A 57,671-nucleotide genomic window follows, 5' to 3' on the forward strand; every position below is an offset into this window, starting at 1 on the left:
TGCGCGACCAGCGCCTTCTTCTCCGGGTCGCAGGATTTTCCCGATTCGGTCGGGCGCGTGGAATGGGCAGTCGCCTGGCCGCTCTGGTCGGATGGCAGCTATAGCTGGTATTGCAACACCATCCCGACGCCCGACGGCGGCACCCATGAAACCGGGTTGCGCGCCGCGCTGGTGAAGGGCATCCGCGCCTTTGGCGAACTGGTGGGACAGAAGAAGGCGAAGGACATCACCGCCGACGACATCGTGACCTCATCGGAGGTGATGCTGTCGGTCTTCATCCGCGATCCCCAGTTCCAGAGCCAGACCAAGGACCGGCTCACCAGTCCGGAGGCTGCGCGGCTGGTCGAGAACGCCGTGCGCGATCATTTCGACCATTATCTGTCCGACCATATGGAGCGCGGCAAGGCGCTGCTCGCCTATGTGCTCGACCGCATGGACGAGCGGCTGAAGCGCAAGCAGGAGAAAGAGGTCAAGCGCAAGACCGCGACCAATTCGCGCAAGCTGCGGTTGCCGGGCAAGCTGACCGATTGTTCCAATGACGATCCCGAAGGCGCGGAAATCTTCCTGGTCGAGGGTGACTCGGCGGGCGGTTCGGCCAAGCAGGCGCGTGATCGCAAGACGCAGGCCATCCTGCCCTTGCGCGGCAAGATCCTCAACGTAGCATCAGCCAACACCGCCAAGATCCTCGCCAATCAGGAGATTGCCGACATGATCCTGGCGCTGGGCTGCGGCACGCGCAAGGACTGCAACCCCGATCATCTGCGTTACGAACGCATCGTCATCATGACCGACGCGGACGTCGATGGCGCGCATATCGCGACGCTGCTGATGACCTTCTTCTTCCAGGAGATGCCGGAACTGGTGCGTCGCGGGCACCTCTATCTGGCGCAGCCGCCGCTCTATCGCCTCGTTGCCGGGGGCAAGAGCCTCTACGCCAAGGACGATGCGCATCGCGAAGAGATTCTGCGCAAGGAATTCAAGGGCAAGAAGGTCGAGGTCAGCCGCTTCAAGGGGCTGGGCGAGATGAATCCGGGCCAGCTCCGCGAGACGACCATGGACCCCAAGACACGCAGTCTGATCCGCGTCACCCTGCCCGACGATATCGAGGACCGGCAACAGGTGCGCGAACTGGTCGAGCGGCTGATGGGCACCAACCCGGCGCATCGCTTTGCCTTCATTCAGGAAAATGCCGCGACCGTGGATGAAGAGGCGATCGACGCCTGATCGAAAGGCTCGCCTGAACAGGGGCGGCAAAAAGGGGCGGCAATTTTTTGCCTAGCGCCGCGTTAACCAGCGTGGCGCACCGGATGTTCAATTTTTGGCGCGATACGGGCAAGCATGTCAGGCTTCGCCCCGCCCCTTCATTCCCCGGCCCTGTGCCGTGTCGCGCTCCGCGCTGCGCCTGCCCTGTTGCTGGCAACGGCAAGCGGTCATGCGCTGGCGCAAGCGCCGCTGGCAGCCTTTCCGGACGCTCTGGGGCGGAACGTTGCCGCCTATACGCCGGCCGAACGAATTTCCGCCAATCTCCTCGCGGGCGGCATGAGCCGTCTGGCGGCGATCAGCGCGCAGCAGGGCGGCGGGAGCATCCAAACCTCCTGGATCGCGCAGCCCGCCGTTCCGGACGCTATCGTCAACGACCGGCGCATCAACGGCTTCATCGGCAAGCTGCCCGGCTGGCAGTTGCAGGGCGTCCAGCTTTCCGTGGTGAGCTATCGCCAGCCGGAACTGGTGCCCGGCTTCATGCGCGGCTTTCTGCCAGCACCGACGGCTGCTGCGATCCCGCAGGCAAGCGCTTTCGTCATGCCTGCTCGTCCTGTTCCCGCTCTGGCGGGCCAGCCGCCACGCAATGGGCAGCCCGACGTGTTCGGCTCGGTGGCCATGCCGATCTCCCGGACTCTGCTCGACGGCAAATGGGCCTCGGTTTCGGCGGCCCTACCCGGCAAGGGGGTTTGGAGCGCTGTCCTCAATGCAGCTCGCGGCTCGTCGACGCAGCAGCAGGTCGAGATGATCAATAGCTGGGTCAACCGGCGGCTGCGTTTCGTGGACGACCGGCAGGGCGGCGACAATTGGGGTTCGGCGGCGCGGACGCTGCAAAGCGGCGCCGGCGATTGCGAGGATTATGCCATCGCCAAGATGAAGCTGCTGGAAGCCGCGGGCTTCGACCGGCATGCCATGTTCCTGGTGATCGCCCGCGATCTGGTGCGGCAGGCGGACCATGCCGTGCTGGCGGTGCGGATCGGCGGCGATCTGATGATCCTCGACAATATGACCGACCGGGTGCTGCCTTCATCCAGCGTCAGCGATTATCGGCCGATCATGAGCTTCAACGCCTTTGGGCGCTGGACCCATGGCTATCGCGTGACGACGCCGCAGCCGGTGCAGTTCGCCGCGCGCTGAGTGAGCTATGCTGGTGACCGTGCTCCTGCCTGCGCAGGAGCACGCTATCCTTAACGCTCCCTCAAAGCCTCCGACCGCGCCTTCATGATGGGCTTGAGCAGATAGGCCAGCACCGATTTGCGGCCGGTCATGATCTCCACATCGCACACCATGCCCGGCGTGATCGGCAGCTTGTGCGCGCCAGTGCCGAGCCATGCGCGGTCCGTCTCCACAACCACGGTGAAATAGGCTTCCCGCGTCGCTTCGTCATAGACGCTGTCGGCCGAAACCTGCTGCACGGTCCCGGACAGCCCGCCATAGATGGAGAAGTCATAGGCCGTCACCTTCACCACGGCGCGGTCGCCGGTCTTGATGAAGGCGATATCGTTGGGCTTCACCCGCGCCTCGACCAGCAGTTTATCGCCCACCGGCACGATCTGCATGATCTTCTGCCCCGGACTGACGAAGCCGCCGATGGTCGTCACCTGCACGTCATTGACCACGCCGTCGACGGGCGAGCGGATCTCCGCCCGCTGCGCCCGTCCTTTTGCGCCCCGAAGAGACTCGCTGTTGACGGCGATCTTGGCCTCGAGTTGACTGCGTTCATTGAGCGCGTCCTGCCGGAACTGGAAATTCGCCTCGGACAGTTGCGCCTGCGCCTCGCGGATCGCGGCGGAGGCACGCGACGCCTGTTGTTGCGCCGCGTTCAGCCGCCCCTGCGCATCCACCAGATCGCGGCGCGCATCCAGCAATTCGGTCTGCGGGATGATCGACTTTGCGGCGAGCGGTTCCAACATCGCCACACGCTGGCGCGCCAGTTGCACGCTGCCGCCAAGGCTGTCGATGGTCGCTTGCGCTTCGCCCAGTTCGCGGCGGCGCTGGTCGACGGCGGCCGCCATCGCATCCTGCTTGCTGCGCAGCGCGGACTGGCGGACTGCGGCAAGCGCCTGTTCCTGCTGACATTCCGGCCCGCCGGTCGCGCAGGCCGCACCGGTGCCTGTGCCTTCCTTCTCCAGACGTCCGGCGCGCGCGGTCAACGAGCGCGTCTCCGCCTGAATCTGCCCCAGTTCGGACGCCAGCATGGCGTCATCCAGGCGCACCAGCAATTGCCCCTTGCCCACCTTCTGCCCGGAGCGGACCAGGATTTCCTCGATCGTGGTCGGTTCGGCGGACTGAATGACCTGCGCCTTGCTGGACGGGATCACCCTGCCCTGCCCGTGCGTCACTTCATCCACCGGCGCCAGGCTGGCCCACATCAGGAAGACCAGCATGCCCCCGCCGCTGTAAAGAATGACCTGCTTGTTGCCCGGTTGCCCCCGCAGCCAGCGTACCCAGCGCGAAATCATGGTTGCACCCCTTGAAGATTATGGTCGTCGGCCGCCAGCGCTATGGGCGCGGCCTTTTGCTGGCGGGCGAGCATGTCGCCCAACGCGCCGCCGCTTGCCGAAGGATCGGGAATGGAGAGCTTCCACCCCTTGGTCGGATCCATGCGGCCGCCCACATCGTTGGACGCCCGGCGTTCGGGCAAGGCCGCGACGGGCGGATAGTCGATCGCGGGTTCCGCGACCGTGGCGAAGCGCGCCGGATCGAAGGCCGGAATATGCTCCCCGCCTGCATAACGCCCGGTGAATGCCCCCGGCAGACCCCAGCCGCCCGGCCAGCGATAGAAGATATGCGCGCCGACCTGCGCCAACTTCGCCAGATGCGGCGCCCAGCGCGGGAAGACATAATCGGCATGATAATGGGTCGCGGTGCCCACCTCTTTCTCGACCCGTCCGGCCAGCGCATCGGCGGCGATCCGCTTCGCCCGGCTCCAGAGGTCAGGCAGCGGGTGGCGCGCAAGGGAGCCGTCGCAGACGAAGCTGAACTGGCAGACCGACGCGTCGAAGCGCTGGTAGACGACGCCGCACACCGTCTTGGCGAAGGCGGGGTGGCGAACGCGGTTCAGCACCACCTGCGCGACGGCGCGCTGGCCGCTCTCGGGCTCGCGGGCCGCCTCATAATAGACGGCTTGCGTCAGGCACTGGAGCGCGCGGTCATGATCCTCGCCCGCTTGTCCCAGAGCGCGGAAGGGCTTGGCCGAAGCGATCATGCCGCCAGAGAAGCCGAGACGCTGATTTTCCTCGCGAGCCTCGTCGCCTTCCGCTGCGGTGTCGGTTTGCTCGGTCATCTGGACCAAAGCGAGATATTGGCGCGGGATTGCAGGAGCGGATTCCACGATCTTTGCCTGCATGGCGGGTCGAGGCTGTTCATGGTGCCAGAGTGCGGCCGTTGCGATAGCCAAGGCCACTGGCGCTGCGATGCCGACGCTTCGGACCAGAACACTCATAGCCCTGTCCCTCGCTGGAGCTGGCCGATGATCTCGTCACGCGGTCCATCGGCCAGCACCACGCCCTGATCGATCACGATCAGCCGGTCCACGATCCGCAACAGCGCATGGCGGTGGGTCGACACGATCAGCGTCTGATCGGGCTCCAGCGCCTTTTCCAGATGGTCGATGAAGAGATTCTCGGTCTGGTTGTCCATCGCGCCGGTCGGCTCGTCCAGGAAAAGCAGCTTTGCCGGTTCGACCAGCGCGCGCGCCATGACGAGGAAGCTGCGTTGCCCGCCCGAGAGGCGGCTGCCGCGTTCACCGATATGCAGGTCGAACCCCGCCGCATCGCGTCCGAAGAAGCGCGACGCGCCTGAACGCTCCAGCGCCTCCAGCAGCTTTTCCTCGCTGGCTTCGCGGGCGCCCAGCAACAGATTCTCGCGCACGGACCCACTGAACAGTTCGGCATCCTGGCCAACATAGCGGAAGGCGGAACGCAGCTCATGCGGATGATATTGGCGGCTGTCGATTTCATCGATGGTCAGCAACCCGCCGGTGGGCGGATAAAGGCCGCAGATCACCCGGCCCAGCGTCGACTTGCCCGACGCCACCCGGCCGATCAGGCCGATGCGCTCACCCGGCTCGACCCGCAGATTGATGCCGCGCAGGCTTGGCTGGCTGGCGCCGGGATAGGCGAACTCCAGCCCCTGCGCGACGATGGCGCCTTTACGGATCTTGGGGATAATGCCCCGCGCGCCGTCCAGCCGCTCGTCGGGCTGATCGATCAGCGTCTGGAGGCTGTCGAGCGTCGTCATCGCCTGCCGCGCCCGCACAATGACGAAGGCGAGTTGCCCGACCGGCGCCAGCGAACGCCCGGCCAGCATGACGATGGCGATGATCGCGCCCATCGAAATGTCGCCCGCCGCGAACATATAGAAGCCGCCGATCACCAGAGCGATGCTCGTCACCTGCTGGCAGAGGGCCGCCAGGGTCACGCTCTTCGAACTCAAGCGCCGTAGCTTTTCCTGCGTCGCCGCGCTCATGCGGGCGTAGCGGCGCCAGCGTTCCAGCATGCGCCCTTCGGCCCGGCAGGCCTTTAGCGTCTCGATGCCGCCAATGGCTTCGACCAGCGCCGCGCTTTGCAGGCTCGAATCCGCCTGGGCATCGCGTGACAGGCGGGCCATCGACCGTTGCAGGAAAAATCCTGCGCTCGCCATGATCCCCATCATGACGACCGGTACGATGGCCAGCCAGCCCCCCAGAAGCGCGATAATGCCGACGAAGAAGAAGAGGAAAGCAATGTCCACCACCAGGACCACGGTGGTCGAGGTGAAGAATTCCCGCACGGATTCGAACTCGGACACGCGCCGCGCCAATGCGCCGGTGCTGCCGGAGCGGCTTGCCAACGGCGTGTTCAGCACCTTTTCGAACAGGCGTTGCGAAAGGCGTTCGTCAATCTCGCGCCCCGCCTCGTCAACCAGCCTGGCGCGCGCGATCCTGAGCGCGAAATCCAGGCTGAAGGCCAGCATCACGCCGACCCCCAGCACCCAAAGGCTGGACGCCGCCTTGTTCGGGATGATCCGATCATAGACGTTCATCGTGAACAGCGGCAACGCGAAGGCGAGCAGGTTGATGATCGCCGCGGCCAGCATCACATAGCCGAAGCCGCCGCGCGCGCGCCAGACTTCCCGCCAGAACCAGTGCTGGCGCACTCGCTCGTCCCAGGGACGTTCCTCGGCGCGTTCACGGCCATGGTCGGCCATGACGACCAGCGCTTCGCCAGTGAAATAGCCTTCCAGATCGCTGAGCGGCGCCCAGACCGCTTCGCTCGCATGAGGAAGCTGGACCAGCGCATCGCCGGCCTTGATATCCAGCAGCAGCAGGAAGCGCCCGCCCCGGAGCGGCAGGATGGCGGGCAGATTGCCCGGCCGCCATTTGTCCAGCCGTCCCCGGACATGATCGCTCAAGAGACCGATCTGGTCGAGCGCGGATTCCGCCTGATGAAAGGGCAAGCGCCCGGATTCATCGACGGCGAGGCCGGCGCGAAGGCTTACGATACCCGGCGACCGGTCGAAATGCCGCGCCGCATGGGCGATGCTCTCCACCAGCTCGTCGCTAGGCGTGCCTTGATGGTCCAGCCATTCGGCCAGACTGAGTGTGCTTCGTTCCAACATTGTTTCCCCGCCCATCCGGGCTTGCGCCCGGATGACCCCAAAGATGGATCTTAGCCCGGATAACGCCGCCGCTGCAATTCAGCGGGCGGCAAATCTGGGACATCATATTTCTTCCGCGCATAGGGGTTTGCGCCCGAAGGTGCCGCTATGCCCAGAGTATCGAGAAGCGTGTTGGTGGCAGCCAGGATCTGATATTGCGCGAAAATCTCGGAAAAACGCGCCGTCTCGGTCCGCACCTGCGTGTTGAAGCGGGTGTTCTGGCTATCCAGAACGTCCAGCAACGAGCGCCGCCCGACATTGAACTGCTCGCGATAGGACACCAGCAGCCCGTCGGACACCGTGCCCTGCCGCGACAGGTCGGTAACGCGCTTCTTTTCCGTGTCCCAGCGATTCCAGGCGGTGCGGACATCTTCCTCCGCCTCGCGCTGGCGCTGGCTCAAGCGAAAACGCGCTTCGCTCGACCGGCGAGTCATTTCCTGGACCTTCGCCCGGTTGATGCCGCCATTATAGAGCTGCCAGCGCACGACCACCCGGCCCTGAATGTCGTTGGTGTTGCCCTTGAAGCCGTCCACATCCTGACCGACGCGGCCGGTTCCTTCCAGCGAGACCGTCGGCCCGAGCTCGGACTTGGCCTCATCCACTACGGCATGGGCCGCCTGAATATCGGCTTCTGCCTCACGCACCAGCGGATTGTTGGTGCGCGCGGCGGCAATGGCTTCGTCCAGCGTCGGCGGCACCGCGCTCATCACCGGATCGGGCATGGTGACCTGATCGATCGACAGGCCGGTCAGCGTGCGGAACTGGATGGCCGCATTGGTCATGTCCTGCTCCGCCTCGCTCTTGCGGACGAGGGCGGCTTGCAGCCGTTCTTCGGCCTGCTGCTGGTCAGCGATGCTGATCGACCCCTTGGTCACGCCTTCGCCCAAATCGCCCAGCAACTTGCGGTGGAAGGCGATATTGTCGTCCGCCGCCGCCACGACCCGCTGCTGGAGCATATAGTCGAGATATTGGCGGGTGACGTTCAGCGCCACGAACTGCGAGCGTTCACCGACGCGCAGGGCTGCGCCATCGGTCCGCGCTGCCTGCCGCCGCTTTTCCGCGCTGCGATAGCCGGAGTCCCAGACGGTCTCTTCGGCCCGCACGCTCGCTTCCAGCGGCCAGAGCGTCTGGTTGTCAAGGTTGAGGGCGCGGCGGGTGTCGTTTTCCAGACGGCGGACGCCAGCCGATCCCTCGACGCTGACGCGGGGCAGGTAAAGACCCTGCGCCTGTTCGCGTTCGAACTCGATCGCTTCCTTGTTCTGGATCGCCTGGTTGATCTCCGGATGGCTGTCGATCGCCGCGGCGATCGCGCTCTTGAGATCGGTGGTCTGGGCCCAGCCCGTGCTAACCATCGCCGCCGCACAAAGGGCGATCAGGCTGCCGCATGTCTTGCGCATGATAGTCATGCCTTCTTCCCCTTAATTCGCGCTGGCGGTGATTTCGACCCGACGATTCATCGGTTCGCGCACACCATCTGCGGTTTCGATCTTCAACTGGGTTTCGCCCAGACCGTTGACGGTCATGGCATCCGTGGCGATGCCCCCCTGGCTCATCAGGCTGGCGACATTCTGCGCCCGGCGCAGCGACAGACCGTCATTATAGCGGGTGCCGCCCGAGGTATCGGTGTAGCCGGTGACGCCGAAGCGCTTCCAGCCGCATTGCGCCGCCGTCTGCGTCAGCGTGGAGATGGTGCTCGCTCCTTCGGAAAGCGGGGTGTCCATGTTCCAGTCGAAGAAGATGGACACCGCCGGTGCCGTACAGTCCAGCGCGGGTGGGGCTGAAGCTGCCGACACCGGCGGCGGTGGCGGCGCCGAAAGGCGTGCCACAAAGTCGTCGCACTTGTTGATGCTGTCCGCATCCTTCGTGCCGGATTTGATGAAACCGATGGCGATGCCGCACTGGTTCTTCGCCTCGACGGCGTAGGTCCAGCGGCTGTCCTGGGCCGCACGCACGCTGGCGTCGCCCACAGCCTTGACCGCCGTGTCGTAACGGCTGGTCAGCGCATCCCTCAGTTCGGACTTGCCGAGTTGCAGCAAGGGCGAAGCAGGCGCCGCCCAGGCCGCAGTCGTCGTCAGCATGGCAGTCACCAGCCCGACGGCCGCCGCCCTTTCCAACGCATTTCGCATATTCACTCTCCCCAAAATTCCCCGCGAGAAAATTTCCAGATCAGCCCCAAAATCAGCCATGGGCGACCGCCATCGCTTCATGCGCCACCATCGCCGCGTCGAAGATGGCGGTGGCCGCTGCCAGATGCCCGCTGTCCATCGCCTCGCCCGCTACCGGGTTGAGGAGGAAGGGCGCGGCGACATGCTCGCCACCCGGCAGGGCGGCCAGCAGCGCATCGATATTCGGCACATCATGGGCGCCCAGCGCCTCCTTCACGACCTCGGCCGCATTCGCAGCGGGAGCCGCCTGCTGGGCCGCCAGAACCGCCGCCGCATTGCCGTCAAAGACAGGCGGCAGGTCGATCGACTGCGCCAGCAGACCCTGATGACCGCCCAGATCGGGCTGAGGCGCCTCAGCCGTTTCGGTTGCTGCGGCATGCGCATCGCCGCCGCCGGACAGGGTAGCATGCTCGGGCGCGGCTTCCTCGCCGCCATGGCTGGCCGGCGCGGCGGGCTGCTCATGCGTCGCCTTGTCGTCTGTTGCCGCGATCTTGGTCGACGAGTCTTCCTGCGTCGTGGTCGGCTCGGCCGTGACCGTGGCGGCCGGCGCGGTTTCCGTGACCGGCGCGGCGCTATCGGTCGCGGTCGGCGCGGGCTGCTCCTCGGTGGTGGTCGCGGTTGCGCCCGCCACCGCGACCAGGCTGGCCGCTACCAGCGCCTGGTTGAAGCCGCTGGCCGTGCTCTCCGTCTTGCTGGCGTCGCTTTCCTTGGCGCCGGTCGCAAACAGCACGTCGCCAATCGTGCCCTTGGTGCCGTCGGTGCGGACGAAGCTTGCTTCGCCCAGCACGGTGACGTCGCCATTGGCGGCGGTGTAGCTCTTGCCGTCGGCGTTCAGTTCGATCGCGGCAATGCCCGCATCGGTGAGCGACTTGAATTCGCCCGCGTCGACCACGCCATTGCCGTTTGCGTCCTGCCACACGCCGAATTCAGCGAATGCCGCATCCTTGGCATCGAACACGCCGTCGCCATTGCTGTCATAGGCAAGGCGCAGGCCGTCCAGATCGCTCGCCGCGCCGGGCGCGTCGTCGGCAAAGACGATGTCATAGCTGCCACCCGTCGCATGGGCGAGCAGGCCGTCATCGGAAGACACCCAGGCCGTCGCAACCTCGCCATGACCATAATCATGGGTCACGCCGCTCGACAGGCCGACAAACTCCAGCCCGTCCCCGTCGAGATCGATGGCGACCGGGGGAACAGCGACCGGAGTCAGCGTCACGCTGACCGAGCTGTTGACGCTGTCGCCGTCAGCATCCGAAGCGACGATGGCGTGGTTGATGTTGATCGGGGCGCCGCTGTTCAGCGTCTCGACCGAGAACACGCCAAGGTCGAAGGGGTTGTTGACGTGCGGCGATTCCACCAGCACCGCATCGAAGCCCTTGGTTCCGACAATCTCATATTTGTCGTTTACCTGCAGGCCAGAGATGGTGACGCTGCCTGAAGCGAATGTCACGCCGATGCTGCCCTGCGAGCCTGTGCCGGTGAAGGTGTAGATATTGCCCGTGCTCACATCGGTCACGATCACCTTGGCGATCGGGACGAAGCTTTCGCCTGTCTCTGGCGTCGCGGACGAGAAGCCCAAATCCTGGTCGTTGTCGGCATCGATGGCCGTGACCTTGATCGACACCGTATTGTTGGGATTGCCGCCGACCTGAGCGATATTCTGCTCGAAGCTGATGACGCTCTGATGATCGGCATAGGCGAAGCCGGTGGTGGTGGCGGGGTTGCCGACCAGCGTCTTGATGAGGTCGATGCGCACCGCCTCGTCGGGATTGACCGACTGGTTGTCGACGCCGATCGAGTCGCTGTCCGTGTTGACCGATCCCCGGGCGCCCGAAGCGCTGCGGCCGGAGAACAGCACGTCAATGGCATCGGTGGTATCGACGCCCAGGCCACGATAGTCGGTGTTGCCCGCCTTCGCCGCGCTGAAGCTGCTGATCGAAATCTCGCTGCCGTTGGTGATCGTGCCGTAAAGGTCGAACACATATTTGTCCGTCCCCGGCTGAAGCGTGATGGTGTAGCCGATGTCGCCGTCCGCCGTCTTCGCCGTCAGCACATTCGTGCCGTTGCCGAAGATGAACAGGTCTTCGCCGGCCAGGCGCAGCGTCGCGCCGCTGGTATCCTTGGCGGGCGCGCCGTCGGTGACGGTGAACAGCGCATTGCCGACGCCATCGGCGCCCGCCACGTTGGCGAAGTTGAGGTTGAAGGCCGTCGCCGGACTGTCATTGTTCGCCACCGATCCCGCCGCCGGCGTGAAGGCGCTGGGCATGTCGTCGTTGAACGAGATGTTGAGCTGCCCGATGGCCGAGGATGTCGGGTTGGTCGTAGCGTTATAGTCGCTGTCGGTGACCAGGAAATTGAGGCTGACCGAGGCGTCATTCTCATTCCCGCCGGCCGCGTGCAGCACATTGTCGAGCAATGTCACCGTATAGGCGCCGGTCGTCGGATTGACGACGACCTGGAACAGCGGCGTGCCCCGGCCACCGACCGTCGTAATGGTCGCGGTCAGCGTGTTGGTCGTGCCGTTCCAGCTATAGGATACGGTATCCGTACCAACCGTGCCGGTCGTGCCGTTCAGATTGGCGAAGCTCACGCTGCCGCCGCCGTCGGCGCCGAAGGTGAAGGGCAAGGTGCCGCTGTAGCTCGCCTCGCTGGGGCCGGCCAAGCCGTTGTCGCCCACATTGGCGTCGACGTCGCCGGTCGTGCTGGCCGCGTTGCCGCCGGTCAGGCCGTCATCATCCAGCTTGGCGGCGGTGTTGTCCGCCGTCGGCTTGTTCGCGTCGCCCTGGAAGGTGAACTTCAGCGTCGCGCTGGCCGTGTCATTGTCGGCATCGCGCATGACATAGGTGAAGCTGTCGAACGATCCCGAAGGCACCGAAACCTTGGGCGTGTAGATGTAGCTGCCGTCGGAGAATAGCTGCAACGTGCCATAGGCGCCGACGATCGTCTGGCTACCGCCCAGGGCGATGGCGTTGCCGCCGACCGATACGACGGCGCCAGGCGTGTCCGCGCCGACATGGTCGTTGGTGAGGACATTGCCGGTGGAGGCAGCCGCCTTTTCGATGGTCGTCACATTGTCGTCGACGGCGATCGGGCTGTCATCCTCGATCGTGACGGCGATGCTGGTGGCGACCGTGGCGGTGCCGTCGCTGACGTTCACGGGGACCAGGAAGTTCTTCACATCCTCAACATTGATGCCGCTATGATCGACCGACTGCAGCAGCGTCACCGTATAGGCGCCGCCATTGGTGATGGTGATCGTGATCACCGGCACCGCGCCGACCGAGCCGGTCAGCGTCTGCGTACCGACGCCGCTCCAGGTGACGGGCAGGCCGTCGGCGGTCAGCACCGCGCCCGGATTGTCCAGCGTCATGCTGATGCCGTCGCCGTCCACGTCGCTCGCGGTGATCGTGCCGGTCGCCACCGTCGCATTGGTGGTGTCGTTCGGCAGGCCGGGTGCGCTATCTGCATTGGCGCCGGTCAGCCCCTCTTCCGAAACAACCGCAACACCGCTGCCGACCTGCGGCGCGTCATTGGTGCCCTGGATGGTGATGCGCAGCACAGCCGTGGTGCTGTCGCCGTCGCCGTCCGTGATCGTATAGGTGAAGCTGTCCGTCAGCGTCTGGCCGTCGTCCAGATGCTGGACCGCCGCCAGGCCGTTGTTCAGCGTATAGGTATAGCCGCCCGAGGCATTCAGGACGAGCGTGCCATAGCTGCCGATCGCGTTGCCGCCGATAGGACCGCCAGTGACCGCCGTCACCGCGCCGCCCGCCGCCGGACCGTCGGCGCCCAGCGAGTCCGCGCCCGCCGGATTGCCGTCGCTGCCCACGCCCGTCAGCACATTGCCGCTGGCGCTGAGCGTCACATCTTCCTTGACGATGTCGGTATCGTCGGCCGCAACCGGCGTGTCGTCATCGACATTGATCGTCAGCGTGCCGGTGGCCGTATCATTGTCGGCGTCCGTGACCCGATAGGCGATGTCGAAGCTGACATTGTTCTCGTCACCGCCGAGCGGGTGGACGATCGCGGCATTCTGCGCCACCGAATAGGTGCCGGCGACCGGATCGGTCAGCGTCACGGTCAGAACGGTGGTGCCGCCCTGCTTCACCAGCAGCACGCTGCCGTTGCTTTCATACGTGAAGCCGGCTGGCGCGCCGGTGCCGAGCAGGGTGATGCCGCCCGCGCCATCAGCGCGATAGTCATGCCCCAGCGTGCCGGTGGCGTTGACGCTGTTCGCATCGTCGCCCGTGCCGTTGGCATTGCCGCCCAGCGCGTCGTCGTCCAGTTGCACCACCGGATTGGCGCTGACCACCGGCAGATCGTCGGATACGCTGACCGAGACGGTGCCGGTGGCCGTATCACCATCGGTGTCCTGCGCGATCACCTGTACCGATCCGAGCGCGACCAGATCGTCGACATTGATGCCCGGATGCGTGTCGTAATTGTCGTTGAGCGTGGCCGTGACGGTCGCGACATTGCCGACGACCGACAGGTCCAGCGTCACCACCACGCCGCGCTCGTCGGAACCGGTGATCTGATTGTCGGATACCCGCACCCAGTTCAGGTCGCCGGTCAGGCTGCCCGTGCCGCCGAACACGATCGAGGTGATCGCGTCCGAACCGGGCGTGAAGGTGATGGTGCCGCTGGTCGAGTCCGGATTGCCGGAGCTGGTGCCGCCCGCCAGATTCTGATCGTCCAGCGTCAGGCTGACCGGCCCGCTTGCGCTTGGGTCGGCGCCGTCCGTGACAGTGATCGGCTGCACGGCGGTCGACTGGTCGCCGTCGCCATCGGTGATGACATAGGAGAAGCCCGCGCTGACGCCGCTCGCATTGTTGAGATTGGTCGACGGGTTGAAGGTCCACGCCCCCGCCGCCGTGAAGGTATAGGCGCCGTAGGCCGTGTTCACATTGGTTGTGCCCTCGGCGTTGACCGCCGTCGTGACGCCGCCGATCGTGACCGAGGTCAGGGTGGCGCCATCCGCCCCCTGCGTGTCGTTGGTCAGGACGTTGCCGCCGATATTGGCGCCGTCCTCCGCCACGGTCTGGGCGGCGTCGTCCACCGCCGTCGGAATATCGTCCACCACATCGATGGTGATCGTGCCGTTGGCGATATTGCCGGAGCCGTCGACCGCCTGATAGGTGAAGACCTCCACACCCGCCAGCGGCAGGGCGCCGTCATTGGCGGTCGGGCCATCGACCGGCGAGGTCAGCGTATAGGTGTAGCTGCCGTCGCTGTTGAGCAGAAGCTGGCCATGGCTGCCAGTCGCCGGGCCGGTCAGCGTGTAGCTGACTGCGCCCACGACATTGAGCTGGCCCGTCGTCGTTTCCGTCGGCTGACCCGGCGTGCTGCCGGTGACGCTGCCAGCGGCGATGTCGTCGCCGGTGATGCTGGTGTCCAGCGCCGCCTCAAAGACCGTCTTCGTCTGATTGTCCGCCGCCAGCGCGACATTGGCGACATTGATGGTCAGCGTCGTCGTCGCCAGATCGCCGTCCGCATCGCGGATCGTGTAGACGAACACATCCTGCTTGTCGGCCGAGATGACATTGGGCGTCGCATCATAGCGATAGCTGCCGTCGGCAAAGAGAGTCAGCGTGCCGTAATCGCCCGCGACCGCCGTGCCGACATCACCGCTGACGGACGTGCTCGCGTCGCTGCCCTTGGCCACGCCGACCACGCCCGGCGCATAGCCGTCCGCGCCCGGCTGGTCGTTGTGGAGCACGCCGTCGCCAGCCGTGACGACCAGCGAGTCGCCTTCGGTCACGGAACCGCTGTCGGGCGCCGCGATCGGCGCGTCGTCCAGCACGGTGACATTGATCGTATCGGCCGGCGAGAGATCGCCGTCGCTGTCGGTCACGCGCACGGCGAAGGCGTCGCCCGCCTTGGGATCGGCCGCGCCGCTGATGCCGTCACCATCCAGCGGGTTATTGTCGGGATGGATCGGATCATTGACCGCCAGCGTGTAGCTGTAGCTGTAATGGCCCGCCCCATCGGAGGTCACGGTCAGCATGCCCGCCGCGCCAGCGACGACCACCGGCGTTCCCGCATTGGCCGCCGTCACGTCGATCCAGGCGCCGTTCTTGTCCTGCACCTCGACCTTGGTCAGCGTATCGCCGCCGGTCGCGATGGTCATGGAGCCGGTCGCCGTCTCGCTGTTCCCGTCCTCCTGCGTGCCGCCGGGCAGGCCGGCTTCGGACACGGTCATGTCTGCCACGGTGACGGTCGGCGTCGAATCCTGAAGCAGATTGATCGTCACCGTGGCGGTCGACTTGTCGCCATCGCCGTCGGTGATGGTGTAGGTGAAGCTGTCGCTGCCCTCCGCGCCCGCATTGGGCGTGTAGAGGAATACGCCATTGCCCTGATAGACGACGGTGCCTTTGGCCGCGCCGGTTTCCAGAGCTACCCCGCTGGCGAGGTCGACGCCGTCGGCCCCGGCTACGTCATTGGCGAAAACGTCGATCGTGACCGCCGCATTTTCCGTGAGCTGGCCCGCGCTGTCGTCCACTGCCGTCGGCACGTCGTCGACCACGCGGATATCCAGGCTGGCGCTATCGGTCGACCCATCGGTGTCGGTGACGACGACCGCAAAGCTGTCGGTCAGGCTGCCATCGTTCGCGCCGGTGTGCAGCAGCGTATTGTCGTTGAGGACATAGCTGTAGCTGACCGTCCCGCCGATCACATCGCCATCCGCGCCCACGGTCGGCGTGAAGCCGGTGATGCTGAGCGTGCCATAGGCGTTGGACAGGGTGACGCCGCTGATGAAGCCGCTCGCGCCGAAGATCGGCTGGCCGCCGACCGTGATGGTCGCCACGCCGTCCAGCGCGGACAGGGTGAAGCTGCCCGTCTGGGTCAGCGCCGCCGCATCTTCCGAGCTGCCCCCCGGCAGATCATTTTCGAGGACGGTTTCCTCAGCGCCCTCGCCGTCCAGACCGTTGATGGTCACGCCATCGTCGCTACCCTGGATGGTGATGGTGATCGTCGCGCTGGACGGATCGCCGTCGCCATCGGTCAACGTGTAGGTGAAGGTTTCGGTCAGCGTCTGGTTCTTGTCCAGACCCTGGACCACGCCATTTTCATTGTTCAGCGTATAGGCATAGCTGCCGTCCGCCTGGATCACGAGCGATCCGTACAGCCCGGCCAGCGGCGCGCCGACGGTCCCAGCCGTCTCGCCAAAGACGATGGCGCTGACATGCGCGCCGTCGGCGCCCTGCACGTCGGCATTGCCGTCCGTTGCGTTGGCGTCGCCGCCGCCCGAACCGGCGATGACATTGCCGTCAGCCACCAGCGGACCATCCTCGCGAACCGAATCCGCGTCGTTGGTCGCGGTCGGCACGTCGTCGATGATGGTGATGGTCAGCGTGTCGGTCGCCTGGTCGCCGTCAACGTCGGTGACAGTGACCACGAAGCTGTCGGTCACATTGTCGCCGGTCGTGTTGGTGGTCAGCGTGTAGCTATAATCGATGCTGCCTTCGCTGATGCCGGTGATCGTCAAAATGCCCTTGTCGGTGACGATTTCCTGCCCGACGCTGGTGATCGGGATATTGTTGATGGTGACGCTCGCCGGACCGTCCGGCGCGGTATAGGTGATCGTGCCGTCCGTGGTGTCGACGCCGCTGCCCGCATTGGAGCCCACCGGATCGGTCAGGCCGGATTCGTCGACGATCGTGCCCTCGCCCACCTTCGGGATGGAGATGATCATGACGTCGCTATTGGCGATATCGATCCGCAGCGTGGCGGTGGACAGGTCGCCATCGCCGTCGCGCAGCGTGTAACTGAAGCTGTCGCTCACGCCGCCCGGCGTTCCGGCCGCGCGGACATAGCTGTAGCTGCCGTCGGCGTTCAGCGTCAGCGTGCCATAGGCGCCCTCGAAGGTGCCGGTGGTCGCCACCACGGCACCGTCCGCACCCTTGACGTCGGCGCCGGCCGCGCCGGAGACGGTGCCCGCCCCGGTGATGACATTGCCGGTTTCCGGGCCATAGGTGCCAGCCGCGACGCCATCGACATCATTGTTGGCGGTCGGCACGTCATCGACGATCTGCACGTCGACCGTGGCATTGGCGGTCGACCCGTTGCGGTCGGTCGCCACCACGGCGAAGCTCTGCAGGATGCTGTCCACGCCTGCGCCGCTGTGGCCCAGGCTGTTGTCGGTCAGCACGAAGCTGTAGGTGAAGGTTCCGGCCGTCGGCACGCCACCCTGCGTAGCGGTCGCGGTGAAGCCGGTGATGGTCAGTGTGCCGACCGGCGTCGTCACCACTTGCCCGGCGACGAATGCGCCATTGGCCAGCACCGACACGCCGCCGACCGTGACGCCCGACAGGCCATCAGCGCCATTGACGCCGAAGGAGCCGGTCTTGGTGAGCGCCGCCGCGTCGGGAGAGCTGCCGTCCGACAGGTCATTTTCCAGCACGATGACTTCGGCGCCCTCGATCCCCGGTGCGCCGTTGAGGCCGGTGATGGTGATACCATCGTCCGCGCCGTTGATGGTGATGGTCAGCGTCGCCGTGGAGGTGTCGCCATCGGCATCGGTGATCGTATAGCTGAAGCTGTCGGTCAGCGTCTGGCCGGGCACCAGGAACTGCACCGCCGCATTGCCGTTGGCGAGCGTATAGCTGTAACCGCCCGACGCGGTCAGCGTCAGCGTGCCGTAAGTCCCCTGAAAGGTGCCGGTGGTCGACACTACGGCACCGTCGGCGCCCTGGATGTCGGCAACGCCATCGGTGGCGTTCGCATCGCTGCCGCCGCTGCCGGTCAGGACGTTGCCGTCCGCGACCAGCGGGCCGTCTTCGGTCACGCTGTCGACGTCGTTGACGGCGGTCGGCGCATCGTCCGCGATGGAAATGGTCAGCGTCGCGCTCGCCTGATCGCCGTCATTGTCGGTGACGACAACGGTGAAGACTTCGGCGGGCGGCGCGCCGACGACATTGTCGCTCAGCACATAGCTGTAGCCGATGGCGTCTTGCGCGATCGAAGTGATGGTCAGCACGCCGAGCGGCGTCACGACCGTCTGACCGACCGTCGTGATCGCAACGCCATTGATGGTCACGCCGGCCAGGCCGTCATTGGCGGTGATGGCGATCGTGCCCGTGGTGCGTTCGCTGTCGCTGGCAGCCGCCGAACCGGCCGGTTCATTACCGCGCGCAGGGAGGCCCGCTTCGCTCACGCCAGCAGTCGCGGCGGTGGCGCCGGTGGGCTGATCGGGCGTGATGATGGTGACTTCCGGTTCTTCATCGGGCGCGATCGGCAGGATTTCCCGCGTTTCGGGCTGAGGGAACAGCAATTCGGTAGGCGGCAGCAGATCGCCCAGACCATGAGGATCGCCCACATTGCCGTCCGGACCGAGGAAATTGCCACCGGAGCTGCGCGGCGGACCCGCGGCAGGCTGGGGCTCTTCCCCGATCAGCAGGGCGGCCAGGTTGACCGAAGGAATTTCGACATCGCCCACGACCAGGCGGGGCATGACCACCGCGCCGTCCAGGATCACCATGTCGGTGCCGTCGGGCAGGTGGACGATCAGATTGCGTCCGGAAACCTCGATCTGGTTGATGTCGGTTCCGGCGGGCAGCACGACGGTGCCGTCGGGATTGGGAGCGACCGTCCGAACGACGTCCGCATGATGCATCTTGCCGGGATGGACCGCCTTGCCCTTTGCGGCCAGAGCAGCCGCTTCAGGATGAAGGGTCTGCTGATGGTCGGCGGTGTCTTTGCTGTTCCAGTCGCGCTCGAAATCCATTGTCCATCCCACCTGTCGCCATGGGGGCATGGAAGGAGCGCGCAGAAGGCCTCGCTCCGAATGCATGGTGCATACGGACCTGGCGCCTTCCCCGACATTGCGGCAATCAGCGGATCAGCTATTGCCCCTAGTCAACGTTCTCCCGCCGGCAGGACTCTTTGCCAAAGTCGACTGCCGCCCCGGATTAACCATCTGCTTTTGTGTTTTTACTGACCCGATGGCTGACCTTATTCGCCGCCGTGCGAAATGAGTCACGCAGATTCCAGTTTTGTTAACCATTTTAATGCGATAGGGACTGAAAAATAACTTAAGGTCTATTACTAAAGATATAGTTTTTATCAGCCATGCATATCCTTCAGCCTATGCTGAACTTGGGTTTGGTTAACAAACAAGGCTTACGACATATGCGACTCGGACGAGTCGATTGGCTTTTGGCTCTTCCGGAAGCTGTGTGCGGTTCGGCTTCGAAACTTATCGGAAAGGCGCATCGGCGCTGGTCGATCAGCCCGAAATCCCGCTCGAGCGGATATGGAAACGGGCGACCGGCTTATACAGCCAGCCGCCCGCCCGAATTGCGACCCATAGGCTTATCTTTACGGAGCCGTGTTTTCCTTTCCCCGGCTTCGTCCAGTCGGCCTGTGACTGGCGATAAGCTATGGAAAATCAACCCCCCTCCGATGAGAATCAGGAATAGCGGGTGCGATATTTTTAACAATTAACCCGATGACTTATATCCAAGGTTAATTTTCAAGACGATGTGACGAAAATGCAAGCATATCGGTCCTCATGGACGCTTTTCGTCTATCGATTCCATTGCCGTTGCAGGTGTTTTTTCCACGTTATCCACATGGGGCGCCAGTTCCGGCACGGGCGTTGCTGCCGGATCGGCGCTATCCATTGTCGCGCCCTTGGTGGCTGCGGATTCCGCAGACGCCGATGGGGCGGCAACAGGCTGCGATATGGCGGCGACGATCTGTTCCATCCGCTGGCTGCGCGTGCTGCCCGAGCCGGTGGTCCGCCGAAAACTGCGCAGCGCATAATCGGCCAGCGGCCCCGCCGCGTCATAGCGTTTGCGCGCCACATAGAAATCGACCAGATTTTCCACGGCAAGCTGGGTGTTGGGATCATCCTCCCCCCGCGTCCGCAAATAGCTGTCGAAGACGCGCCGGTACAGGCTCTCCGCCTCCCGATAATGTCCGGTCGAATCCAGTTGCAGCGCCAGGTCGTTTGCGGAAATCAGCGTGCGGGGATCATCCGCGCCGAACAGTTCATCGGCCAGCGCCAAACCCTTGCGCGCCGGATCGATGCCGTCTGCGGGCTTGCCCAAGGCATAGGCCGCCTGGGATGCCGCCACCAGCTTGCGCCATTCCTTTTCCCGCGCTTCGGTAATGTCCGGCACATAGGGCGCCTGCGCGTGCAATGGCGCCGCAAGGCAGAGCAGCAAAGCGCCCCGCATCATCCAGACCCTCTTGCCGCCGCTCAAGGCCACTCTCCCTACACAATCCCTTGCCGATGGATGCTAGAGCGGATTCCGATCCGATTGCATCAGCTCGAATGCTCTAGTCTTTTGATTTTACGCGTTTTCCAAGCCAGCAGATGATACCATCTGCTTCGAAAACACTCTACGCCCAACAGTCTTAAGAAAGTGCAAGCGCGGACCGGCGCTACCCGGTCAGCGCCTCGACCAGAGCCTTGACCTTCTTCTGCCGCCATTGCGGCAGCGGCGCGATCAGCCAATAGGCCAGCGGCGAAGGCGCCGGATCACCGACCTGCCGGACCCGTCCCGCGGCTATATCCGCCTGCGCCAGCAAAAAGGGCACGCAGGCATGGCCGAAGCCGTTGGCCGCCGCTTCGATCGCCAGCCCCGCATCGGCCACGCGGATCGTCGCGGGCGCGTCTCCCTTGGGACAGCCGGGCCATTCGATGCGGTGGTCGGGGCCGCCCCCGGCTGCTTCGATGGTGACGAAGGACGCTTCACCCAGCTTGATGCCTTCATTCTCGCCCGGCCCTTCGGCAAGGCGCAGGGCAAGGTCGAGATTGGCTTCAGTGAAGTCCAGCGTCTCATCCGCCGCGACCAGCGCGAATTTGAGGTCGGGCTGGCTGGCCGCATAGCCCGCGAGGCGCGGCTGGAGCCATTTGGCGGTGAGGTCGCGTGGCGCCGCGATGGTGAGCGAGGAGCTGGACTGGCCCGCCTGCATGGCCCGCACCGCCTCCTCAAACTCCAGGAAACCGGCGCGCAGGGCTGAAAGGCCCGCCTCGGTTTCAGGAGTGAGTTCCAACCCCTTGGGCGTGCGGCGGAACAGCACGACGCCCAGCAGATCTTCCAGGGCGCGGATCTGCTGACCCACGGCAGCAGGGGTCACGGCCAGTTCATCGGCCGCGCGGGTGAAGGACAGGTGCCGCGCCGCCGCATCCAGCACGCGCAGGCCGTTCAACGGCAAATGGGTACGCTTCATTCAGCCACCGCCGGCGCGATCAGCGCGAAATGGGGGATGGCGATGTCGAACGTCTCGCCGCTCGCGCCGATCATGTGATAATGGCCCTTCATCGAACCCGTCGGCGTGTTGAGCGGGCAGCCCGACACATAATCATAGCTTCTGCCCGGCTGCACCACTGGCTGTTCCCCCACGACGCCATCTCCATCGACCCGATGCTGCGTGCCCCGCCCATCGGTAATGATCCAGTGACGGGTCAGCAGTTGAACCGGCTGGTTCCCGTCATTTTCTATGCGGATATGATAGGCCCAGAACCATCGGCCCCGGTCCGGCTCCGACTGTTCGGGCAGGAAGGTGACGGCCACATGCACGTTGATGTCGCGCGTGGTCGCGTGGAAGGGGAAAAGTGCGTTCACAAGGTAAGAAATGCGCCTTTCACCCCTTATCCGTCAACGGCCTATCGACTTCAACGCGCGATCGAGATCCTCGATCACATCGTCCGGGTCTTCCAGGCCGACATTGAGGCGCAGCATATCCTCGGTGATGCCGACCTCCAGCCGCGCCGTTTCCGCCATGCCATAATGGGTGGTGGAGGCCGGGTGCGTCATCAGCGAGCGCGAGTCACCGATATTATTGCTGATGTCGACCAGTTCGAGGCCGTTGAGCAGGCCGTGCGCCTCCGCGCGGCCGCCGCCGACATAGAGCGAGAAGATGGGACCGGCCATCTCCATCTGTTTCATGGCGAGGGCGTGCTGCGGATGGCTTTCGAGGCCCGGATAGAGCACCTTCGCCACGCGCCCCTCAAGGAATTTGGCGACCTTGAGCGCATTCTCGCTCTGGCGGCGGATGCGCAGGTCGAGCGTCTCCAGTCCCTTCAGCACCACCCAGGCGTTGAAGGCGCTGAGGGTCGGCCCGGTGTTGCGGTGGAACGGCAGCAGCGTGTTGATGATGAAATCTTCAGTGCCGCAGATCGCGCCCGCCAGAACGCGGCCCTGCCCGTCCATCATCTTGGTCGCGCTGTAGGCCACCACGTCCGCCCCGAATTCCATCGGCCGCTGGAGCGCGGGCGTCGCAAAGGCATTGTCTACGACGCTGACGATGCCATGCGCCTTCGCAATGCCGCAGATCGCAGCGAGGTCCGCCACATCCATGGTCGGGTTGGCGGGCGTCTCGAAGAAGAAGGCCTTGGTGTTGGGGCGGATCGCCGCTTCCCACGCCGCATTGTCGGTCGCGTCGACGGTGGTCGCCTCGATCCCGAACTTGGGCAGCAACGTGTCGGTCAGCCAGCGGCAGGAACCGAACAGCGCCTTGCCCGCCACCACATGGTCGCCCACCGAAAGCTGGCAGAGCAGGGCCGCCGTCATCGCCGCCATGCCGGTCGCGGTCGCGCGACAGGCTTCGGCGCCTTCCAGCAAAGCGATGCGCTGTTCCAGCATCTCCACCGTAGGATTTTGGAGGCGGGAATAGGTCATGCCCTGCTGCTCGCCCGCGAAGCGCATCGCGGCGTCTTCCGCCCGGTCATAGCTATAGCCGCTGGTCAGGAACAGCGCTTCGGAGGTTTCCCCCCATTCGCTGCGCGCGCTGCCGCCGCGCACCGCCAGAGTGGCCGGACGCCAGTGCTTGGTGATTTCGGGGTTCTGCCCGCTCTTGCGCTTCATGTGCTTACCCTCAGACCCCAATATTCAGACCAGCGCCGCCAGCACGGCATCGCCCATTTCGACCGTGCTCATCGTGCCGCCCAGATCGAAGCTGCGCGCGCCATTGGCGAGCGCCTTGGCGACGGCGGCTTCGATGCGGTCGGCCTGATCGGCCAAGTTCAGCGAGTAGCGCAGCATCATCCCCGCCGACAGGACCGTTGCCAGCGGATTGGCCTTGCCCTGCCCGGCAATATCGGGCGCGGAGCCGTGGATCGGCTCATACAGGCCCTGATTGCTGTCGTTGAGCGTGGCCGAAGCCAACATGCCGATGGAGCCGACGCACATGCTCGCCTGATCGGAAAGGATGTCCCCAAACATATTGCCGGTGACGATCACGTCGAACTGACCAGGATTGCGCACGAGCTGCATCGCGGCATTGTCGACATACATATGGCTCAAGGCGACATCGGGATAGTCCGCCGACACCTCGATCACCACATCGCGCCAGAGCTGGCTGGTTTCCAGTACATTGGCCTTGTCCACCGAGCAGAGCTTGCCCCGGCGCGCGCGTGCCGCCTGGAAACCGCTATGGGCGATCTTGCGCACCTGCTCCTCATTATAGGACATGATGTCATAGCCTTCGCGCAGGCCTTCGGGCGTCTTGCGCATGCCCTTCTCACCGAAATAGACGTCGCCATTGGTTTCGCGCACGATCAACAGGTCGATGGCGCTTGCCACCTCCTTCTTGAGCGCGGAGGCATCGGCCAGTTCGGGGAAGACCTTGGCCGGGCGCAGGTTGGAGAAGAGGCCGAGTTCCTTGCGCAGGCCCAATATCGCCTGTTCCGGGCGCAGATGCCGCTCCAGCGAGTCGCAATCCGGATCGCCCACCGCGCCGAACAGGACCGCATCGGCGCGCCTGGCGAGGTCCAGCGTTTCCGGCGGCAACGGATGGCCGACCGCCTTGTAGGCCGCGCCGCCCACCAGGCCTTCCTCATAGGTGATGCCGGGGATCGCCAGCGCATCCAGCACGCGCTTCGCCTGAGCGACGATCTCGGGACCGATGCCATCTCCGGGGAACAGGGCGATCAACATGGGGGCAACTCCTTCAAACTCACCAGCATTTTCAAATCGGCCATTCACGGCCGATGACTCGGAAAATGCGACAACAAGAACGCTTCGTGCCGCCCCTTATGAAGCCCTACCCGCAAGCGCAAGCGTTTAGGCAACCGCTCTTTTCAACCGGTCAACCAACCGCTCCCGCGCGGCGAGCACATCGATCCGCCAATCCGTGAGTACGGACCGTTCGAGAAAGAAGCCAGTCAATCGCAGGCCGTCCAATATGGCAGGCCAATCCCCTGCCCCGCCCTCCAGCAGAAAAGCGGGCAAGGGCAGCAGCCGATCCTCATAACCGGCGGCGCCCGCGCGGCTGACCGCCGCCGCGCTGCGCGGGCTGACATAGGCCAGATCGTCATTGCCGCCCATCGCTGCGCAGCGGGTCAGATCCAGTCCGAAACCCAGCTCGGCCAACATCAACAATTCATAACGGATCAGCGCCACCGCCCAGCCTCTTGCCGCAGGCGCCGCCTCCACCGCGCCCAGCACGCCGTCCAGCGCCTGGTAGAGCGCCGGATAGGGCGTTCCTTCCGGCAAGGCGACCGCCGTCAGCGCACAGGCCCAATCGATCGCCGCCGCCGGCAACGGTTCCGCCAACAGGGGCGCGCGGCTATGGTCCAGTTCGACGGTTAGCCCGGCCAACTGCTCCTCCGTCCTGGCGCGAAACTCGGCCTTGACGGCATTGCCCGGCAGCAGGACGGGACGCATCTGACGCGAGCGCCCACCCCGCACATAGCCGGGCAGCAGGCCATGGTCGGGCGTCAACAGCCGCGCGATCGCGCCATGTTCGCCATGGGCCCGCAGGGCGCAGACAAGGGCCGGGGTGATCAGCGTCGCCATGCCGCCTTCATATCGGCCAATGGCCCGCCGCGCCATCCGCGCCCTGCATGGATCATATTGTCCCGAAATCGTGCAGAATCGCGGTTTCGCAGTCTTCTGCCTTTCGATATAAGTTGCTTTTCCATCAGGTCATGCCCACAATTATCGCTGGGGACTTGTCGGGGGACAAATTTCGCCATGTATCACATGCCCTTGGCGTCATCGTCCGCGATGGACCACCTGGTGCTTTGGCTCGGACGTTCACCGACGCTGGGTTTTGCCATATCCCGTGTCGCCTTTGCGGCTGCCTCGATCTGGCAGATCGCTGCCATGTTCAACAATGAGCCGGATTTCGCTCATACGGCGTTGCTGCTGAAGGCGGCCGTCTGGACATGGACGGCGATCAGCATCGCCCAAAATTCGTTGACGCCGCCGCTGGGGCTGCTGCTGCGGCCCATTTTCCTGATATTCGACCTGATCATCTTCCTGACGATCATCGTGCTGTGCGAACCCTTGCAGATCGCGGCGCTGGGATGCCTGTTCTTCGTCGCATGGTCGGCATCCGACAGGTTCGGCCGGGGGGCTCTTGTCATTTTGGGGCTCTGCCTGGTCGTCGCCTTCATCGCGCGCGGCTATTATGAAGCATGGGCTTCGGCGCGGCATGTACCAGCGGTGGATCGCGCCATCGACAGCCTGACCATCGTCATCGGCTGTGTCATCGCGGCATCCATGTTGAGCATGAACATCCTGGAGCAGCGGTTGATAAGCTGGACTGAGCGGCTCCAGGGCGTCGGCCTCTCCTTCCAGAAATCGCTGGCGCAATTTCTGGTGGAGCAGGTCTCCCAATTGATGAATTCCCGCTATTGCGCGTTCGTCTGGGAAATGACGGACGATACCGCCGTCCATTGCGAATTGGCCGATGCGGAGGGCGTGCGCCATCTCCTCCTGCCGCAAAAGCAGATTGACGGCCTGTCGAACGTGACGCCGCGGGAAGCGCCCTTCCTCTATTCCACCCAATCGCCCCGGCTACTGCTGCGCAGCCGCCTCGGCATATTGCGCAACGAGCGCGCGGCGGACCTGACCGAAACCATATCGGACGTGTTCGGCCCCGGCCAGGGCGTGAGTTTCCACGTCCAGGCCGGCGAACTGCGCGGGCGGCTATTCATCGGGACAAGCCATGGCTGGTCGCCCGCCTTGCTGCTGCGGTGCCTGCGCATACAGGAAGGGATCGACCTTTTCCTTGAGCGGCATTTCTTCTTCCTCGCCTGGCGCCAGCGGACCTTTGCCGAAGCGCGTCAGGCGCTGAGCCGCGATCTGCACGACAGCGTGCTGCAAACGCTGGCGGCGCTGCGCGTCCGGCTCGTGACCACGATCCACGGCATGTCCGATGCCGGCATTCCCGACAAATTGGCGGAACTCAAGTCGATGGAAGAGTTGGTGACGGCCGAACAGGCCCATTTGCGCCGCCTGCTCAGCCAGCAAAGTCCGGTTCCGGCGGAAAGCGATGTCGACCTGGGTCGGGAGGTGGAACGCTGCTGCCGCTTCATCGCGCTGCAATGGGCGATCGACTGCCGCCTGAACCTGGTCGAGCGCTCCATGATCGTATCGGCCGAAACGGCAGCGGAAGTCGAATATCTGATCCGCGAAGCCGCCGCCAATGCCGTCAAACATGCCCATGCGCGCCACATCACTGTCTCGATCGCCCAGGTCGACGATGAAATATTGATCGCGTTGAAGGATAATCCGGGACCGCAGGCCATCGCCAAAGAAAGCTATACCGGGGATTTCGAACTCCAGTCGCAGTCGATCATGAAGCGACTGGGCAAGATCGGCGGAACGGCGTATTTTCATAACTTAAGCATGAATTCACTTATTTCGATCAGGTTACCCTCCTCTTTACCAAGGTCTCCGATATGATGGCCCAGATTGCGATAGTCGACGATCATCCGATCTTCCTGGATGGCATGGCGCAGTTCCTGAATTCCCACGGCCATGACATCTTGTTCTGCGCCCGCTCGGTGGAAGAGGCACTGGAACGGATGCAGGCGGGCGAGCCGGACCTGCTGATCCTGGACGTCAGCATGAAGAGCGGCGGCGGCCTGGCGATCCTTTCCGCCATCCGGGGCAGCGGCAGCACGGTGCCGGTCATCTTCATGACCGTGCATATCCGTCCGGAACAGACGCTGGAAGCGATCAAGCTGGGCGTCGACGGCGTCGTGCTGAAGGACAGCGACCCCAACGACCTGCTGTCCTGCATTCAGCAGGTCATGGGCGGCAACAAGAGCATCGCGCCTTTCGTCATGGAACAGGCCTTGGTGCACAGCATTTCCGCGCCCGCCAATGACACCAATGTGCTCGCCGTGCTGACGGATCGCGAGCTGGAAATTGCCGGCCTGATCCGCGCGGGCCTGCGCAATCGGGAGATCGCCGGGCGTTGCGGGCTGACGGAGGGGACGGTGAAGGTGCACCTGCACAGCATCTTCCAGAAGCTCAACATCAAGTCGCGCTCGGAGCTGATCATCATGATGATGACGATGGACAGCGAAATGCCTGCCGTCGGGATGGAGCAGTAAAAGCCCAAAAGGGGTGGAAGGCGGACATCATTTCCGTCATCCCAGCGGCCCGAAGGGCGGCATAGCCAACGCTGGGATGACGATATTATCAAACGTCCGCTTCTGGCGAGTAACCGCCGAAAGCTTCAGCGCAGCCCCTGAATGAAATCAGGCAAGCGCGCGACCCCGCTGGGATTCGGCCCCACCATATACAGCGCCATGATCGTGCCAAGCGCGATCGCCACGCCATAGGGTATCGGCCCCTTTTGCGCGAACAGCGCGACCGAGGAACCTTCCCGCACGCTTTGCGGCACCATCCGGCGTCCGGCGATGATCAGCAGCGCCAATATGCCTCCACCCACGGTGATGTAGACGAACCAGGGAACGACCCCCTGCCAGTCGAACCAGAGGGCGCAGGCGCTCATCAGCTTGATGTCGCCGCCGCCCATCCAGCGCATTGCAAACAAGCCGCAGCCCAGCGCAAACACCGCCAGAAAGACGGTGCCGTTGCGCCAGATATCATTTTCCCAACCCGTCACCGCAACCCAGACCGCATAGAGGCCAACGACCAACAACGGAAAGATGTTGGATATGCGCAGGCGCGCCATGTCCTCGACCGCCGCGGCGATCAACAGGAGAGAAACGGCCAACAGAACCACATCCTTGATCATTGCCGTGGAGCCTCCATGGTGGCGAGCGCGGCGGCCGCTTCCGGCACGAAGCCATCAGCTTCCGTCATGGCGCGGCTAAGATAAGCCTGGGCTTTGGGCAAATCGCCCATGCGCATCGCGACCTGCCCCGCATTGCTGAGCCGCCGTCCCCATTCATCCGCCGTGTCGGCGGCACGGCGGCGGATCTCCTGCCCCGACATGACATAGGCGGTGTCGCCATTGGTGACGATCCGCACATCATCCGGCGCCTGTTCGCGGGCTTTGTCGAAGATCACCGCCGCCTTGTCCGGCTTACCCTGCTTGAGTAGCGAAAGGCCGTAATTGTTGAGAATCTGCGCCGGCTTGTCCGTCAATTGGAACGCCCGCTCATAGGCGGCGGAACTCAACGCCCAGGACTGCGCCTGATCATAAGCCACGCCCAGCGCATTCCATGCCCGCCAGCGATCAGCGCAAGCTCCCACGGCCCGGCGCAGTGGATCCAGAGCCTCCTTTGACCGGCCAAGCCGCAACAATGCTATCCCCTGGCCCTCATCCACCCGGCAATCCTTGAGCCCACCCTGGACGAGCGTAGAGAAGCGCGCTGCCGCCTCCTCATCGCGGCGCTTCTCCAGCGCCATGCGCGCAATCGCAATCTCGATCGGCTGAAGATCCCTGTCTTGGGCATGCGCACGCCACTGGGTCAGCATCGCATCTGCCTGGATGACCCGCCCGCCATCGATCGCCTCATCCACCAGCCGGGCATAATCCAGCGGCGGTGAAGGCGGCAGAGCGGGAACCGCCCCAGCCGAAGGGACGGCCGCTGACAGAAGCAGCGCCCAGATCATCCCCGCGCGCCCTTCCGCCCGGCAGGCCGCATAAGGCTTTTCCAGAGCCGTTCGAACAGGTCGTCGCGGCCCTCCGCATTGGCCGTTTTTTCATTCTTGACCGGACCGGCAGCTTCGCCCCCCGTCCCGGCGAGCTTTGGCAGCGCCTGCGTTTCAGATTTTGTAACAGTGATGATCGGTGCCGTCAGTTCGCGTTGCGCCTTCGTCTCGGCCACGGTCACGATCCGGGTCGTCAGTTGCGGCTTGACGCGTTCGGCAGGGGCCGCCGCCTCCATCGTCCGCAACCGCACCTCCCCCAGCGAGACGCGCTCCAGTTCCACTCCCGCCAGTTGCGCCGGTCGCGCGGCAGGAGCGGCGGAGGCCAGTTGCGCCAATGTCGGTCGCATGGCCATGACCATGCCAGCCGTCCCCGCGCCCGCCTGCGCCAGCAGCGCGTCAGCCTCCCCCTTCAGCCCCTGCGCCGACAGGCTGCGAGCAAAATTGCGAGCAATGCGCGCATCCTGCGGCGCACGCGCCAGAGCCAGTTCGAAAAATTCACGCGCCAGATCATGCCGCCCCATGGCCGCATAGCTGATCGCCACGCCGTTCAGGCCATGCGCATCCGTCGGATCGTTGCGCACTGCCCGGCGAAAGGCGTCCAGAGCCAGCGCATATTCCCCTCGCGAAAACAGCAGGTCGCCACGCGCCAGCGCATCCTGCGCCGGGCCGCTCGACTGCTGATTGACGGGCCGGATCGAGAGGACGCCCTTTTGCCCCGAACTGCACGCCGTCGTCGCAATGATGAGAGCGATTACTATCACAGCTTTGTTCATGGTCCCCCCTCCCCTCAATTCCTAATGGCTCATCACCGGCAAGATATCCCGCACCACGCGGACGATCGCGGGCAGCATCAGCACCCCGATCATCACTGGCAGCATGCAAGCGACCAGCGGTACAGACAACAGCACCGGCAGGCGATGCGCCTTTTCCTCCGCACGCATCCGCCGCTTCTCGCGCATTTCCGACGCATATACGCGCAGCGTCTGACCGACGCTCGACCCCAGTTGGTCGGATTGGATCAGCAGCGTCGCGAAAGAGCGAATCTCATCCACGTCAACATCGTCGGCCATGCGCCGCAGAGCGTCCTGCCGGCTGCGTCCGGCGCGCAATTCCAGCACCACCTTGCCCAAAGCCGCCGATACCAGAGGATGCGATACGGCCAGCTCCCGGCCGACACGGTCCATCGCCGCCTCAAGACCCAGACCCGCTTCGACGCAGACCAACATCAGATCAAGTCCATCAGGAAAGCCGTTGATGATCGCTTCCTGTCGCCGGGACGCCTTTGCCGAAATATAGAGGTTCGGCATGTAAAGCCCGGACACAGCGAGCAGCGACGCGACCAGATAGAGGGTAAACGGGGTCGGCGGCTCGGGATTGCCAAGCGACGTCAGAACGAAAATCCCTGGGAGGGTAAAGGTCAGCACCAGCCGGAAAAAGGTGAAGAGCTTCGGCGCATCCGGCGAGACATAGCCCGCCGCGATCAGCCGCCGGCGCAGGCTGTCATTATTGGTGTCGACCAGCGAGATGCCCATCTTCTCGATCCGGTCGATGAGCTTCTTCCACTCGCCGTTGTTCCGTTCGCCGCGGAGCGTCTGGCTGCTATTTTGCGCGGCATTGCCGCCTTCCCCGACCAGGTCGAGCCGCCCGCGCACCCGCGCATTGCGCAGGACAACCTCCGACAGGCCGAAAACCAGCGCGACGATGGCGAAGAACAACAAGCCAAGAATGACAGGCCGCAACTGGATCATGAGCGCCGAATTCAGCATCGCATCATACCTTCAGGTCGACCATGCGGCGTATCGTGACGAAGCCGATGATGTAGAGGAGAATAAGGCCAGTGAAGCCGATGATGAACATGCTGTCCTGCGCGACGTCCAGATAAAAGGCCGGGTTGACCAGGAACAGCCCGCAAAAGGTCAGGATCGGCAATGCCGTCAGCATCACGGCGGTCATCCGCCCTTCCGAACTCAGCGCCCGCACCTTCATGAAGAGGCTCGCCCGCTCGCGGATCACTGCGGAGAGATTTTCGAGGATTTCGGCCAGGTTGCCGCCCGTCTCGCTCTGCACCGACAGGGAAATCACGAACATGTGCATCTCGTTCATATCCCACCGCTCCGCCATTCGCTGGAGAGCGTCGCGCAGGTCGGCGCCATAGGTGACTTCATCGACGACGATGCCGAATTCGCTGCCGATGGGATCGCGCATTTCCTTGGTCAGCAGTTCGAGCGCGGCGGCGATTGGATGGCCCGCGCGCAAGCCCCGGACGAAAGTGTCGAGCGCGACCGGAAATTGCTCCTCCATCTTCTTGCGCCGCCGCTGGGCCAGCCGCGTCAGCACCATCAGCGGCAGGGCAATCCCAAGCGCGCCCGCAAAGGCCGCCGCCATCACGAACATACCCGCCGTCAACGCATAGCCCGACGCCATGCCGCCGACCATCACCAACAGGAACAACACGCCCGCCGCGATCAGCATCGCCATCAACACGGTACGCGCCGGGAACGTCAGCCCCGCGCCATGCAGCACCCGCATGATCCCCAACCCGGCCCGCCCAAGCAGGGTGGAGCGGTCGAAACCGAGCGCTTCATCGCTGCGCCGCAGCTTGGAAAGGACGGTGCTGCGTTCAAAGCCTGCGGCGATCATCTTCAAGCGCCGATTGACGACGCGATCGGTCGTCGCCCGCGCACGCAACCAGCTCGAAATACCTTCGATCGTCAGCATCACCGCCGCGAACAGCAGGATAAGGACGAAGACGCGGATATAGAGCGTGTTCATCAGTGTATCACCGCATCGGGACGGAAGAGTTCGGCGGGCAGGTTGATCCCCCGATCGGCCAGCTCACTCATGAATTTGGGACGGATGCCGGTGGCCTCGAAATGGCCCCGCACCATATTATTCTCATCGCGTCCGGTCATCTTGAAGCGGAAGATGTCCTGCATGGTGATGACCTCCCCTTCCATGCCGGTGATCTCCGACAAGCTGAGCAAGCGGCGGCGACCGTCGGCCAGACGCCCGACCTGCACCACCACGTTCAGCGCCGAAGCGATCTGCGCCCGTGCCGACCGAGGCGAGATCTCGATGCCGCTCATGCCGATCATTTGCTCGACGCGGGACAATGCGTCGCGAGCGGTATTGGCATGAACGGTGGTCATGGAACCGTCATGGCCGGTGTTCATCGCCTGGAGCATGTCGAACGCCTCCCCGGCGCGGACTTCACCGACGATGATGCGGTCGGGCCGCATGCGCAGGGCGTTCTTGACCAAGTCCCGCTGCGTGACTTCACCGCGGCCCTCGATATTGGGGGGGCGGGTTTCCAGCCGCGCGACATGGCGCTGCTGCAATTGCAGTTCGGCAGAATCCTCGATGGTGACGATACGCTCATGCTCGTCAATGGCAGCCGACATGGCGTTGAGCAGCGTCGTCTTGCCCGAGCCGGTGCCGCCGGAGATCAGCACATTGCGGCGCGCCTCCACCACGGCCGCAAGCACCTGCGCCATGGGCGCGGGCACGCTGCCCAATTCGGTGAGCCGCGCCATGCTGATCGGTATCTTGGCGAATTTGCGGATGGAAAGCAGCGACCCGTCGATCGCGAGCGGCGGCACCACCGCATTGACGCGGGATCCATCGGCCAGGCGCGCATCGACAAAGGGCGAAGCCTCATCGATCCGTCGGCCGACCGCAGCCACGATCTTCTGGATGATGCGCAGCAGATGCTTCTCATCCTTGAACCGGGTGGCGGTTTCGACCAGCCGGCCATTGCGCTCCACGAACACGACCTTGTGGCCGTTCACCAATATGTCGGTGATGCTGTGGTCCTTCAGCAGCGGCTCTAGCGGACCCAGACCCAGCAGCTCGTCCAAAATGTCCGACACCAGCCGTCGGCGCTCTTCCAGATTGAGCGCATGTTTTTGAAGCGCCAATTGTTCATGGACGATTTCACCGACCTCGACCTCTACCTGCGCCCGCGACATTGTTTCCAGCGCGGAGAGGTTGATGATGTCGATCAGCTTCTGATGCAAAGCGACCTTGAGGTCGGTATGCCGGTCCTCTTCCCAGTGGACGACCTCCGTCTCGGTCGGTCCGACTTCGTCCCGCGGGTCGCCCCGCCCGGCTTCCCCTTTTCGGATCTGCCACATCAGCTTTTCTCCGCCTGACGCTCGGCCTCGGCCGCCTGAACGCAACAATCGACAATATCCTGCAAATCCTTGCAGATGCGGCTGCGCGCCTTCAATTCCTGGATCAGCACGCCCTGATCGAGCGCAGAGCTGACCAACGGGAAATCATTGGCGATGCTCAGCTTCACCGGATGATCCAGCGCCGCAGCCGCGTCCTCCAGACCAATGGCGCGGAAGAATTTCTTCTCCACGCGATTGGCGATGACATGGATGCGCGAAGGATCGATATCCTGATCGCGCAGCAGCGAAATCTGCCGCCGCGCCTGCCGCAGGCTGGCGATGGTGAGTTCGCACACCAGGAACACGACCTGCGAACGCGCCACCAGCGACATCGACCAGTTGGTCCAGTTGCCCGGCAGGTCCAGATAGACCGTATCGAAATTGCGCTGCGCCAGTTCCACGATGCGGAAGATCTGATCGGCGTTCACCGCCTCGATCGGCATGATCTCCGGCGGAGCCATCACCAGACGCAGGCCGGTGGAGGTTTCGAGGGTGACGGTCCTCAACAGCTCATTATCGACGCGATTGCCCGCGTTGAGAAGGTCGGCCAGCGTCAGCGGCGAGGAGATGCCCAGGAAGGTGCCCGCATTGCCGAACTGGATATCCAGATCGAACAGACAGACTTCGGCGCCGTTCTGCTTGACGGACCGGGCGTGGAGGCTGGCGGCCTGCGTCGCGATGGTGGTTGCGCCGACGCCGCCGACGCTCTTGATGATCGAGACGAGCTGGCCGGTCCTGACCTCATCCTGGCGGGTCGCGGCGATGCGGCTCCTCAGATCGTCCATGATCGCCGCGAGATCATGAGCGCGCAGCGGCAATTCGATGACGTCGTTGATCCCGCTGCGCAGCAAGGCGCGCACGACCGCAATCTGCGCATCGCGGACCGCCGCCACCAGCATCAGCTTGGGATGCGCCGCCCGCAGTCCCGCGAGCCGCACCATGGAGGCCTCATTGTCAGGCTGCACCTCGATGATGATTGCCTTGGCGTCGGCGGCAAGTTGCTGCGGCACGGGTGCTGTGGCAGCCAGCATGGAGAGGGTCAGCGACTGCCCGGTCAGCCGGTCGCCCAATATGTCGGACGCCTGCATCTCCTGCTCGGACAGGATGAGGTGAAGCCCCTCATCCCCGATATTGAGGGTCCAGTTCTCGGCGGGTTCCGCTGTGTTTGTCACGATGCCCAAGATCTTGTCCCTCAATTTGATGCCGTTCCCTGGCCGTCTTCCATGGTGAGGGCGGCGCTGAAACTGGGTAATGTAATCGATGTCTTGAAAAGCATGAGTAGGATAGGCTGAAAGGCCATGCCCTTGACTCTTACCGTCACCAAGGGCGCTATATCAGGGCCGTTCGGATCACCCGAATAGCCGATCCCGGAATTGCTATATTGAACTTCGACATTGGTCGCCCCGAGTTCCGGCAGGAATGCCCGCATCCGGTTCACAATATTTGTGAAGGCGGTCGAATTATACGGCGTGATCAAGGAGTTGCATGCGCTGCCACTGCATGAGCCGCAGGTGGTGGAAGTGCATGTCATCGATGAAAAATATGAGGTGCCGATCGATGCCCCCTGAGCGATGCTGCTGGCGCCGGTCGCAAAGCTGTATGTCGCGATGCCGGTTGCCACCGGATCAGTCGCGACGGCATAGCGGACGCCCATCTGGGTGGCCTTCTCCGCACGGTTCCAGGTCCACATCAACCGCCCGACATCGAAGATGCCGAGCAGGAAGATAAGCAGGAGCGGCAAGACAAGCGCAAACTCCGCCGCGGAAGAAGCCCTACTATCACGGATCAAGGTGGTGATCAGCTTTTTCATAGCCCCATCACCGGCGATTGAGAGCTGGCATTCAGATACAAGGCGCTGCTGTCGAACCCCAGCTTATTGAATAACGATTGATATTGAAGCCGATGAGCACTGTTGGTGGTCGTTGCTACCTTCACGACGGGAATGAAGTTCATCCCTTCATAAATGCCCGAAGCGCTCACACTGGAAGGATCAACACAGTCATAGGTGACATTGATCGATTGCGGGTCCGTCCAACCGTTAAGTCGCGCGGTGCCGCCAGTCAGTTGCCCGGTCCGCACCAGATTGCGCGTATCCGCTTCGACCGTGCCCCCCGGTACGTTATCGGTCGATGCCGAAGTGCAACTGTAATTGGAAAAACTCAGCCGGCCGGCATAGCGGGCACCATCTCTTACCGCCTTGACCACGACATGCTCGCTCAGAAAATAATTGCCAAGTTCGAACGCGCCGAACATCAGCGCGATAAGCAATGGCGTCACCAGCGCCATTTCGGCGGCGGATGAGCCTGACTGTTCCTTGAAAAGGCGCACAAACATTGCTCCGCCTCACTCTATGAGGCGCGGAGTATCGCGCCGCGTGATCTGCGGAGTGCCGCCACCTTCGCCAGTGCCCGACGCGCCGATGACTTCCACGTAGACATCGTTCCGGCTCGTGTAGGAAGCGGAGCAGCCATTCTGGTTGCCGTCGCATTTGGTGCGATCCATGCTCGGTTCGACCATGAAGACATCGATATAGCCCCCTACCGGAATCGTCTTCTTGCCATTCAATTGTTTCTTCTGGTCAGCGATACGGCAATTGACCACGGCAGCGGTAAGGCGACGTCTGTCGATATTGTTCGTATTGGGCGCAACGCCCGGATAATTGCACTGGCCTGCCTGAGGGGTACTGTAGGCAGCCAGACTCGCATTACCCGACGTAACCTGCGTCGTCAGCCGGGTGGCAGGATCCGCCGCTTCCCACAAATAGGCTTGATAACGGGTAACATTCGGACCCAGGCCAGTGGTATTCTGCCAATCAAGGCCTGGATGGTTCGACCGGAAATAGGCGGCTCTGTCCCAAACCCCATCGCCGATACGCGAAGAATAGCTACCACCGGTCGCATGCATCATGTCACGCGGAAAGCCCATTATCTCCGGCGTGATGGAAGAATCGAGCGGCACGGTGGGTGAGGTTGGTCGATAACGCTTGGTCGTGTAATTGGTACTGTCGGCTGGATTTTGCTGCCAGGAGCAGGTGGCGCCGCGAACCACGTCCTTGCGCACATTCGTGGACGGAGAGCAAGGCGGGCTCGAGCATGCGGAATTATTGCCCGGCAGAAAATCGAACCGCATGTTAAGCGAATCGCGAACCGCGTTAAGAAGGTTGCCCGTTTCCATGGTCACATTTTCGGTTGGCGCGCAGTTGCTGAACAATGCGTTCGAAGCAAGAGCCTCCGCTACGCTGCTTGCGCCTCTGCCCGCCTGATCGACGAAGCCGAAATTACCCGGCCCCCATTGCGTGCCGCCTTCCGCCATCACAATGCCCGTGCCGGACGGGATCGAAACCGCATAATAGGGATCGGTGTTACCGATCGGCTCATCGGGATTGCAGATGAAGAAAGGCACGGCCCCGCAGATTGCCGAACCGACGCCGGCATAGGCGGTCGCCGCAATCGGGCCGGAAGAAATCGCCGAAACTATGGGCGTCAAGGCGTAGAAAGCCGACCGGGTGCCTACTGTGACTTCCACGAAATTGGCCGTGGCGTCGTCCACAGCGGCTTTGGACTTGTCCTTGGTTTCGAAAAACCGGATTGATCCCGTCGCATCACAGTCGGGCTCATCAGCGATCGTTATAAGGGGCGCCGCGCCATCATTCGCGAAGCGGCTGTCATTGGCAATCAGGTTCCTCGCCGCATTGGCCGCCCTGCTGCATGCTCCGGTCGCTCCGTCAAGCTGGCTTGCCGCAGCCAATGCCGCCTGATCCGCCGCGCTCTGCAATTCGCTGTCCATGCCGGCAAGCCGCGCATAATCAAAAGCAATCCCGCCGGCCGCGATCAGCGCGAAAAGCGACAGAGCGACCGTGGGCGCCACCGCGCCACTGGCCGACTGCAACAAACTTTCCTGAGCGCGAGACATGGAATCACTCCTCACTCAATCAGTTGGCGCGGCCACCGCCAGAACCACCAGCGCCCCCACCGGTGCCACTGGTCGTGCGGATCGACTGGGGCGGCTTCACCTTATCGGTGCGATAGCGCTCCACCGCTGCGGCGGAACGCTGACCATCGCCACCTTCGACCAGCGTGCCCTCATAATGCGGGTCAGGATTGATCACCTGCATCGCATAATTGCTGCGCACCGCTCCGCCGAAAGTGGGGTCATTGGCCGTGCAACCAGCCAGCAGCGGCAGCAGCAGAGCCGAACCAAAACAGATTCCGCGCATCACAAATCTCCTGCTCACAGCTCATATCCGCTGGGCGCCTTGCCCGATGCGGGTGCTTCCTTTGCCGGCGCGGGCGCATTTTTGGGCGCTTCGGGCGGCATTGCATCCGGGTTGAGCGGGTTGATGCCCACCGCCTTGTCCGTCCGTCCCATCAGGAACAGGTCCAGCTCATGCGGCGGCCTGACCCGATCGGTGGGCAGGCTGACATCCTCCGCCCGCATCGGCTTCACCAGGCGCGGGGTCACGATGATGACCAGTTCGGTCTCGCTCTTCTGAAAGCCGCTCGACCGGAAAAGCGCGCCGATGATGGGGATGGAACCCAGGATCGGGAACTGCCGCACGGTATCCTGGAAATCCTTGCGCAAAAGCCCCGCCAGAGCGAAGGACTGACCATCGCGCAATTCCAGGGTCGAACTGGCCCGGCGGGTCTGCAACCCAGGAATGGTGAGGCCATTCACCGTCACCGATGCCGAAGGATCGATGGAACTGACTTCCGGTTCCACCACCAGATTGATGATGCCATCTTCCAGCACGGTCGGCGTGAAGCCGAGGCTGACGCCGAAAGGCTTGAACTCGATGGTGATGGCATTGCCGCCATTACCGCCCCCACTGCCGCCGCTATTGCTTTGCGCCACCGGGATCGGGAACTCGCCGCCCGCCAGGAAGGATGCCGTTTCACCCGAAAGCGCCACCAGCGTCGGCTCGGCCAGCGTGGTCACGACGCCCTTGCGCTCCAACGCGTCGAGCGCGCTGGTGAGGTTGAGGCTTCCTATCGAGTAATTGGCGGCGCCGATGCCGAAGCTGTCGAGGATCTTGCCGAGATCCACGATCGGCCTGCCATTGGCATCGGACAGAATCGCGGAAGATTGCGCCGCGTTACCGATGCCGCCCACCACTTTGCCGCTGTCGGACAAGAAAGCGGTGTTGATGCCGAACTGCTTGGCCGCACCGCGCGACATTTCGGAGAAGCGCACTTCCAGCATCACCTGCTGCGCCGCGCCGACCGAGAGCATGTTGACGACCTTGTCCCCGGCATAGGTCTTGGCGATCTGCACCGCCCGATCGACCGCCGCCGCGCTGGACACCGTGCCAGTCAGCACCACCGAGTCATTGGACATGCGCGCGCCGATCTGCTGGCCGGGCAGCAGTTCCGACAATTGCCGCTTCAACGTCACCACGTCCGGCCCGACCGCCACATCGACTACCGCGATCAACATGTTGCGGCTGTCGTAGAGCGTCAGGCTCGTCGTACCCGGCTTCTTGCCCAGCACATAGACCGACCGGTTGGTCATGGGCAGGATGTCGGCTATTTCCTGATTGCCGATCAGCGCCTTTGAAAAGGGCCGGTCGACGGTCAGCACCTGGCTCTTGTTGAGCGGCACGTCGAGCTGACCGGCATGATTGGCGTTGCTGACGTTGAGCGAGGCGATCTGGGCCTGCACCTGCATGGGCAGCAGCGACGCTCCGGCGCTCAGCGCCAGGAAGAACGCCTGCATCGGCAAAGACTTAGCGGGAACCATAGCGCTTCACCTCATAGCTGGTGCCGGTCATGCCGCGCACGATTTCGACCGATGCGGTTGACGGCAGGGCGTTCGTGTTCTTCGGCACCGCGCGGCGCGTCGGACGGAAGGCGGACGCGGGACGCGGCGGCAGATAGGCGAGGTCGGCAACGCGGCCCCGCGGGCCAGCATAGCCGCCGACATAAGCGCCGTCGCGCAGATCCTCGATGCCCACGGTTTGCACCGCCGGATTGGGTTTGTCGGTAAGGTTGCGCAGGACCAGGGTGAGCTGGCCGACCTGCTGGGCCAGAACCAGCTTCTGCGCGTCGACCTGATTGACCTCCAGCGTGGCGGTCTTGCCGACGGCCGGATCCTTCGACGTGTCGTTGGCGTTCTGGTCGATGGCGATCACGCGGGTTCCTTGCAACAGGACGTCGGTGATCTGCTGGCTGCCAGCGACGGGGTCCGTCAGCGTGCGCGTGACGAAGACATCGACGGTATCGCCAGGAAGCACGAAGCCGCCCGCGGCGGCCACATCGCTCACGCGCACGGCGACAGCGCGCATTTCAGGAGCGAGCACGGCGGACATCGTTGCGCGCCCGCCTTCGCCCGAAAGCTTTGAGGTCAGGATCGGCTCGCCTGGCTCGATCTGGCGCAGAACGACCCGGCCCTTACCGAGCGAAGTCAGTTGGATAGGATCGCGAAAAGCGCCCGGCGGCACCGAATTGGCGGGCCAGTCTACCACGCGTATCTTTTCGGCGGTCACCGCCGATCCGAAGGGTAGCGACACGGTCGCCACGACGACCTTCGCCATACCGCCATCTGCTTGCGGCGCCTTTTCGGCGCTGGTCAAATAGGAGTTGGCGATGAAAACGGCTGCGAGGCCCAGCAATATTGCGAGGCCTAGAACGATAAGAGATCTGCGCTGCCCCACGACAACCCCCCCCGGAATTGAAGGTTACGGGAAGGCCAGCAAAGTAACCAGCCTTCCCATTTTTATGAATTTAGCAGTTCGCTGCAGGCGCGTTGCCGGTACCAACCGTCGCAACGCAGTTGGTGGCAGCGTTCATCGAGTTCTTGATCGCGCCGCCCAGGTTCCAGGCAGCCAGGGCAATGCCGGTGCCGACAATGGCCAGGATCAAAGCATATTCAGCAGCCGACGCACCACTCTGATCAGCCCAAAGGTTCTTGAAAAAAGTCATGTCTTTTACCCCTATAGCTATTGTTTAGCAGGTCGGCGCCACATTCGTGCCAACCGTCTTGATGCAGTTGGTGGCAGTGTTCATCGAATTCTTGATCGCCCCACCCAGGTTCCACGCGGCAAGCGCAATGCCGGTGCCGACGATCGCCAGGATCAAAGCATATTCAGCAGCCGACGCACCACTCTGGTCAGCCCACAAGCTCTTCACAAAAGTCATAACTTTTACCCCTAGTAGCTGGGAGCAACCCCCAGTCGCTCTTGCTCAGCTCCACGGTAGGGGCCTGTCCACCTCGCGACCCCGGCGTCGGTATCCTCCGATCGCCAGGCAGTTGGCAGTTCCCGTAGAACTTGGGATCAAATTGAACCAAAGCAGATGCAAGTCAACACGGTAAAAAAAGCGTATATTTATCAATAGCTTATTGCAATTTTTTGTTAACCTTTTCTGGAAACCAGAATTGTTACCCTAAGTAAACGACATCATTTTTAAATATATCTTTGGATATATGTCTTTAGAAAATTATAGTTTGTTTTTAGCTTTACTACGATCTTCATTTCATCCGATCTTTTCAATTCCAACTAAAATCCAGAGTTACATGGCTAATTCCATTTTTTTACTTATACAAAATGGAAGCCGTTCATAGATAAAGAAAATGCTATTTGACTGGATAGTTGGGAAAAAGGATAAGAATTGCCTGCGCGGCTAATACCTTCGTTGTAGGCTATTCGGCGCGTGGAGGTCCGACGACTTGAGATGAAAAACCGCCAAGACCCGCACGACTCATCGCGAATCAGCCGCGACTCGTCGCGGGAAGATCAGGAAAATAAAGCCGTTTAAATCTGTCCCGTTTTGGGAAAATGCGCCGGTTCGCGTTACTTTACGCTGACACGTTGACGGAAGGTGACATTCACCCGATCCGACAGCAACAAATAGGGAAGCCAGATCGCGGCGCTGATCAGCACCTTCTTTACATTGCCTGTCAGCATGTCGAGCAATGCGGCATCCACGCCGTGCGGCACATTGTCCATCCCGGCCACCAGCTTGGCAATGCTGAGCTGCGCCAGCAAATCCACCCCCCACACCATCACCAGAAAGCGCGGGAACAGTGGCGCCAGCCGCAGCGCCATGGCGAAGGCAAACATGTAAAGGCTCGACAGGATCACCACATCGGCCAGCATCACGCCGTAAAGGCCGATGAACCAAGACGGCGAATAGCTGCCCAGCGCAGGAATGGAGCTGAGAAACTCCAGCGTCCGCACCGGCACATTCACCGCGATCCCGATCAACAGCGACGCCATCACGCCATAGAGGCCGAATTGCGACATCTCCCGCGCTTTCAGGCAATCGAGTTTGCGCCAGCGTCCCACCTGCGCCAGGCGGAAGGCGGGCTGCGCATGAATGCGTCCTGCGGGAAACAGCTTCAACCCCAGCAGCAACGAGCCGACAGGAGCGCCCACGACCAGCAGATAGGGCAGCAGCCCCGTACCACTCGCCCAGGGGGGTCCATCATAGGGCGTCGCGGGAAAGGCCAGCCGCAGGCCGCAGGCAAAGGCGGCGGCCAATACCCAGATGGCGACGATCCGCTCCAGATTGACCTGCATCGACAGCACGACGGCCACGCTCTTGCGATAGAGATGGTCCTTTACCACTCGCACCATGGAAACCGGACCTCCTTCGAACGCTAAGCCTGGTCGCGACTATCCGCGATCCTGGTAAACGCCCGGTAAATGCGCGGCCGCGCGGAAAGTTCTGCCCGGCAGTCCTAAATATGGGGAGGCGGCTGGAAAAGCGAAACCCCGGCCTGCGCTCATTTCCGCGGAATGGTGATGCGGATCGTCGTGCGTCCGCCGATATTCTGAAGGAACACTTCGCCGCCCAGCGCCTGAATACGCCGCATCAGCGAGCGTGAGGGCACCGCCCCGCTCGATCCCAGCCGCGCCATGTTCGGCACGCCGTCATCGCTCACCTGAAGGGCGATGCGGTTGCCATCAGGCTCCAGCAAGAAATCGATCGCGCTCGCCCCCGCGTGGCGCACCGCATTGGCGACGATCTCCCGCACGGCGAAGCTTAGTTCCCGGCCGATCATCGCACTGGTAGCGCAATTGCCGTCCTCCACCTTCAGGTGGCAGCCTATACCCCATTGCTCGCCCAGCGACCGCACGACCATCGCCAGCGTTTCGGGCAGATAGGCGAAATCCTCCTCATCGGCTTCGGGGTTGATAATCCAGCGGATCGTGGCGATCTGGTCTTTCGCGATGCGGTCGACATTCTCGATCACGGCGCGCGGCTCGACCCGCCGACCGCCCAACAGCGGCGCGATCTGGAAACGGATGCTGGCCAAGGCCTGCAGGACGCTGTCATGCAATTCCCGCTGCAACCGCTCCCGCTCGCGCGCGCCGGCGATGACATGGGCAAAGTCCAGGCTGTTGCGGACCGTCAGCTCCTCGCAAGCGCTTTCGAAGACCCGCTGCGCGATGGCGGCCCGATCCTCATGGAAGGGATCGCCCAGGCAAGCCGCGCCCACCGCTTCGAAGGTGCCGATCGTCACCCGCACGGTCAGCACCCTCTTCGTATCCAGCAACGCGGTCCACGCCTGCCCGCCCGCCGACAGCGTGCCCAGCATGGGAATCCCGTCGGCCGACAGCGAAATGGACGCACCCCTCGACCGGTCGTGCCAGCCAGTGCCCGCCGTCAACAGATTGCCCAAACCGATGGACGGCATCTCCCGCGCCGCGCTGCTGGCGAAGCGCAGGGGTTCATGGCTGGCCATGCGAAACAACACCGCGACGGCATCCCCTCCGGTCGCGAACCTCAGCGCCTGAAGCATGAAAGAGCCATGATCGCTCTTGCCGGTCGGCAATTCGCCCTCCAGCAACCGCTTGCCCTTCTCGAATTCCAGCAATGTTTCCCGCCGCGGCCCGAGCAGCGCGCCCGTCACCAGGATCGCCACCGCCAGATAGCAGGCCCGAAGCACCAACCGCTCCACTTCAGGCTCTGCCGGCAGAGAGGCAATCTCGTCGATCCATGTGGCGCCGACCACTATGGCGCCCCCCAACAGGGCGACCAGCAGATGAAATCGCCGCCGCACGATCAAAGCTACTTCCATCGCGACGAAGAAACCGCCGGAGAAATAAGGGCTGTTGGAAGGGTTCGTCACCATCAGCAGAGCGAGGAACAGCAGCGTATCCAGCAATACCACCGGCCTGCGAATCCGCATGTCCGTCACCCAGGAGCGTGACGACAGGAACACCGCCGAAAGCGCCAGCAACAGCATGAGAAGAACCAGCACATGCTCAGCCACCTCCGCCCAATGGCGAACGCTGGAGAAGGCGAAGCTGACGAAGGCATAGATGACGGCCAGCAACAGGCGAGTGAAATCCAGCGTCTGCCAGGGGCGGAGCGCCGACAGGGCGCGCATATCCCACCAGCTCAAGCGCATCGCGAGTTCGCTCCGCCCATTCATCGCGTGAAGCACATCCCCTATCCGACCCTGAGGCTTTATGCCTTTGCAGGCTGCATCTTATGGAAAGGAAATCATGCGGCGGTCAAATGGCGATCCGCTCATCGCAAAGATAATCGGACATGCGGATCCTGACGGTCACAGGGGCAGCACCGGCCCCGGTCGTGAGGTCAGCCGTGAAAATAGTCGTAGACCTGTTGCGCCACCGCCTTGGATACGCCGGGCGCCTTCAACAAATCTTCCAGCGCCGCGCTTTTCACGGCCTTGGCGGTTCCGAAATGCATCAGCAGCGCCTTCTTGCGGGAAGGGCCGATGCCGGGCACTTCGTCGAGCGAACTGACGGTGATCGCCTTGCTGCGCTTTTGCCGGTGCGCGCCGATGGCGAAGCGGTGCGCCTCGTCGCGCAGGCGCTGGAGGTAGAAAAGGACGGGATGGTTGAGCGGGAATGATATCTCCCGACCATCCGGCATGTGAAAGACCTCCCGCCCCTCGCGGCCATGATGCGGCCCCTTGGCGATGCCGATCATGCAGACATCCTCTATGCCCATATCCTCCAGGATCGCGCGGGCGGCGGACAATTGCCCCTTGCCGCCGTCGATCAACACCAGATCGGGCCATTCGCCGCTGTCGCGATCCGGATCTTCGCGGGCCGCCCGGCCAAAGCGGCGCTCGAACATCTCGCGCATCATCGCGAAATCGTCGTTGGAGGTTTCGGGATTCTGCATGTTGAACTTGCGATAGGCGTTCTTGCGGAAGCCTTCTGGCCCGGCGACGACCATCGCGCCCAGGGCATGGGCGCCCTGGATATGGCTGTTGTCGTAGATCTCGATCCGGTCGGGCACGCCATCCAGCCCGAAGGCCTCGACCATCTCCTCCAGCACCTTGGCCTGCGTCGTGGTTTCCGCCAGCCGCCGGTCGAGCGCCTCCACCGCATTGCGCTGCGCCTGCTTGATCAGGCGGGTGCGGTCGCCGCGCTGCGGCACCTCGATCCGCACCTTGGAACCGATGCGTTCGGTCAGCGCCTGCGCCATCAGTTCGCATTCGGCGGGCGCGCGATCGGACAGGATCAGCTTGGGCGGCGGCACCTCTTCGTAGAATTGCGCCATGAAGCTGCTGAGCACCTCATCCTCCGCCACCTCGGCGGTGTGGACAGGGAAGAAGCTGCGATGGCCCCAATTCTGCCCGCCGCGAATGAAGAAGGCCTGGATGCACATCGACCCGCCCTTGGTCGCCAGCGCGAATATGTCTGCATCGCCCAGCCCCTCGGCGTTGATCGCCTGGCTGCCTTGGATGAAGGTCAGCGCCTTCAGCCGGTCGCGCAGCACCGCCGCCTGTTCGAAATCCATCGCGTCGGAAGCCGCCTGCATGGCCTCGCCCAGCTTCTTCTGCACCGCGGTCGATTTGCCGCCCAGAAAGTCCTGCGCGTCCTGGACCAACTCAGCATAATGGGCGTCGTCGATCCGTCCGACGCAGGGCGCGGAGCAGCGGCGGATCTGATAGAGCAGGCAGGGACGCGAGCGGTTGGCGAAGAAGCTGTCGGTGCAGCTTCGGAGCAGGAACAGCTTTTGCAGGGCGTTGATGGTCCGCGTGACCGATCCGGCGCTGGCGAAGGGGCCGTAATAGCGGCCCTTATATTTGCGCGCCCCGCGATGTTTCTGCACACGGGGGAATTCATGATCCTCGCGCAGCAGGATGAAGGGAAAGCTTTTGTCGTCGCGCAGCAGGACGTTATAGGGTGGGCGGAAACGCTTGATGAGCTGCGCTTCCAGCAACAGCGCCTCAGCCTCGCTATTGGTGGTGACGATCGTCATGGAGCGCGTTTGCGCCACCATGCGCTGGAGCCGCTTTGGCAAGCGATCCACCTGGGTATAGTTGGTGACCCGGTTTCGCAGCGCCCGCGCCTTGCCGACATAAAGCACGTCGCCGCGCGCATCCTGCATCCGATAGACGCCGGGACGCGTCGGCAGAGTCTTCAACGTGTTGCGGATCGCCTCTACGCCCGCATCGATATCGGGCTGGCTGCCGGTGACGGTAGAGGTGGCTTTGTCTTCGTGAAAACGATCGGGAGATTGAGGACCGGACATGCGGCAGAGATAGCGGTCCCGGCAGGGATCGCAATGGCGCCCGCCGATCAGTCTGACAAAATACGGCTGTTCGGGCGGATAGGGGACGCTTCCTGTTTCGTCATTCCCGCGAAGGCGGGGATGACGAACTTCGAAAATGTCCGGAAATGGCCAATCCTAGCCATAGACTGCTCTGGCGCCGATGGCTCAAACAGAAAGGGCCGGTGCGACAATCCGCACCGGCCCTTTTTTCCTAACCATCAAACGGGTTTCAAACGCTAGGCCCGAGCCCCTTGATCGCGTCGTCGACCAATATCTTGTCGGCCTTGGCATCATGCCCCTGCGCGATCAGCGCCCCTGCTGCATTCGTCGCAGCGGTCACTGCCTTGGACCGGATATCGGCTATCGCCGCGCGTTCGGCCGCGCCGATCTTGTCTTCCGCCATCTTCTGACGACGCACGACCAGAGCGGCGGCATTGGCCTTCGCATCTTCCAGCAGCGTAGCCGCTTCATGCTCGGCCGACTTGCGCATGGCATCGGCTTCGCCGGCCGCCGCAGTCAGCTTGGCTTCATATTCCGCCTTGAGCGCTTCGGCTTCGGTCCGCAGCTTGGAGGCTTCCTCCAATTGCGTCTTGATCTGCGCGATGCGGCCGTCCAGCGCGCCGCCGATCAGGCCGGGCACCTTCTTGAGCAGCAAAATGCCGATGAAGACCGCCATCGCCAGGCTGACCCAGGCCGTGGCGTCCATGCCGACCGCCTTTGGGTCGGTGTGCGGCGCCACGCCTTCATGGGCGACGGTGCCGACCGGCTCCATACCTTCCGAATGGATTGCCTGATTCATATGCGGGGCTTCCGCCTCACTATGCTGTGCTGCTGCCTCAGCCATGGGCCAGTGCCGCCTTTACTGCGTTGCGGGCTGCCTCGTCCGACGCGTCCACGCCGGAAATGCGAGCCACCATGTCGCGCGCTGCATCAGCGGCAACGGTTTCAATCTCTGCCATGGCCGCGTTGGACGCAGCCTTGATGCGGGCTTCGGCCGCGCCGATCTGGCCTGCGATTTCCGCATCCGCGGCTGCAAGCTTGACTTCGGAGGCCTTGGCCGCTTCCGCCTTCGCCTTCGCCAGCATGGCCTGAACGGCTCCACGGCTTTCGGCGTCACGGACCCGATAGTCCGCCTCCGCTTCATCGGCACGGGCGAAAGCCGCCTTGGCGGCATCCAGATCGCCGGTGATCTTCGCGTCACGCGCATCAGCCGTCGCCTGAACCTTGGGCACCATGCCCAGGCCGATGACGAAGAAAACGAAGCCGAAGGTCAACAGCAGCCAGAAGATCTGCGATGAGTAGGTTTCGGCAATTTGCGCGATTTGAGGCATTTTTCGGTCCGTCCGATCAGGGCGCGGTCAATCAAAGGACGGGCATGGAGGCCATGAAGGCGCTCCCTGCCCGACCAAAAGCGGCTTTTTAGGCCACGAACACCAGGATCATGGCGATAACGAACGCCAGCAGACCCAGAAGTTCCGCCGCGGCGAAACCGATGAACAGGCGGCCCTGCTGACCGTCGGCGGCGCCGGGGTTGCGCAGCGCGCCTTCGAGGAACGAGCTGAAGACGTTGCCCACACCGAGGGCGGCGATGCCCGCACCGATGGCGGCTAGGCCAGCACCGAGCAGCTTTGCGGCTTCTGCGTCCATGTCGTAAACTCCCTTTTCTAAACTCTAGTCAAACGTTGAGGAACTAACGGAAATTCTTAGTGCAGGTTTTCGGCATCGTTGATGTAGACCGAGGTCAACAGCGCGAACACATAGGCCTGGATCACCGCCACCAGCACTTCCAGGGCGCTGATGCCGATCATAAGGATGAAGCTGGCGCTGCCGACCGTGAGGCCATAGCCGACGCCCGCGTTCGATGCGTTGATGACGAAGCCCGCCAGCACCTTGAGCAGGACGTGACCGGCGGTCATTGCAACGAACAGTCGCAGACCAAGGCTGAACGGACGCACCATGAACGAGATCAGCTCGATCGGGAAAATGACCGGGATCATCGGCAGGGGCGTGCCGTGCGGCACGAACAGCGAGAAGAAGTGGAGCCCATGCTTCCAGAAGCCAACCCCCAGCACGATCGAGAAGCTCATGATCGCGAGCACGCCGGTCGCGGTGAAATGGCTGGTGAAGGTGAAGGGGTGCAGGCCGACCAAGCCCAGCGGCAGCAGGCCGAGCAGGTTCGCCAACAGGATGAACATGAACAGCGAGAAGACGTAAGGAATGTACTTCTTGCCGCCCTCACCCACATTGGCGATCAGCAGGCTCTTGATGAAGCCGGTCATATATTCGACCGCCATCTGCCAACGGCCGGGGACCAGTTCCCGCTTCATCCCGCCGACGACGAAGATCCACAACACCACGGCGGCGGCCACCATATAGAGCGCGCTGTTGGTGAAGGCGATGTTGAAGCCGCCCAACGACAGATGATCCGTACCGAACAGCGGTTCGATCGCAAACTGGTGCATCGGATCGATTTTGCCGGATTGTGCCACGCTGGACCCCTGTAACGTCATTGCATTCGGACTAAGACAAAAGCGTCCCTATTGGTCGGGACGCTTCGTCGTCGTCAATCTGATGATGTTCCTGAACGCCGCCACGATCCCAAGACCGAGGAATGCCAACAGGAGCCATGGGGATGTCCGCAGAAAGTAGTCCAGAGTCCCACCAACCACAGCACCGCCAGCAAGACCGCCGATCAGCTCCGCGAGAACCCTGTTGCCCAGGCGCGACCCATCGTCCGCCTGTTGCACCTGTGTCCCCTGTCTGACCTTTTCGGCGTGTTCGGCCTGCGCGATCCGCTCCTCCAAAGAAGTGATCCGCGCATCTTCCCCCGCCGGGTCCTGCCCCGGTACATCCGCCGCCATCGACCATCCTTTCCGTTAAGGCTTTCAAACCCAACGTCAGGCGGCATGGCGCTTGCGGCTGCACCCGTCAAGGCGCGGCCCGTTTAGAAAGGGCTTTCGGGAGTGTCAACCGTCGATGGGCAGGAGAATTTCCCGTCCAGACGAAGCTGGGTCAAAAGTCCACTAGCGCGGCGGAAATCAGCCAGCCGTCGCGCAATAGGAGGGCAATGCGATCGGCCCGGCCCCCTTGGTCTGCCACGCACCGGCGCCGATGCGGTAGACCTGACCCTGCTTCACCCGGCTGCTGAGCGTCTGGCATCCAGTCGCGGCGGCGACATCCTGCACCGTCACGCCACGCTTGCCTGCCAGGTCCGTATAAACGGCCCGGCGCTTGATATTGATCGATTCGACTTCCGAACGCACCGCGTCGCTCACCGAACCGGCAATGCCGAGATAGCCGTCGGCCTGTTCGCCCACCGCGCCCGACGCCATGGCGGCAGCGACGACGCCCGACTGCGCGCGCGCCGGAGAGGTCATGACCAGCCCGGTCGCCAGCGCGACCGCGGCAGAGGCGGCGATCATCAAAAACTTGCGTGTCATTGCGGGAACAACTCCGGGTTATTCTGGATCAAATCCTGCGCATCGCGCTGCAGGCGGACGACGACTTCCTGCTGTATCTTCACATTGAGGTTGATTTCGATCGGCTTGTCCGGGGCCTTCACCTGGATGCAGCCCCCCAGAGCCAAACCGGCGAAACCCGCCGTCATGATCGTTCGCTTCTTCATTTCTGCTCCCCGTTTCGCATAGTTTCGCTTTCGGCAGGCTGAACTGCAACCCCGCCCTCACCCATTTTCAGGCGCATCTTCTCCTGCATCTGGTCGCCAATGCTGTTTTGTATGAGCGTTGATGGGTCGATGAAGGACTGCGCCGTCCCCAGCAGCCCGCGGAAGGGCGCCGCGATCCGCACGTTGAAGATGAAGGGCAAGCCCGTGAAATTGCGCGCCAGACCTGCGGGCGCTCCACCGATCTGTCCGCGATTGACGCCATTGAAGACGACATTCGTCACCATCTCGCCGTCCAGCGCACCGTCCATCAATATGGTGAGGCATTTATATTGGAGATTCTTGAGCGCATCGAAGGCCAGCCGCCCCATTGCGCCCAGTTGCTCGTTCGACACCGGCCCGACATAGGACAATGTCCCCGACTGGCGCGTGGGATCGCAGGGAATCACGGGCAAGACTCCCTCGGGCATCATCAGGGGCGGCATGCCCTGCTGACGGGCGGTCAATACACCGCCCGCCACGCGCCCGCCCTGCGCGTTGAAGATCAGAGGCATGATGCCGTCGAACGTGCCTGTCGCGGAGATATTCTTGAGGTCCATCGCCTGGATGAAGGCTCCCGCATCCAGTCCGATGACCCGGAAAGTCAGATAACGGTCGACATCCGCGCTGAAATCCATGGTGGTCGGCAAAAGCACCAGTTGCCCGCCTGAAAAGGGCCAGCCGCCGCCTTCGATCCGCACCTTCTGCCCGGCCTCCAGCCGATAGCGCACTACGCCATCGCGCACCTCCACACCCGGATTGACGACCCTGATTCGCATCTCCTGCCCCGGCGCGCTGACCAGGCCGAGCAGATCGGTGAAGTGCAATTCTCCGGACAATCCCTCGACAGGACCGAAGGCGGCAGCCAAATTGGCGTTATCGGTGCGGAACCGGCCGTCGCTGGTCACATGTGTGCCGTCCCAGCGGATATGCCCCTCTCCGCTGACCATCGCCGTCACATTGGCCACCACGCCGAGCGCCAACCGGGTCACATCCTCCGGCTGCAAGGCCGGACCAAAGGACAAGCCAGGCACGGCCAGATCGGCCTTGCCCTTCCCGCTGCCCAGATCATGCGAAATCACGGCCCGGGCGACCAGGCCATCATTGCGCGGCGCCCGCAACGAGCCTGTCGCCGCGATCCGCCCATCCTTCAGCGTCAGCGCGAAATCGGGCACTTTCAGCGGCTCGAACCGCCCCGGGGACTGCGCGTCGCGGACCGTCAGCCCTGCCGCCAGCTTGAGCGCTCCGGCTGCGAAGCTCCATTGACCGGCGCCATTTTCGACGATCAGCGGCACAGCGCCGATCCTGCCACCCACGCCCGTCAGAGTGCCGCCAAAGCCCTTGCCCGCGACCTTGCCTTCCAGCGTCGCGGCGGTCAGCCGAACCGGCGCTTCCCCTGATCCGATAGACAGATCGGCGTTGGCGATCGCAAAACCTTCCCGCCCGATGGCGATCCGCGCCCGGTCGGCGGTAAGGCGCATCGGACTGTCGCCGCTCTTGCCCGCCAGAGCCAGATTGCGGATTTCCGCGCCACCCCGCACGCCGGAAGGTCCGGCAGCGAATAGCGGCCCTTGACCGATCGGGCATAGGGTCTGCCGGGCTCGCCCGAGCGAGAAACTGCCATAGCGCGCATCAATCAGGGAGACCGGCACGCAATGCGGATTGACCGCCAACGAGCCATCGGCGCTCCATCGCCCCTCGACCGGCGCCACCAGTCCCCGCAGCCGTCCACCCGGAAGCGGCCCGTCGAGCCGCACCGTGGTGGAGAATCGCGTGTCCCCCCTTGGTCCGGCGACGAAGTGCACTGGCTCGAGCGACAATTTGGCTTCACCCGCCGCATAGGGTTCGAGGAACAATTGCCCACCAAAACCGCCGCCCGGCCGCCGCCCCAGCCGCAACGCCGCCTTGGGCAGTCCGCCGCCTTCCGTCGTGACCGCGCCGTCAAGCGCCCAGTCGATCGCCATGCCACCCTTGCCCGGCCAGCCGATCGTTACGCGTCCGTCACCCGGAATCGTCGCCCGCGCACCGCTGCGTGCCAAAAAGCGGGTGTCGGTCAGGACCAGACTGCCGCCCTTCCCGCGCTGAGCGAAGGCCAGGGTAGTTTGCAGGACATTATCCTCACCCGCCCGCCGCACGGCATCGGCCAGCCGCGCCGCAAGCGGCTCTACCGGCGTCCCTGCTGTCGATTCGCGCGCCCCGGCCAGGGGATCTCTCCCGGCCAGACGCAATTGCCGGGCCGACAGACGCCCTTGCAGAGCCGCCCCATCCTTGCCGACATGCCAGGCGCCCTGGAGATCGGCGGGCCCGGCCAGGGCGCCCGCCGCCGACAGCGCGGCCGCCTTGATTCGCGCCCTTCCCGCCGTCACCGCGGCCGTCCCGTCGAAATCGATCCGGCCCGAAGGCTGCGCCAGGACCATGCCGTTGGATTTGAGCGCCTCACCCGCCAGATCGACATGGCCACTCCAGCGGTCCAGCGCCTTGCCCAGCCAGACATCCACATCCGCCGCCGGTTTCGCCATGGCCGTGCCTGCATCGCGGCAGGCCAGCGCCTGACCGCGCACCGGCCCGGAGAGGTGAGGACGTCCATCCCGCATCGCGACATCCAGCATCGCCCGCATATCGGCCAGGCCGCAACTCTTGCTTCCGGCATTCGGCATCGCCGCCGCCAGCCTGCCGCGAAAACCCGACCGCAAATTCCCCTGGCCGTCGATCTGCATGCCGACAGGCCCCGCGTCGGTATCCAGCCGCAGCCGCGCATCCTTCAACCCGAGCACGATGTCCGGCAGGCTGAACGGCGCTGTGGACCGGGGATCACGGAACTTGTCGATCTCTCCCAGGTTCAGGGCGCCATTGCGCAGCGAACCGCGCATCCGGACGCCCCCGGCCCGTACCGCCGCCACCTGCGGCGTCAGCCCGGTGAAGGCAATGTCGACCTCCACCCAGCGCGCAGTCAGATCGGGACGGGCGGGATTGCCCAGCACGATATTCTCGATACGCTGGGTGCGCAGGCCGATATTCGTCAGGTCATAGCTGCCTTCCACCCCGCGCCTGTTGAGTTCGCGGCTGATGAAATTTTCGGTTATGGGCGCGCGCTGCGTCCATAGCGCGGCCAGGACCAGCACGAGCGATCCCGTCCCCACTCCAAGCCAGCGGAGCCAGCCCCGGCGAATCTCCTTTTCGCCGTCTTCATCATCCATGCCTATGGCCAACCCCGGCTTTCAAACGCGCTGTTAAGTCCGTAACGCCTGCACAACGTCCGATCACCCCTAAATATCCTTGCTCGATAAATGCGCAATGAATAGCGTCGCGCTCCGCGAACGGGGGACGGATAAGATATTGCCGGAAAAGGATTTGAAGACCGCCCATGACGGCGCAGGGCATCGCGCGAGGCTGCGCCAGAAGCTGGCGGACAGCGGCGGCGAGGCGCTGCACGACCATGAGTTGATCGAATATCTGCTCGCGCTCGCCATACCGCGCCGCGATACCAAGCCGCTGGCCAAGGCGCTGCTGCGGGAATTTGGCGGGATCGGAAGCCTTATGACGGCAGATTGGCAGGCGATCGCCCGCGTCCCCGGCATGGGTGACACCAGCATAGCCGCGATCAAGATCGTCCAGGCGACGATGCTGCGGACGCTGCGGAATGAGGTGGCGGAAAAGCCGGTGCTGGCGAGTTGGCAGGCGTTGCTGGACTATCTGCGCGCCGACATGGCCTTTCTGACGGTGGAACGGGTGCGGGTGCTGCATCTCAACAGCCGCAACATGCTGATTCGCGACGAACATATGGGTGACGGATCGATCGACCAGGCGGCGATCTATACTCGGGAGGTTATCCGACGCGCTATCGACCTCGGTTCAGCGGCGTTGATCCTGGTGCATAATCATCCCAGCGGTTCACCGGAACCCAGCCGCCAGGATATAGAGATTACCCGTCAGATCGCCGAGGCAGGCAAAAGGCTGAACATCGCGGTGCATGACCATATCATCATCGGATCGCAGGGACATAGCAGCCTGCGCGCCAAGGGGTTGATTTAGAGATCGCGTCTCGCTTGACCTGAAAGGGTGGGTTGCGGACATCATTTCCGCCATCCCCTCAAAACAACCGCGACCCGTCCGGCACCATCCGATCAGGCGCAAACAGCACCACCGCCCCTGCCTCGTCCGCAAAGCCGAGCGTCAGCACTTCGGACAGGAATTTGCCGATCTGGCGCGGCGGAAAGTTGACGACAGCGGCAACCTGCCGTCCGGGCAAATCCTCCAACGCATAATGTTCGGTGATCTGCGCGCTCGACTTTTTCCGTCCGATCCCCGGCCCGAAATCGATCAACAACTTATAGGCGGGCTTCCGCGCTTCCGGATAAGGCTCGGCCGAGAGGATCGTGCCGACCCGGATATCGACGTTCAGAAAATCGTCGAAGCCGATGATGTCAGCGGCCGCTGCCGCAGGATCGTGGTTCAGGTGCATGCCGGCATGCTAATGCCGACCATCAGGCAAAGTCGAGAGAGGCTGCGACGCCACCTCTTCGACCTCACCCAAAACAAGATGGCCGGATTATTCCAGTTCCAGGATGATCGCGTCGACCGGCAGGCTTTCGCCCTGCGCGGCGGAGACGCTCTTCACCGTGCCCGCCTTCTGCGCGCGCAGGATATTCTCCATCTTCATCGCCTCGATCACCGCAAGCGGCTGGCCGATCTCGACCTTGTCGCCTTCCTTGACGTTCAACGCGACCAGCAGGCCTGGCATCGGGCAGATCAGGAAGCGTGACAAATCCGGCGGGATCTTCTCGATCATATGCTTCGCATGCACCGCCGCATGGGCAGGCAGGACGCGCAGCTTATGGCTCGCGCCATGAGCCGTCAGCACGAAGCCAGAGCGTACCGGAGCGATCTTCACCGCCAGTCGCTCCTCACCGAACTCCGCCTCGATCAGCCGGTCGCCGGGGGTATATTCCAGCGCCAACTCGATCGCCTCGCCGTCCACGGTGACATCGTCGCCGTTGATCACGACGTCATGGATCGCGTCCCCGATCTTCACCTGCCAGTCGGTCGGCGGAGCAAGGCGCTTGCCCAATTGCCCCTCGATCCGGCGGGCGCGATCCGCCTGCGCCATGGCGGCAAAGGCGCCAATGGCCGACAGCCGCTTCAACAGCGTTTCGGAAGCCGGGGCGCCGATGAAGCCCTCGGGATATTCCTCTGCAATGAAACCAGTGGTGATGTTGCCCGAGCGGAAGCGCTCATGCTGCATCAGCGCAGAGACGAAATCGATATTGTGGCCCGGCCCCTCGATCTCGAACTGGTCGAGCGCCACGATCTGCTTGTCGATCGCTTCCAGACGCGTCGGTGCCCAGGTGATCAGCTTGGCGATCATCGGGTCGTAGAACATGCTGACCTCGCCGCCCTCGACCACGCCGTCATCGACGCGCACCTTGGCTCCGGTTTCATCGGCTCCGGACTCAGGCGGATTGTAGCGGATCAGACGACCCGTCGAGGGCAGGAAGCCGCGATAGGGGTCTTCGGCATAGACGCGATTCTCGATCGACCAGCCGTTGATCTTCACATCCTCCTGACGGAAGGACAGTTCCTCGCCATTGGCGACGCGGATCATCTGCTCGACCAGATCGAGGCCGGTGATCTCTTCGGTGACCGGATGCTCGACCTGCAAACGGGTGTTCATTTCCAGGAAGTAGAAGCCGTCGCCGGTCTTGTCCGCACCCGACACGATCAGTTCGACCGTACCCGCGCTGAAATAGCCCACCGCGCGTGACAGGGCGACGCACTGCTCACCCATCTTCTTGCGCATTTCAGGGCTGACGAAGGGCGACGGCGCTTCCTCGACCACCTTCTGATGGCGACGCTGGATCGAGCATTCGCGCTCGTTCAAGTAAACGATGTTGCCGTGCTGATCGCCCAATATCTGGATTTCGATATGGCGCGGGCTTTCGATGAACTTCTCGATGAACACGCGATCATCGCCGAAGCTGTTGAGACCCTCGCGCTTGGTCGCCTCGAAGCCTTCGCGGACGTCCTGCTCGGAATAGGCAAGGCGCATGCCCTTGCCGCCGCCGCCGGCCGACGCCTTCATCATCACCGGATAGCCGATCTCGTTGGAGATGCGGACGGCATGTTCGGTGTCCTCGATCACGCCGACAAAGCCGGGGACGACATTGACGCCGGCTGCCTTGGCGAGCTTCTTCGACTCGATCTTGTCGCCCATCGCGGCGATGGCGTTGGCGGGAGGGCCGACGAAGATGATGCCCTCAGCGTCCAGCGCCTTGCGGAAGCTCTCACGCTCCGACAGGAAGCCGTAGCCCGGATGCACGGCATCGGCGCCGGTATCCTTGCAGGCCTGGATGATCTTTTCGGCAATCAGATAGGATTGGGCGGCGGGCGACGGGCCGATATGGACGGCTTCGTCCGCCATCAGCACATGCGGCGCGCGGGAGTCGGCGTCCGAATAGACCGCCACGGTCTTGATGCCCATCTTCCGCGCGGTGCGGATGACGCGGCATGCAATTTCGCCACGGTTCGCGATCAGGATCTTGGTGATTGCCATTATCTATCCTTGCCCCAGTCCTATTCCTCTCGGCCCATTTGGGCTGAGTTGCCGATGTCCGCCTTCCTGAAGAGAGCAGGCAGCCACCGGCATGTGTGTTGAATTATTCAGCCGCTTCCAGATGCCCGTGCGGCTGCGCCATCATCGGCGTCAGGCCCAGCTTGCCGAGCAGAGCGGCGTCCTTGTCATCCCCGGCATTGGCCGCCGTCAGCAGCTTGTCGCCGGTGAAGATGCTGTTCGCGCCCGCCATGAAACAGAGCGCCTGACAGGCTTCGCTCATGCTCTCGCGTCCGGCGGAGAGCCGCACCATCGAGCGCGGCATGACGATCCGCGCGACCGCGACAGTGCGGACGAACTCCACCTCGTCGATACGGCCAAGCGGCGTGTCCTTGAGCATGTCGCCCAGCACGGTCCCGGCCACCGGCACCAGCGCGTTGATCGGCACGCTTTCGGGATGCGGCATGGTGGCGAGCGCATGGAGGAAGCCGATGCGATCCGAGCGCGTCTCACCCATGCCAACGATCCCGCCGCAGCATACATTGATACCGGCGTCGCGGACATTTTCCAGCGTCTCGATCCGGTCCTCAAAGGTCCGGGTGGTGATGACGTTGGCGTAATTTTCCGGCGAGGTGTCGATATTGTGGTTGTAATAATCCAGCCCTGCATCCGCGAGTTGCTTCGCCTGATCCGACGACAGCATGCCCAGCGTCATGCAGGTTTCCATGCCCATCTGGCGAACGCCCTTCACCATTTCGATGAGCTTGGGCATGTCCCGTTCCTTGGGATTGCGCCACGCCGCGCCCATGCAGAAACGGCCCGAACCATGATCCTTGGCCTGCGCCGCCGCCTGAAGCACGGCCTGCACGTCCATCAGCTTGGTGGCTTTGAGGCCGCTTTCCGCCTCGGTCGACTGGCTGCAATAGCCGCAATCTTCCGGGCAGCCGCCCGTCTTGATCGACAGCAGGGTCGAAAGCTGCACTTCATTGCGCGGGAAGTTCGCACGATGGATCAACTGCGCCTCGAACATCAGGTCGTTGAAGGGCAGGTCGAACAGCGCGGCGATCTCGTCGCGGGTCCAGTCAGTGCGAGCAGTGGTGGTCATTATGCGGCTTCCTCTAGCCCCGCCGGGGGCATGTTGTGGCCGAGGAGGCGCAGCACATCGGCGGCGCATTCCACGACGTTGGAGCCCGGTCCATAAATCCCCTGAACGCCCGCGTCACGGAGATAGTCATAATCCTGCGGCGGGATGACACCGCCCGCAATCACCTTGATGTCGTTGCGGCCCTTTTCCCGAAGCTGCTTGATGAGGTCGGGAATGAGCGTCTTATGTCCTGCGGCAAGCGACGAAGCGCCTACCACGTCCACGCCGCTCTCCAACGCCAGCACCACCGTTTCCTCCGGCGTCTGGAACAGCGGACCCGACACGATGTCGAAACCCATGTCCCCAAAAGCCGACGCGATCACGTTGGCGCCCCGGTCATGACCGTCCTGCCCCATCTTGGCGATGAGGATCTTCGGCTTGCGACCGAGGCGCCGCTCGACGGCCTGCACCCCGTCAAGAACCTGTTTCCAGCGGCTGTCCTGCGCATAAGGCTTGCCATAGACGCCCTTCACCGGCGTCGGCTGCGTGCCGTAGCGGTTGAAGCTGTCCTCCATGGCGGCGCTGATTTCGCCCAGCGTGGCGCGGGCGCGCGCTGCCTCGACGGCATGGGCGAGGAGGTTGTTTTCGATCGACTGCGGACCGGCCGCGGCTTGGCGCAGCGCTTCCAGCGCGGCCTGACACGCTTCCTCGTTACGCTCCGCCTTGACCCGGTTGATGCGGGCGATCTGGGCCTCGCGTACCTTGGTGTTATCGACCTCCAGCGTCTCCAGCAGGTCTTCATTGGCAAGCCGATATTTGTTGACGCCGACGATGACGTCCTCGCCCCGG

The 57,671-nt window shown here is 63.4% G+C and carries 47 protein-coding genes (2 of these 47 running past the window's edge); 5 read left to right on the forward strand and 42 right to left on the reverse strand.

The features are described 5' to 3' along the window. On the forward strand, window positions 1-1,224 hold the 3' portion of the coding sequence (gene parE / locus HHL26_RS08085) for a DNA topoisomerase IV subunit B (protein WP_066556221.1). 750 nt of this gene lie to the left of the window's left edge; the window shows 1,224 of its 1,974 coding nt (coding positions 751-1,974); its start codon lies beyond the left edge, outside the window; the stop codon is at window positions 1,222-1,224. A 114-nt stretch (window positions 1,225-1,338) separates the two neighbouring features. Further along, complete coding sequence (locus tag HHL26_RS08090; protein WP_066556220.1) at window positions 1,339-2,397, forward strand: transglutaminase-like cysteine peptidase; 1,059 nt, start codon at window positions 1,339-1,341, stop codon at window positions 2,395-2,397. Window positions 2,398-2,447: 50 nt separating this feature from the next. Here HHL26_RS08090 and HHL26_RS08095 read toward each other — a convergent pair whose 3' ends face one another. From HHL26_RS08095 to recO, 12 genes are all read right to left on the reverse strand, one after another. Beyond that, window positions 2,448-3,722 (reverse strand): HlyD family type I secretion periplasmic adaptor subunit, encoded by a 1,275-nt coding sequence (locus HHL26_RS08095; protein WP_066556219.1) that lies wholly within the window; start codon window positions 3,720-3,722, stop codon window positions 2,448-2,450. After that, window positions 3,719-4,705, reverse strand: a complete 987-nt coding sequence (locus tag HHL26_RS08100) for a cell wall hydrolase (RefSeq protein WP_237230005.1) — start codon at window positions 4,703-4,705, stop codon at window positions 3,719-3,721. The genes HHL26_RS08095 and HHL26_RS08100 overlap by 4 nt, the downstream gene beginning before the upstream one ends. Next, window positions 4,702-6,861, reverse strand: a complete 2,160-nt coding sequence (locus HHL26_RS08105) for a type I secretion system permease/ATPase (RefSeq protein WP_087575674.1) — start codon at window positions 6,859-6,861, stop codon at window positions 4,702-4,704. Before HHL26_RS08105 ends, HHL26_RS08100 begins: the two co-directional genes overlap by 4 nt. Window positions 6,862-6,911: 50 nt before the next feature. Continuing rightward, window positions 6,912-8,306 carry a TolC family protein gene (locus HHL26_RS08110; protein ID WP_066556215.1) on the reverse strand — a complete coding sequence of 465 codons (1,395 nt, stop codon included), beginning with the start codon at window positions 8,304-8,306 and terminating at the stop codon, window positions 6,912-6,914. 12 nt (window positions 8,307-8,318) lie between these two features. Then, a complete protein-coding gene (locus HHL26_RS08115) occupies window positions 8,319-9,026 on the reverse strand; it encodes an OmpA family protein (RefSeq protein ID WP_197672775.1) in 708 nt (235 codons plus the stop codon). Between the two features lie 52 nt (window positions 9,027-9,078). Beyond that, window positions 9,079-18,789, reverse strand: a complete 9,711-nt coding sequence (locus HHL26_RS08120; protein WP_066556214.1) for a VCBS domain-containing protein — start codon at window positions 18,787-18,789, stop codon at window positions 9,079-9,081. A gap of 784 nt (window positions 18,790-19,573) precedes the next feature. After that, the gene (locus tag HHL26_RS08125; protein ID WP_066556210.1) at window positions 19,574-20,272 is read right to left on the reverse strand and encodes a tetratricopeptide repeat protein; all 699 of its coding nucleotides are present in this window, start codon (window positions 20,270-20,272) and stop codon (window positions 19,574-19,576) included. A 181-nt stretch (window positions 20,273-20,453) separates the two neighbouring features. Further along, window positions 20,454-21,245, reverse strand: coding sequence for a LysR family transcriptional regulator (locus tag HHL26_RS08130; RefSeq protein WP_066556208.1), 792 nt, complete (start codon window positions 21,243-21,245; stop codon window positions 20,454-20,456). Beyond that, window positions 21,242-21,640 (reverse strand): Co2+/Mg2+ efflux protein ApaG, encoded by a 399-nt coding sequence (gene apaG, locus HHL26_RS08135; protein ID WP_066556206.1) that lies wholly within the window; start codon window positions 21,638-21,640, stop codon window positions 21,242-21,244. Before apaG ends, HHL26_RS08130 begins: the two co-directional genes overlap by 4 nt. A gap of 33 nt (window positions 21,641-21,673) precedes the next feature. Beyond that, window positions 21,674-22,882, reverse strand: coding sequence for an aminotransferase class I/II-fold pyridoxal phosphate-dependent enzyme (locus HHL26_RS08140; protein ID WP_066556204.1), 1,209 nt, complete (start codon window positions 22,880-22,882; stop codon window positions 21,674-21,676). A gap of 24 nt (window positions 22,883-22,906) precedes the next feature. Continuing rightward, window positions 22,907-23,953, reverse strand: a complete 1,047-nt coding sequence (gene leuB / locus HHL26_RS08145) for a 3-isopropylmalate dehydrogenase (RefSeq protein ID WP_066556203.1) — start codon at window positions 23,951-23,953, stop codon at window positions 22,907-22,909. 126 nt (window positions 23,954-24,079) lie between these two features. Further along, entirely contained in the window at window positions 24,080-24,814 is a 735-nt protein-coding gene (recO, locus tag HHL26_RS08150) for a DNA repair protein RecO (protein ID WP_066561584.1), read from the reverse strand. Between the two features lie 210 nt (window positions 24,815-25,024). On the opposite strand from recO, the gene HHL26_RS08155 reads away from it, so the two are divergent. Both HHL26_RS08155 and HHL26_RS08160 read left to right on the forward strand, forming a co-directional pair. Continuing rightward, window positions 25,025-26,710 (forward strand): histidine kinase, encoded by a 1,686-nt coding sequence (locus tag HHL26_RS08155; protein ID WP_240962390.1) that lies wholly within the window; start codon window positions 25,025-25,027, stop codon window positions 26,708-26,710. Beyond that, window positions 26,707-27,366, forward strand: a complete 660-nt coding sequence (locus HHL26_RS08160) for a response regulator transcription factor (RefSeq protein WP_066556198.1) — start codon at window positions 26,707-26,709, stop codon at window positions 27,364-27,366. Before HHL26_RS08155 ends, HHL26_RS08160 begins: the two co-directional genes overlap by 4 nt. A 125-nt stretch (window positions 27,367-27,491) precedes the next feature. Here HHL26_RS08160 and HHL26_RS08165 read toward each other — a convergent pair whose 3' ends face one another. The 26 genes from HHL26_RS08165 to HHL26_RS08290 all read right to left on the reverse strand — a co-directional run bounded on the left by HHL26_RS08165 (window position 27,492) and on the right by HHL26_RS08290 (window position 52,388). After that, window positions 27,492-28,004: a prepilin peptidase gene (locus HHL26_RS08165; RefSeq protein ID WP_346765569.1), complete on the reverse strand. Its 513-nt coding sequence runs from the start codon at window positions 28,002-28,004 to the stop codon at window positions 27,492-27,494. An 8-nt stretch (window positions 28,005-28,012) separates the two neighbouring features. Continuing rightward, complete coding sequence (locus HHL26_RS08170; RefSeq protein WP_066556195.1) at window positions 28,013-28,840, reverse strand: tetratricopeptide repeat protein; 828 nt, start codon at window positions 28,838-28,840, stop codon at window positions 28,013-28,015. Further along, complete coding sequence (locus HHL26_RS08175; protein ID WP_066556193.1) at window positions 28,837-29,652, reverse strand: tetratricopeptide repeat protein; 816 nt, start codon at window positions 29,650-29,652, stop codon at window positions 28,837-28,839. The genes HHL26_RS08170 and HHL26_RS08175 overlap by 4 nt, the downstream gene beginning before the upstream one ends. Before the next feature lie 21 nt (window positions 29,653-29,673). Further along, window positions 29,674-30,645 carry a type II secretion system F family protein gene (locus HHL26_RS08180; RefSeq protein WP_066556191.1) on the reverse strand — a complete coding sequence of 324 codons (972 nt, stop codon included), beginning with the start codon at window positions 30,643-30,645 and terminating at the stop codon, window positions 29,674-29,676. A 4-nt stretch (window positions 30,646-30,649) separates the two neighbouring features. Next, window positions 30,650-31,651 (reverse strand): type II secretion system F family protein, encoded by a 1,002-nt coding sequence (locus tag HHL26_RS08185; RefSeq protein WP_066556188.1) that lies wholly within the window; start codon window positions 31,649-31,651, stop codon window positions 30,650-30,652. Continuing rightward, window positions 31,651-33,012 carry a CpaF family protein gene (locus HHL26_RS08190; protein ID WP_066556187.1) on the reverse strand — a complete coding sequence of 454 codons (1,362 nt, stop codon included), beginning with the start codon at window positions 33,010-33,012 and terminating at the stop codon, window positions 31,651-31,653. The genes HHL26_RS08185 and HHL26_RS08190 overlap by 1 nt, the downstream gene beginning before the upstream one ends. Continuing rightward, on the reverse strand, window positions 33,012-34,223 hold the full coding sequence (locus HHL26_RS08195; protein WP_237229993.1) for a pilus assembly protein CpaE: 1,212 nt from the start codon (window positions 34,221-34,223) through the stop codon (window positions 33,012-33,014). Before HHL26_RS08195 ends, HHL26_RS08190 begins: the two co-directional genes overlap by 1 nt. Before the next feature lie 20 nt (window positions 34,224-34,243). Further along, window positions 34,244-34,861, reverse strand: a complete 618-nt coding sequence (locus HHL26_RS08200) for a TadE/TadG family type IV pilus assembly protein (RefSeq protein ID WP_066556184.1) — start codon at window positions 34,859-34,861, stop codon at window positions 34,244-34,246. After that, window positions 34,858-35,385 carry a TadE family protein gene (locus tag HHL26_RS08205; protein WP_066556182.1) on the reverse strand — a complete coding sequence of 176 codons (528 nt, stop codon included), beginning with the start codon at window positions 35,383-35,385 and terminating at the stop codon, window positions 34,858-34,860. The genes HHL26_RS08200 and HHL26_RS08205 overlap by 4 nt, the downstream gene beginning before the upstream one ends. A 9-nt stretch (window positions 35,386-35,394) precedes the next feature. Then, the gene (locus tag HHL26_RS08210) at window positions 35,395-36,963 is read right to left on the reverse strand and encodes a pilus assembly protein TadG-related protein (RefSeq protein ID WP_082748499.1); all 1,569 of its coding nucleotides are present in this window, start codon (window positions 36,961-36,963) and stop codon (window positions 35,395-35,397) included. Between the two features lie 19 nt (window positions 36,964-36,982). Continuing rightward, window positions 36,983-37,267, reverse strand: a complete 285-nt coding sequence (locus HHL26_RS08215) for a hypothetical protein (protein ID WP_066556178.1) — start codon at window positions 37,265-37,267, stop codon at window positions 36,983-36,985. A gap of 14 nt (window positions 37,268-37,281) precedes the next feature. Next, window positions 37,282-38,787, reverse strand: a complete 1,506-nt coding sequence (locus tag HHL26_RS08220) for a type II and III secretion system protein family protein (RefSeq protein WP_240962393.1) — start codon at window positions 38,785-38,787, stop codon at window positions 37,282-37,284. Further along, entirely contained in the window at window positions 38,774-39,700 is a 927-nt protein-coding gene (cpaB, locus tag HHL26_RS08225; RefSeq protein WP_087575395.1) for a Flp pilus assembly protein CpaB, read from the reverse strand. Before cpaB ends, HHL26_RS08220 begins: the two co-directional genes overlap by 14 nt. A gap of 70 nt (window positions 39,701-39,770) precedes the next feature. Beyond that, window positions 39,771-39,968 carry a Flp family type IVb pilin gene (locus tag HHL26_RS08230; protein WP_066556171.1) on the reverse strand — a complete coding sequence of 66 codons (198 nt, stop codon included), beginning with the start codon at window positions 39,966-39,968 and terminating at the stop codon, window positions 39,771-39,773. A gap of 24 nt (window positions 39,969-39,992) precedes the next feature. Then, window positions 39,993-40,184: a Flp family type IVb pilin gene (locus HHL26_RS08235; protein ID WP_066556169.1), complete on the reverse strand. Its 192-nt coding sequence runs from the start codon at window positions 40,182-40,184 to the stop codon at window positions 39,993-39,995. A gap of 653 nt (window positions 40,185-40,837) precedes the next feature. Next, window positions 40,838-41,623, reverse strand: a complete 786-nt coding sequence (locus tag HHL26_RS08240) for a hypothetical protein (RefSeq protein WP_066556168.1) — start codon at window positions 41,621-41,623, stop codon at window positions 40,838-40,840. Between the two features lie 149 nt (window positions 41,624-41,772). Beyond that, window positions 41,773-43,440 (reverse strand): histidine kinase, encoded by a 1,668-nt coding sequence (locus HHL26_RS08245; RefSeq protein ID WP_237229992.1) that lies wholly within the window; start codon window positions 43,438-43,440, stop codon window positions 41,773-41,775. A 155-nt stretch (window positions 43,441-43,595) separates the two neighbouring features. Beyond that, window positions 43,596-45,509: an excinuclease ABC subunit UvrC gene (gene uvrC, locus HHL26_RS08250; RefSeq protein ID WP_066556165.1), complete on the reverse strand. Its 1,914-nt coding sequence runs from the start codon at window positions 45,507-45,509 to the stop codon at window positions 43,596-43,598. Window positions 45,510-45,759: 250 nt separating this feature from the next. Beyond that, complete coding sequence (locus tag HHL26_RS08255; protein ID WP_066556163.1) at window positions 45,760-46,374, reverse strand: ATP synthase subunit B; 615 nt, start codon at window positions 46,372-46,374, stop codon at window positions 45,760-45,762. Further along, window positions 46,367-46,861 carry an ATPase gene (locus HHL26_RS08260; protein WP_066556162.1) on the reverse strand — a complete coding sequence of 165 codons (495 nt, stop codon included), beginning with the start codon at window positions 46,859-46,861 and terminating at the stop codon, window positions 46,367-46,369. The genes HHL26_RS08255 and HHL26_RS08260 overlap by 8 nt, the downstream gene beginning before the upstream one ends. Window positions 46,862-46,949: 88 nt before the next feature. Beyond that, window positions 46,950-47,177 carry a F0F1 ATP synthase subunit C gene (locus HHL26_RS08265; protein WP_004207392.1) on the reverse strand — a complete coding sequence of 76 codons (228 nt, stop codon included), beginning with the start codon at window positions 47,175-47,177 and terminating at the stop codon, window positions 46,950-46,952. A 56-nt stretch (window positions 47,178-47,233) separates the two neighbouring features. After that, window positions 47,234-48,019, reverse strand: a complete 786-nt coding sequence (locus HHL26_RS08270) for a F0F1 ATP synthase subunit A (protein WP_066561580.1) — start codon at window positions 48,017-48,019, stop codon at window positions 47,234-47,236. Between the two features lie 48 nt (window positions 48,020-48,067). Next, a complete protein-coding gene (locus HHL26_RS08275) occupies window positions 48,068-48,391 on the reverse strand; it encodes an AtpZ/AtpI family protein (protein ID WP_066556161.1) in 324 nt (107 codons plus the stop codon). Window positions 48,392-48,568: 177 nt separating this feature from the next. Further along, on the reverse strand, window positions 48,569-48,970 hold the full coding sequence (locus HHL26_RS08280; RefSeq protein ID WP_066556160.1) for a YdbL family protein: 402 nt from the start codon (window positions 48,968-48,970) through the stop codon (window positions 48,569-48,571). Further along, window positions 48,967-49,155: a YnbE family lipoprotein gene (locus tag HHL26_RS08285; protein ID WP_066556158.1), complete on the reverse strand. Its 189-nt coding sequence runs from the start codon at window positions 49,153-49,155 to the stop codon at window positions 48,967-48,969. The genes HHL26_RS08280 and HHL26_RS08285 overlap by 4 nt, the downstream gene beginning before the upstream one ends. Continuing rightward, the gene (locus HHL26_RS08290) at window positions 49,152-52,388 is read right to left on the reverse strand and encodes a YdbH domain-containing protein (RefSeq protein ID WP_066556155.1); all 3,237 of its coding nucleotides are present in this window, start codon (window positions 52,386-52,388) and stop codon (window positions 49,152-49,154) included. The genes HHL26_RS08285 and HHL26_RS08290 overlap by 4 nt, the downstream gene beginning before the upstream one ends. 139 nt (window positions 52,389-52,527) lie before the next feature. Between HHL26_RS08290 and radC the strand changes: the two genes are divergently transcribed. Further along, on the forward strand, window positions 52,528-53,223 hold the full coding sequence (gene radC, locus HHL26_RS08295; protein ID WP_066561579.1) for a DNA repair protein RadC: 696 nt from the start codon (window positions 52,528-52,530) through the stop codon (window positions 53,221-53,223). 58 nt (window positions 53,224-53,281) lie between these two features. On the opposite strand, the gene HHL26_RS08300 is transcribed toward radC, so the two are convergent. The 4 genes from HHL26_RS08300 to scpA form a co-directional block, all read right to left on the reverse strand. After that, window positions 53,282-53,653 carry a tRNA-binding protein gene (locus tag HHL26_RS08300; protein WP_066556154.1) on the reverse strand — a complete coding sequence of 124 codons (372 nt, stop codon included), beginning with the start codon at window positions 53,651-53,653 and terminating at the stop codon, window positions 53,282-53,284. 87 nt (window positions 53,654-53,740) lie between these two features. Then, entirely contained in the window at window positions 53,741-55,741 is a 2,001-nt protein-coding gene (locus HHL26_RS08305) for an acetyl/propionyl/methylcrotonyl-CoA carboxylase subunit alpha (RefSeq protein WP_066556153.1), read from the reverse strand. Window positions 55,742-55,844: 103 nt separating this feature from the next. Beyond that, window positions 55,845-56,843, reverse strand: a complete 999-nt coding sequence (bioB, locus tag HHL26_RS08310; protein ID WP_066556152.1) for a biotin synthase BioB — start codon at window positions 56,841-56,843, stop codon at window positions 55,845-55,847. After that, on the reverse strand, window positions 56,843-57,671 hold the final stretch of the coding sequence (gene scpA, locus HHL26_RS08315) for a methylmalonyl-CoA mutase (RefSeq protein ID WP_066556149.1). It continues 1,325 nt past the right edge of the window; the window shows 829 of its 2,154 coding nt (coding positions 1,326-2,154); its start codon lies beyond the right edge, outside the window — the gene reads right to left on this strand; the stop codon is at window positions 56,843-56,845. Before scpA ends, bioB begins: the two co-directional genes overlap by 1 nt.

The sequence above is a fragment of the Sphingobium sp. TB-6 genome (genome assembly GCF_012927365.1).
GTDB lineage: Bacteria > Pseudomonadota > Alphaproteobacteria > Sphingomonadales > Sphingomonadaceae > Sphingobium.

What these genes read in the sequence shown, in the direction of transcription:
- uvrC (WP_066556165.1), bottom strand. Translation starts at nt 45,509, where the DNA reads ATGTCCGGTCCTCAATCTCCCGATCGTTTTCACGAAGACAAAGCCACC.
- HHL26_RS08120 (WP_066556214.1), bottom strand. Translation starts at nt 18,789, where the DNA reads ATGGATTTCGAGCGCGACTGGAACAGCAAAGACACCGCCGACCATCAG.
- HHL26_RS08140 (WP_066556204.1), bottom strand. Translation starts at nt 22,882, where the DNA reads ATGAAGCGCAAGAGCGGGCAGAACCCCGAAATCACCAAGCACTGGCGT.
- HHL26_RS08265 (WP_004207392.1), bottom strand. Translation starts at nt 47,177, where the DNA reads ATGGACGCAGAAGCCGCAAAGCTGCTCGGTGCTGGCCTAGCCGCCATC.
- HHL26_RS08305 (WP_066556153.1), bottom strand. Translation starts at nt 55,741, where the DNA reads ATGGCAATCACCAAGATCCTGATCGCGAACCGTGGCGAAATTGCATGC.
- HHL26_RS08110 (WP_066556215.1), bottom strand. Translation starts at nt 8,306, where the DNA reads ATGACTATCATGCGCAAGACATGCGGCAGCCTGATCGCCCTTTGTGCG.
- leuB (WP_066556203.1), bottom strand. Translation starts at nt 23,953, where the DNA reads ATGTTGATCGCCCTGTTCCCCGGAGATGGCATCGGTCCCGAGATCGTC.
- HHL26_RS08290 (WP_066556155.1), bottom strand. Translation starts at nt 52,388, where the DNA reads ATGGATGATGAAGACGGCGAAAAGGAGATTCGCCGGGGCTGGCTCCGC.
- HHL26_RS08275 (WP_066556161.1), bottom strand. Translation starts at nt 48,391, where the DNA reads ATGGCGGCGGATGTACCGGGGCAGGACCCGGCGGGGGAAGATGCGCGG.
- HHL26_RS08240 (WP_066556168.1), bottom strand. Translation starts at nt 41,623, where the DNA reads ATGGTGCGAGTGGTAAAGGACCATCTCTATCGCAAGAGCGTGGCCGTC.
- HHL26_RS08155 (WP_240962390.1), top strand. Translation starts at nt 25,025, where the DNA reads ATGGACCACCTGGTGCTTTGGCTCGGACGTTCACCGACGCTGGGTTTT.
- recO (WP_066561584.1), bottom strand. Translation starts at nt 24,814, where the DNA reads ATGGCGACGCTGATCACCCCGGCCCTTGTCTGCGCCCTGCGGGCCCAT.
- HHL26_RS08235 (WP_066556169.1), bottom strand. Translation starts at nt 40,184, where the DNA reads ATGACTTTTGTGAAGAGCTTGTGGGCTGACCAGAGTGGTGCGTCGGCT.
- HHL26_RS08160 (WP_066556198.1), top strand. Translation starts at nt 26,707, where the DNA reads ATGATGGCCCAGATTGCGATAGTCGACGATCATCCGATCTTCCTGGAT.
- HHL26_RS08185 (WP_066556188.1), bottom strand. Translation starts at nt 31,651, where the DNA reads ATGAACACGCTCTATATCCGCGTCTTCGTCCTTATCCTGCTGTTCGCG.
- HHL26_RS08200 (WP_066556184.1), bottom strand. Translation starts at nt 34,861, where the DNA reads ATGAAAAAGCTGATCACCACCTTGATCCGTGATAGTAGGGCTTCTTCC.
- HHL26_RS08255 (WP_066556163.1), bottom strand. Translation starts at nt 46,374, where the DNA reads ATGGCTGAGGCAGCAGCACAGCATAGTGAGGCGGAAGCCCCGCATATG.
- HHL26_RS08190 (WP_066556187.1), bottom strand. Translation starts at nt 33,012, where the DNA reads ATGTGGCAGATCCGAAAAGGGGAAGCCGGGCGGGGCGACCCGCGGGAC.
- HHL26_RS08215 (WP_066556178.1), bottom strand. Translation starts at nt 37,267, where the DNA reads ATGCGCGGAATCTGTTTTGGTTCGGCTCTGCTGCTGCCGCTGCTGGCT.
- HHL26_RS08220 (WP_240962393.1), bottom strand. Translation starts at nt 38,787, where the DNA reads ATGGTTCCCGCTAAGTCTTTGCCGATGCAGGCGTTCTTCCTGGCGCTG.
- HHL26_RS08300 (WP_066556154.1), bottom strand. Translation starts at nt 53,653, where the DNA reads ATGCACCTGAACCACGATCCTGCGGCAGCGGCCGCTGACATCATCGGC.
- HHL26_RS08115 (WP_197672775.1), bottom strand. Translation starts at nt 9,026, where the DNA reads ATGCGAAATGCGTTGGAAAGGGCGGCGGCCGTCGGGCTGGTGACTGCC.
- HHL26_RS08230 (WP_066556171.1), bottom strand. Translation starts at nt 39,968, where the DNA reads ATGACTTTTTTCAAGAACCTTTGGGCTGATCAGAGTGGTGCGTCGGCT.
- HHL26_RS08280 (WP_066556160.1), bottom strand. Translation starts at nt 48,970, where the DNA reads ATGACACGCAAGTTTTTGATGATCGCCGCCTCTGCCGCGGTCGCGCTG.
- HHL26_RS08175 (WP_066556193.1), bottom strand. Translation starts at nt 29,652, where the DNA reads ATGAACAAAGCTGTGATAGTAATCGCTCTCATCATTGCGACGACGGCG.
- HHL26_RS08100 (WP_237230005.1), bottom strand. Translation starts at nt 4,705, where the DNA reads ATGAGTGTTCTGGTCCGAAGCGTCGGCATCGCAGCGCCAGTGGCCTTG.
- HHL26_RS08095 (WP_066556219.1), bottom strand. Translation starts at nt 3,722, where the DNA reads ATGATTTCGCGCTGGGTACGCTGGCTGCGGGGGCAACCGGGCAACAAG.
- HHL26_RS08285 (WP_066556158.1), bottom strand. Translation starts at nt 49,155, where the DNA reads ATGAAGAAGCGAACGATCATGACGGCGGGTTTCGCCGGTTTGGCTCTG.
- HHL26_RS08205 (WP_066556182.1), bottom strand. Translation starts at nt 35,385, where the DNA reads ATGTTTGTGCGCCTTTTCAAGGAACAGTCAGGCTCATCCGCCGCCGAA.
- HHL26_RS08130 (WP_066556208.1), bottom strand. Translation starts at nt 21,245, where the DNA reads ATGAAGCGTACCCATTTGCCGTTGAACGGCCTGCGCGTGCTGGATGCG.
- HHL26_RS08170 (WP_066556195.1), bottom strand. Translation starts at nt 28,840, where the DNA reads ATGATCTGGGCGCTGCTTCTGTCAGCGGCCGTCCCTTCGGCTGGGGCG.
- HHL26_RS08180 (WP_066556191.1), bottom strand. Translation starts at nt 30,645, where the DNA reads ATGCTGAATTCGGCGCTCATGATCCAGTTGCGGCCTGTCATTCTTGGC.
- HHL26_RS08260 (WP_066556162.1), bottom strand. Translation starts at nt 46,861, where the DNA reads ATGCCTCAAATCGCGCAAATTGCCGAAACCTACTCATCGCAGATCTTC.
- HHL26_RS08105 (WP_087575674.1), bottom strand. Translation starts at nt 6,861, where the DNA reads ATGTTGGAACGAAGCACACTCAGTCTGGCCGAATGGCTGGACCATCAA.
- HHL26_RS08210 (WP_082748499.1), bottom strand. Translation starts at nt 36,963, where the DNA reads ATGTCTCGCGCTCAGGAAAGTTTGTTGCAGTCGGCCAGTGGCGCGGTG.
- HHL26_RS08090 (WP_066556220.1), top strand. Translation starts at nt 1,339, where the DNA reads ATGTCAGGCTTCGCCCCGCCCCTTCATTCCCCGGCCCTGTGCCGTGTC.
- bioB (WP_066556152.1), bottom strand. Translation starts at nt 56,843, where the DNA reads ATGACCACCACTGCTCGCACTGACTGGACCCGCGACGAGATCGCCGCG.